Consider the following 57,671-nt stretch of genomic DNA (forward strand, 5'->3'; position numbering starts at 1 on the left):
AATTCCGATACCAGTACCCCGCATCCAGCCCCGCCGTATCCAGCACCCCACCAGTCACCGTCGAATAGAACGGCACCGACGACGAGCGCGGAGCGATCCCCTCGAGGGCCTGCCGAAGCTCACCCTCGATGGCCTCCACATGAGCACAGTGCGAGGCGTAATCCACCGGCACACGCCGCGCCCGAATCCCCTCCACCTCACACGCCGCCAGCAGCTCATCCAACGCATCCGCGTCACCGGACACCACAACCGCCGACGGGCCATTCACCGCCGCCACCGACAACCGCTCACCCCACGCCCCAAGCCGCTCCCGCACCGAGTCCACCGGCAACGACACCGACACCATCCCGCCACGACCCGACAACGCCCGCAACGCCCTGCTCCGCAACGCCACCACACGCGCCGCATCCTCCAACGACAACCCACCCGCCACACACGCCGCCGCGATCTCACCCTGCGAATGACCCACCACCGCCGCAGGCACCACACCAAACGACCGCCACAACTCCGCCAACGACACCATCACCGCCCACAACACCGGCTGCACCACATCAACCCGCCCCAACGCCGCCGCATCACCCAGCACATCGCCCAGCGACCAGTCCACAAACGGCCCCAACGCCGCCGCACACTCACCCAACCGCTCCGCAAACACCGGCGAAGACTCCAGCAACCCCGCCGCCATACCCACCCACTGCGACCCCTGCCCCGGAAACACCAACACCGCACGACCATCACCACCCGCAACCACACCCCGCACCAACCCAGAGACGTCCTGGCCCGCCGCCAGCGCCGCCACCCCACCGACCAAACCGCCCCGGTCCCCCGCCAGCACCACCGCACGATGCTCGAAGACCGTACGCGTCGTCGCCAGCGACCACCCCACATCCCCGGCCGACAGCTCCGCCCGCTCCCCCACGTACGACGCCAGCCGACCCGCCTGCGCCCGCAACGCCGCCTCGGAGCGGGCCGTCAGCACCCACGGGACCACCGTAGAGTCGCCCCCGCTCACCCCCTCGTCCGCCGCGTCATCGTCATCGCCGACCGGTGCCTGTTCCAGTACCACATGGGCGTTGGTACCGCTGACGCCGAAGGCCGAGACACCGGCCCGGCGCGGTTCGCCGCTCTCCGGCCATGCGGCCTGCTCGGCCAGCAGCTCGACCGCGCCGGCCGACCAGTCCACATGCGGTGTCGGCTCATCGACGTGCAGCGTCTTCGGCAGCGCACCGTGTTGCATGGCCAGGACCATCTTCATCACACCGGCCACACCCGCCGCCGCCTGCGTATGGCCGAGGTTGGACTTCACCGACCCCAGCAGCAGTGGCCGACCGTCCGCACGGTCCTGCCCATAGGTGGCCAGCAGCGCCTGCGCCTCGATCGGATCGCCCAGCGTGGTACCCGTGCCATGCGCCTCGACCGCGTCCACCTCGGCGGCCGACAGCCGCGCGTTGGCCAGGGCCTGGAGGATAACGCGTTGCTGGGAAATGCCATTGGGCACGGTCAGGCCGCTGCTGCTGCCGTCCTGGTTGACGGCGGAGCCGCGTACCACCGCCAGTACCGGGTGGCCGTTGCGCCGCGCGTCCGACAGCCGCTCCAGCAGCAGCATGCCCACACCCTCGCCCCAGCCCGTGCCATCCGCGGCCGCCGCGAACGCCTTGCACCGGCCGTCCGGGGCGAGACCCCGCTGACGGCTGAACTCCACGAAGAGGCCGGGCGTGGACATCACGGTCACGCCTCCGGCGAGGGCCAGCGGGCACTCCCCCTGCCGCAGGGACTGCACCGCGAGATGCAGTGCCACCAGCGACGATGAGCAGGCGGTGTCCACCGTCACCGCGGGTCCCTCGAAGCCGAAGGTGTACGAGAGCCGACCCGACATCACACTGGCCGCGCCGCTGGTGGCCAGGAATCCCTCGACGCCCTTCGGGGCCTGCCGCAGCGCGACGGTGTAGTCCTGACCGTTGGTGCCCACGAAGACACCGGCCTTGCTGCCGCGCAACGACGCCGGAGTGACACCGGCCCGCTCCATGGCCTCCCACGACGTCTCCAGCAGCAGGCGCTGCTGCGGGTCCATCGCCAGCGCCTCACGCGGCGAGATCCCGAAGAAGGCGGGATCGAAGGCGCCCGCTTCGGAGAGGAACGCGCCCTCCTTGACGTACGAGGTGCCGGAGCGATCGGGGTCCGGGTCGTACAGCTCCTCCAGATCCCAGCCACGGTCCTCCGGGAACGCGCTCACGGCGTCCTCGCCACGGGCGAGCAGCCCCCACAGCTCCTCCGGAGACCGCACACCGCCGGGGAAGCGGCAGCTCATCGCCACGATCGCGATCGGCTCCCGGGACTTCTCCTCGACATCGCGGAGACGCCGCTGCGTCTGGCGCAGATCGGCCATGACGCGCTTGAGGTATTCGACGAGCTTCTCTTCGTTTGACACTTGGCCCTGCCCCCTCGAAGAAACCGGGTGGTTCTCGTTCATGTCAGGCGTCTCCGAGTTCTCGGTCGATCACGTCGAAGAGCTCGTCCACCGATGCGCTTTCCAGGTCGTCGTCGGCGTGGTCGTCCCGTACGGCGCTCCCGCCCCCGCCGACGGGTTCGCTCAGCTTGGCCAGCACCGACTGGAGCCGGACGATGGCCTTCGTCCGGGTGATGTCGTCCTGCGGCATGGCCGTAAGGACGGTTTCGAGTCGGTCGATCTCGGCGGGCAGCGACTTCTCCGGGGCCGCCTCGTCCTCGACCAGCTCCCCCATGAGGTGGCGGGCCAGCGCGGACGCCGATCCGTAGTCGAACAGTGCGGTCGGCCGCAGCCGCAGCCCGGTGGCCGTGTTGAGCCGGTTGCGCAGTTCCACGGCGGTCAGCGAATCGAGCCCCATGTCGAAGAAGCCACGCTCGGCGTCGATGCCCTCGTGCGTGGCGTATCCGAGGACGGCGGCCGTATGCGTACGCACCAGGTCGACCAGGGCGGGTTGGCGTTCCGCCGCCGGGAGCTCCGCGAGTGTCGTGGCGAGCGTCGGCCGGTGGGTGCCGGCGGCCTGCCCGTCCAGAGTGGCGTCGGTGGCCTGCCGTGCCGTCCTGACCTCGGCGATGTCGCCGAAGAGGAGGCCGAGCCGGGTGCCGTCGACACCGGCGGTGAAGCGCGGCCAGTCGATGTCGGTGATGACCGGGCAGGTGTCCGACTGGTTGACGGCCCGCGCCATCGCGGCCACGGCCAGCTCGGGTTCCATCGCGGGCAGGCCGAACCGCTCCATGCGGCCGCTGATGGCCGCGTCCTGGGTGGCCATGCCACCGTCGGCCCACGGCCCCCAGGCCACGGAGGAGGCGGGCAGGCCCTCGGCGCGGCGGTGTTCGGCGAGCGCGTCCAGGAAGGCGTTCGCCGCCGCGTAGTTGCCCTGTCCGGCGCCACCCACCGTCGCGGAGAACGAGGAGAACAGCACGAACGCCGAAAGGTCCAGCTCGCGCGTCAGCTCGTGCAGATGCCACGCCGCCTCGGACTTCGCCCGCAGCACACCTTCGAACCGGTCCACCGACAGCCCGTCCAGCACACCGTCATCCAGCACACCCGCCGTATGTACGACAGCCGTCAGCGGGAACTCCTCCGGAATCCGGGCCAACACCCCGGCCAGCGCATCCCGGTCGCCCACATCGCATGCCGCAACCGTCACCCGAGCACCCGACTCGGCCAGCTGCGCCCGCAACTTGTCCACGCCCTCGGCCGCCGGACCGCGCCGCGAGACCAGCACCAGATGCTCCGCACCGGCCCGCGCCAGCCATCGCGCCACATGGGCGCCCAGCGCGCCCGTACCACCGGTCACCAACACCGTCCCCGACGGCTGCCACGCCTCCCCGCCCCCGGCACCCACCGCCGCCGCACGGACCACACGGCGAGCGAACACACCCGACGCCCGCACCGCCAGTTCGTCCTCACCGGTGGCACCGCCGATGACGGCGGTCAGTCGCTCCAGGGCCCGGCTGTCCGGCGCCTGCGGCAGGTCGACGAGGCCGCCCCAGCGCTCCGGGGCCTCCAGTCCGGCGACCCGGCCCAGCCCCCACACCGCCGCCTGTTCCAGGCTCAACGGACTCTCCGAACCGCCCGTCGCCATCGCGCCCCGCGTCACACACCACACGCGGCCACCCACACCCGCGTCGCCGATCCCCTGAAGCAGGGACAAGGTCAGCGCAAGGCCCGCGGGCACCGCCGCATACCGGCCGTGCCGCCCCTCGGCCGATGCCAGCAGCGACAGCACCCCCGTGACGTCGGCTGCCCTGTCCGCGCCGCCCAGGGCGTCGCGCAGCCGGGCCGCCACCACCTCACGGTCGGCTGCGGCATCCTCGATCTCGACGACCACGGGCAGCGCACCGCGCATGGCCAAGGCGGCCACGCAGTCCGCGACCCATGCGTCGTCGGCCAGCCCGGCGGGGACCGCCACCAGCCACGTTCCCGTCAGCGCCGCAGCCGCCACCTCCGATACCGGCGACCAGGCGATCCGGTAGCGCCACGCGTCGACCTGTGACCGCTCACGGTTACGACGCCGCCACGACGACAGGACCGGCAGCACCGCCGCGAGCGACTCACCCGTGACGGCCTCGCTCTCGACGGCCAGCGTGTCCGCCAGCGCCGACAGGTCCGCGCGCTCCACCGCGTCCCAGAAGTCGGCGTCGGCGGGGTCGCGTTGGGCGTCTGCCGTGCCGTGTTGGGTTTCCGGCGTCGCGCCTGTCGCAACCCAGTAGCGCGTGCGTTGGAATGCGTACGTCGGCAGCTCCACCTGCCGCGCCGGTCGTCCGGCGATGGCCGCGAGCACGGCCGTCCAGTCCACCGGCACACCCCGGACATGCGCCCCGGCGGCGAGCGTCAGTGCGGTCTCGACCTCGTCGCGATCGGAGCGCGCGGCCGGTAGGAAGACGGCGACATCTGCTGTCTCCTCCGGCAGGCACTGCTCGCCCATCGTGGACAGCACCTCGTCCGGGCCGAGCTCCAGGTAGGTGGTGACTCCCGCCTCCGCCAGACTCCGCACCCCGTCCGCGAACCGCACGGTCTCGCGGACGTGTCGTACCCAGTACTCGGCGGAGCACAGCGCATCGACGTCCGCCACCAGTCCCGTCACGTTCGACACGACGGGGATACGGGGAGACGCGTACGACAACCCCTCGGCCACCTGCCGAAACTCCGCCAGCATCGGCTCCATCAGCGGCGAATGGAAGGCATGCGAAACCCGCAGCCGCTTGGTCTTGATGCCCTCGGTCTCCAGCAGCCCGGCAATCTCCACCACGACTTCTTCCGCGCCGGAAATCACGGTCGAACGCGGACCGTTGACCGCCGCCACACTCACCTCAGCCTCACGACCGGCCAGGAGCGGCAGTACGTCGGCCTCGGCGGCCTGCACCGACACCATCACCCCACCCGAGGGCAGCGCCTGCATCAACCGCCCACGAGCCGCCACCAACACACACGCATCCGCAAGCGACAACACCCCCGCCACATACGCCGCCACCAGCTCACCAATCGAATGCCCGGCCACAAAGTCCGGCCGCACACCCCACGACTCCACCAGCCGGAACAGCGCCACCTCCACCGCGAACAACCCACACTGCGTATACGCGGTCTCATCCAACCCCGCCGCGTCCCCACGGATCACCTCCCGCAGCGAACCCTCCAGCGCGCCCTCAAAGTGCCCGCACACCTCATCGAACGCCTCCGCGAACACCGGGAACGCCTCGTACAACCCCTGGCCCATCCCGACCCGCTGACTCCCCTGACCCGAGAACAACACCGCCAACTTGCCCGGCACCGCAGACCCCTGAACCACACCCGGCGCCGGGTCACCAATCGACAGCGCCTCCAAGCCATCGACAAGACCAGCCCGATCAGCGGCCAGCACCACAGCCCGATGCTCAAACGCGCTACGCGTCGTGACCAGCGACGACGCCACATCGGCCACCGACGTCTCCGCCCCGGCCCGACTGCGCGCGTACGACAGAAGCCGCTCCGCCTGCGCTCGCAGCGCGGGTTCGGACTTCGCCGACACCACCCACGGCACCAGCGCCGCTCCTTCGAGCCCGTCGGTCACCGGCCCGGCGACGGGCCGCTCCTCGGGGGCGTGCTCCAGGATGACGTGCGCGTTGGTGCCACTGATGCCGAACGACGACACACCCGCACGCCGGGGGCGGCCGGTCTCCGGCCACTCCACCGCGCCCGTCAGCAGCTCCACCGCACCCGCCGACCAATCCACATGCGGCGACGGCTCATCGACATGCAACGTCTTCGGCAGTACCCCGTACCGCATCGACAGCACCATCTTCATCACGCCCGCCACACCGGCAGCCGCCTGCGCATGACCGATGTTCGACTTGATCGCGCCCAGCCACAGCGGCCGCTCCTCGGCCGCCCGCTCCTGGCCGTACGTCGCCAGCAACGCCTGCGCCTCGATCGGATCGCCCAGCTTCGTTCCCGTACCGTGCGCCTCCACCGCGTCCACGTCGGCGGCCGACAGCCGAGCGTTCTCCAACGCCGCCCGGATCACCCGCTGCTGCGACGGACCATTCGGCGCCGTCAAACCGTTCGACGCGCCGTCCTGGTTGATGGCACTGCCGCGCACCACCGCGAGCACCTGGTGGCCGTTCCGCCGTGCGTCTGACAGCCGTTCCAGCAGCAGCATCCCGACGCCCTCGGCCCAGCCGGTGCCGTCCGCGGCTCCCGCGAAGGGCTTGCAGCGCCCGTCCGGGGCCAGTCCGCGCTGACGGCTGAACTCGACGAACGCGAGCGGGCTGGCCATGACCGTGGCGCCGCCCGCGAGGGCCAGCGAGCACTCGCCCTGCCGCAGCGCCTGGGCGGCCCAGTGCAGCGCCACCAGGGACGACGAGCAGGCGGTGTCCACGGTCACCGCGGGTCCCTCGAAGCCGAAGGTGTAGGAGATGCGCCCCGAGGCGACACTTCCCGCGTTGCCCGTCATGAGGTAGCCCTCGGTGGCCTCGCCGGCCTGCTGCACCGCATCGGTGTAGTCGTGGTAGGTCAGCCCGCAGAACACACCGGTCTGGCTGCCGCGCACCGACGCCGGGTCGATACCGGCCCGCTCCAGCGCCTCCCACGACGTCTCCAGCAGCAACCGCTGCTGCGGATCCATCGCCAACGCCTCACGCGGCGAAATCCCGAAGAACTCCGGATCGAAATCACCCGCGTCATACAGGAAACCACCCTCACGCGCATACGCCGTGCCCCGATGATCGGGATCCGGGTGATACAGACCCTCCAGATCCCAGCCACGATCGTCGGGCAGCCCCGAGATCGCGTCCCCGCCGCTGATGAGCAGTTGCCACAGCTCTTCTGGCGTACGGACGCCACCCGGGAAGCGGCAGCCCATTCCGACGATGGCGATCGGCTCGTCGTCGGTCCTGGCCTTGCGCACCGACGGCGTGGCCTGGGTCCGGTCGAGGGCCGGGGATTCGTCCGCGACCTGTACGGAGCCCATCACCTCGCTGAGGATGTGGCGGGCGACCGCGGTCGGTGTCGGATAGTCGAAGACCAGCGTGGCCGGAAGCCGAAGACCGGTGGCGGCGTTGAGACGGTTGCGCAGTTCGACCGCGGTGAGCGAGTCGAAGCCGATGTCGCTGAACGCACGGTCGGGAGCGATCGCGTCCGGCTCCGTATGGCCGAGCACGGCTCCCGCGTGATCGGCCACCAGCTCCAGCAGGATGTCCTCCCGCTCGGACTGGGGCAGACCCGTGAGACGGCGTACCAGGACAGTGGCGCCGCCCTGATCGTCGGCGGCGGCGTCGATCACCCGCCGGGCCGGGGCGCCGATGAGGTGGCGCAGCAGAGCGGGGGTGGTTCCGGGCCGGGCGTGTGCGCGGAGCACCGCGACGTCCATGCGCGTCGGCACCAGCAGGGCGTCATCGGTCGTGTGTGCCGCGTCGAGGAGCGCGAGCCCCTCGTCGGCGGTCAGGGGGGTCATCCCGAACCGGGCCATCCGGGCCATGTCGACCTCGCCCAAGTGGCCGGTCATATCGCTGCGTTCGGCCCAGAAGCCCCAGGCCAACGACACCCCCGCGAGCCCGAGCGCCCGACGGCGCGCGGCCAGCGCATCCAGGAACATGTTCGCCGCCGCATAGTTCCCCTGACCCGCCGCACCAAAAGTCGCAGCAGCGGACGAGAACATCACGAACGCCGACAGATCCAGATCCCGCGTCAACTCATCCAGATACACCGCCGCATCGACCTTTGGCCGCAACACCGCGTCAATACGCTCCGGCGTCAACGACTCGACGAGGCCGTCGTCCAGTACGCCGGCCGCGTGCACCACACCACGCAACGGACGATCCGCCGGAATACGCGCCAGCACCCCCGCCAACGCCTCACGGTCGGCGACATCGCACGCCTCGAACACCACGCGTGCGCCGATGTCGGCGAGCTCGGCTTCCAGCTCCGCCGCACCCGCCGCCTCGCGGCCGCGACGCGACACCAGCACCACGCTGCGCACCCCGTGGCGGGCGACCAGATGGCGCGCCACCAAACCGCCCAGCACACCACTGGCGCCCGTGATCAGCACCGAGCCATCGGGCTCCCACACCACGTCTCGTCGAGGTGCCACGGGTACCAGGGCCCGGGTCAGCCTGGGGGCGTACGCACCGCCCCCACGCACGGCGATCTGAGGCTCTCCGGTGGCCACCGCCGCGCCGATCGCCTCAGCGGCCCACTCCAGGCTCTCCACATCCACCAGGACGAATCGGTCCGGATGCTCGGCCTGTGCCGAGCGCACCAGACCCCAGACCGCGGCAGCCGCCGCATCCGGCACATCCTCACCCACCACGGCCGCCACCGCACCCCGCGTCACCACCACCAGTCGCGATTCGGCGCACCGCTCCTCGGCCAGCCACACCTGGAGCGCGTCCAGGGCTCGATGCGTCGCCCGGCGGGTCGCGGACACCAGGTCGTCTTCCGCCGCGACGGAGTCGGTTGCCGAGTCGGTGAGGAACGGCAGAAGGACAAGTTCGGGCACGGCCCCGGCCGATGCGTCGGACCGGAGCAGCGCGCCCATGTCGTCGTACTCGTCGATCCGGCCACCGCTCGTTTCGAGCGCGGTGCGCAGTTCGGCGCCGTCAGGGCCGACGATCGACCAGTGGGCGCGGTCCGGCTCAACACCGGCGGAGCCTGCCGGGACACTCATCCACTCCACCCGGAACAGCGACTCATGGGGCCTCCGTCCCCCGGTGAGCTGCTCCGATGTGAAGGTGCGGGTCGCCACCGCATCGACATCGGCCACCGCGTGGCCCGATTCGTCGGCCAGCAGGATCGCCACGCCGTCCGGCCGTTCCGTGGAGAGCCGTACGCGCAGGGTCGTCGCACCGGTGGCGTACAGGGACATCCCGGTCCACCGGTACGGGAGCCGGACGCGGCCGCCGCCGTCGGCTGTCAGATCGGTCGCGGCGTGCAGGGCCGCGTCGAGCAGCACGGGATGCAGGCCGAAGCGACCGGCCTCGGAGCGCATGTCCTCCGCCAACGCCACCTCGGCGAAGATCTCCGCGCCGCGACGCCACGCTTGGCGCAGGGCGTGGAACGCCGGACCGTACTCGATACCGCTGAGCGCGGCCGCGCTCGGGTACCGGTCGGCGAGGTCGATCGGCTGGGCGTCCGCCGGCGGCCACTGGCCGAGCCCGGTGTCCACCGGCGCCGTGGGCCCCTCCGTGTTCAGCACACCGGTGGCATGGTGGGTCCACGGGAGGTCGGCGGGCCCGTCCTCGAAGCGCGAGTAGAGGTTCACGGTGCGTCGTCCGGAGTCGTCCGGGCCGCCCACCGTCAGTTGCAGCTGGACGGCGCCGCTGTCGGGAAGGGCGAGGGGCGTTTCCTGCGTCAGCTCCGCCAAGTGGCCGCAGCCGACCGCGTCACCGGCGCGCAGCGCCAACTCGACCAGGGCGGACCCGGGGAGCAGCGCGGTGCCGTGAATGGTGTGGTCGGCCAGCCATGGGTGCGTACGGAGCGAGAGTCGACCGGTGAAGAGCTGTCCGCCGAACTCGGGCAGCGCGACCGCCGCGCCGAGGAGGGGGTGGTCGGCGGAGGTCAGTCCGGCCGAGGACACATCGCCCGCCACGGCTGAGGGCTCGACCCAGTAGCGCTGGTGCTGGAAGGCGTACGTCGGCAGATCGACCCGCCGCGCACCCGTGCCCGCGAACATCCCCGCCCAGTCGACGGACGCGCCGCCGACGTATGCCTCGGCCAAGGAGGTGACGAATCGGTCGAGACCGCCTTCGTCACGGCGCAGGGATCCAACGGCGGTGACACGTGTCCCGCGGTCCTCGGCGGTCTGCTCCACGCCCATCGTGAGCACCGGATGGGCGCTGGCCTCGACGAACGTATCGAAGCCATCGGCCAGCAGGGCGCGTACGGTCTCGTCGAAGCGCACGGTCTGGCGCAGATTGCGGTACCAGTACGCGGCGTCCAGATCGGTCGTATCGAGCACTCCGCCGGTCACCGTCGAATAGAACGGCACCGACGACGGCCGAGGAGCGATCCCCGCGAGCTCCCGCAGCAACTCGCCCTCGATGGACTCCACATGAGCACAGTGCGAGGCGTAATCGACGGGGATACGACGCGCCCGGACCTCGTCCGCCTCACACACCGCCAGCAGCTCGTCCAGCGCGTCCGCGTCACCGGAGACCACAACCGCCGACGGGCCATTCACCGCCGCCACCGACAACCGCTCACCCCAACGGCCCAGCCGCTCCCGTACGACCTCCACCGGCAACGGCACCGACACCATCCCACCGAGCCCCGACAACGCCCGCAACGCCTTACTCCGCAACGCCACCACCCGCGCCGCATCCTCCAACGACAACGCACCCACCACACACGCCGCCGCGATCTCACCCTGCGAATGACCAATGACCGCCGCGGGCTCCACACCGTACGAACGCCACAACTCAGCCAACGACACCATCACCGCCCACAACACCGGCTGCACCACATCCACCCGCTCCAACGCCTCCGCAGCACCCTCACCACCCCGCAACACATCCCCGAGCGACCAGTCCACGAACGGCGCCAACGCCGCCGCACACTCACCCACCCGCTCCGCGAACACCGGCGAAGACTCCAACAGCCCTGCCGCCATCCCCACCCACTGCGACCCCTGACCAGGGAAGACAAGCGCCACACGACCATCAGCACCGGCCACACCCCGGATCAGCCCCGAGGCATCCCGGCCCTCCGCGAGTGCCGCCACGCCATCGGCCAGACCGTTCCGATCCCCGGCCAGGACCACCGCACGATGCTCGAACGCACTGCGCGTGGTCGCCAGCGACAGGCCGATGTCATCGGCCGAGAGCTCCGCCCGCTCACGCACATGCGCCAGCAGCCGGTCCGCCTGTGTCCGCAGCGCGGCCTCGGACTTGCCCGAGACCGGCCAGGGGGTGACGGGCAGCAGCCCCAGGCCGCCGACGGGCTCGTCCGCGGCGGGCCGCTCGGCCAACGGCCGCGGCGAAGGCGCCTGCTCGAGGATGATGTGCGCGTTGGTGCCGCTGACGCCGAAGGAGGACACGCCCGCCCGCCGCGGCCGACCGGTCTCGGGCCACGGCGCCGCATCGGTCAGCAGCTGGACGGTGCCGGGCGACCAGTCCACGTACGGGGAGGGCTCGTCCACGTTGGGCATCCCGGGCAGCAGACCGTGCCGCATGGCCAGCACCATCTTGATCAGGCCGGCCACACCGGCGGCCGCCTGTGTATGCCCGATGTTGGACTTGATCGAGCCGAGCCACAGGGGCTGTTCGTCGGTGTGCTCCCGGCCGTACGTGGCCAGCAACGCCTGCGCCTCGATCGGATCGCCCAGCGTCGTACCCGTACCGTGCGCCTCCACGACGTCGACCTGCCCGGCCGGGAGCCCGGCGTTGGCCAGCGCCTGGCGGATCACTCGCTGCTGGGACGGTCCGTTGGGCGCGGTGAGGCCGTTGCTGGCACCGTCCTGGTTGACGGCGGAGCCGCGTACCACCGCAAGGATCTGATGGCCGTTGCGGCGCGCGTCCGACAGCCGCTCCAGCAGCAGCATGCCCACGCCCTCGCCCCAGGCCGTCCCGTCGGCGGCCGCCGCGAACGGCTTGCACCGGCCGTCCGGCGCCAGGCCCCGCTGGCGGCTGAACTCCACGAAGCCACGCGGTGACACCATCACCGAGACGCCACCGGCGAGCGCGAGGGAGCACTCGCCCTGTCGCAGCGCCTGTGCCGCCAGGTGCAGCGCCACCAGGGACGACGAACAGGCGGTGTCCACGGTCACCGCAGGTCCCTCGAAGCCGAAGGTGTACGAGATGCGGCCGGACACGACGCTGGCCGCGTTGCCAGTGGCCACATAGCCTTCGGTGGTCTCCGGGGCCCGGTCGACCAGGGACACGTACTCCTGCCCGTTGGTGCCCATGAACACGCCGGTACGGCTGCCGCGCACCGCTTCCGGGTCGATTCCGGCCCGTTCCCACAGCTCCCACGACGTTTCCAGCAGCAGCCGCTGCTGGGGGTCCATCGCCAGTGCCTCACGCGGCGAGATGCCGAAGAAGGACGCGTCGAAGCCGCTCACCTCGGAGAGGAACGCACCCTCGCGTACGTAGCTCTTTCCGAGGGCGTCCGGATCCGTGTCGTACAGCCCCTCAAGGTCCCAGCCACGGTCCGTGGGGAAGGCCGAGACGGCGTCCTCTCCGGCGGCCAGCAGCCGCCACAGGTCGTCGGCGGAGCGTACGTCGCCGGGGAAGCGGCAGCTCATCGAGACGATCGCGATCGTCTCATCGGCCGCGGCGGACGCGGTCGTGGCCACGTCCGCGGTCGCGCCGTCCGTCTGATCGTGGCTGCCGAGCAGTTCGGTGAGCAGATATCCGGCCAGCGCGGTCGGTGTGGGGTAATCGAAGACCAGGGTGGCCGGGAGCTGAACGCCCGTGGCCTCACTGAGCTGGTTGCGCAGGCCCACCGCGGTCAGGGAGTCGAACCCGATCTCCATGAAGGCACGGCCGGGGCCGATGGCGTCCACACCGCTGTGGCCGAGTACGGCGGCCACATGGGCACGCACGAGCTCCAGCAGGGTGCGCTGCCGTTCGGCCTCGGACAGGGTCTCCAGACGGCGGACGAGTGCCGAGGACTCCTCGGTGTGCGCGGGGTCGGTGTCGCCGGGCCGGGCGGTCGCGGTCAGCTTCCGGGCTTCCGGGACTCCGCTGAGCAGCCGGGACAGCCGCCGAGCCTCGAAGGTGTCGGCGAAACGCTCCCAGTCGGCGTCGACGACGGCGAGAGCGGCGTCCGGGTGGGTGACGGCGCGCTCCAGCGCCGCCAGGGCCAGCCGCGGATCCATCGCGGTCATGCCATTGCGCCGGATGGTGCGACTGACCTCGGCGCTGCTGACGGCCATGCCGTTGTCGGCCCAGGGGCCCCAGGCCACCGAGGTGGCCGGAAGCCCCGCACCGCGCCGCCACTCCGCCAACGCGTCCAAAATCGCGTTCGCCGCCGCATAATTCGCCTGCCCAGCCGCACCCACCGTCCCCGAGAACGAGGAAAACAGCACAAACGCCGAAAGCTCCAGCTCCCGCGTCAGCTCGTGCAGATGCCAAGCCGCCTCGGACTTCGCCCGCAGCACGCCTTCGAACCGCTCGGCCGACAGCCCGTCCAGCACACCGTCATCCAGCACACCCGCCGTATGCACGACGGCCGTCAGCGGGAACTCCTCCGGCACCCCCGCCAACACCCCGGCCAGCGCACCCCGATCACCCACATCACACGCCACAACCGTCACCCGAGCGCCCGTCTCACGCAGCTCGGCGCAGAGCTCATCCGCACCCTCAGCCCCAGGACCACGACGCGACACCAACACCAGATGCTCCACACCCGAACGCGCCAACCACCGCGCCACATGAGCACCCAATGCACCCGTACCACCGGTCACCAACACAGTGCCCGACGGCACCCAACCCTCCACGCCATGCCCGCCGGCCGACGCCCGGACGATACGGCGCGCGAACACCCCCGAGCCGCGCACGGCGACCTCGCTCTCGCCCGTACGGCCGCTCACCACATCCACCAGGCGATCCGCCGCCCGCGCATCCCACACCTCGGGAAGATCCAGCAATCCGCCCCACCGCTCCGGAACCTCCAGACCGGCGACGCGGCCCAGGCCCCACACCGCGGCCTGCTCCACCGCGCGCACGCCCTCGGAACCAGCGACCGCGACCGCGCCGCGCGTCGCACACCACACCGGAGCGGCCAGGCCCACATCGCCCACCGCCTGCACCAGTGACAGCGTCAAGGCCACGCCCAGGGGCACCGACCGATGCTGGCCGTGACGGCCTTCGGCCAGCGCCAGCAGGGACAACACGCCTGCGGCAGCGGCCGCTTCGGACCCGCTCAGAGCCTCGCGGAGTCGCGCCGCCACCGACTCACGGTCGGCGTCCTCGGGCCCCAGCTCGACCATCACCGGCTGTGCACCCCGTCCGGCGAGGGCGTCCGCACACGCCGACACCCACGGGTCGGTGGCCATCCCCGCGGGGACCGCCACCAGCCACGGACCCGTCACCGTGCCCGGCCCGTCGGACACCGGCGACCACGACACGCGGTAGCGCCACCCGTCCACCGTGGCGCGCTCACGTCCACGACGACGCCACGACGACAGCACCGGCAACACCGCCGCCAGCGATTCACCGGCGCCGTTCTCGTCCGCGACCGCCAGCGTGTCCGTAAGCGCGGGCAGATCCTCACGCTCCACCGCGTCCCAGAAGCCGGCGTCCACCGCGTCCGTGAGGCCCGTCCCAGTCGTGGTGACGGAGGACGATTCCAGCCAGAAGTGCTCTCGCTGGAAGGGGTACGTGGGCAGCTCGACGGGCCGGGGGCGCGTCGGTGCGAGCAGGGCGGCCCAGTCCACGGCACGACCTCGCACATGGATCTGGGCCAGCCCCTCCATGACGGAGGTGGTCTCTTCCCAACCGCTGCGAAGAACGGGGGCGAAGACGGCGTCCGGCGCGCACTCCTGCCCCATCCCGGAGAGGACTCCGTCGGGGCCCAACTCCAGGTAGGTGACCACGCCCTGCCCGGCCAGGCACTCGACACCGTCCGCGAACCGCACGGTCTCGCGGACGTGGCGCACCCAGTACTCAGCCGAGCACAGCGCATCGGCACCCGCCACCAGACCCGTCACATTCGACACGACGGGGATGCGGGGAGGCGCGTACGACAGCCCCTCGGCCACCTGCCGGAACTCCGCCAGCATCGGCTCCATCAACGGCGAATGAAAGGCATGCGAAACCCGCAGCCGCTTGGTCTTGACGCCCTCGGCCTCCAGCAGCCCGACGACCTCCGCAATCGCCGCCTCGGCGCCGGAAATCACGGTGGAACGCGGACCGTTGACCGCCGCCACACTCACCTCAGCCTCACGACCGACCAGCAACGGCAGCACATCCGCCTCAGCCGCCCGCACGGACACCATCACCCCACCCGAGGGCAGCGCCTGCATCAACCGCCCACGAGCCGCCACCAACACACACGCATCCCCCAGCGACAACACCCCCGCCACATACGCCGCCACCACCTCACCAATCGAATGCCCGGCCACAAAATCCGGCCGCACACCCCACGACTCCACCAACCGGAACAGCCCCACCTCCACCGCAAACAACCCACACTGCGCAAACCCGGTCCCATCCAGCCCCGGCACATCCCCGAACACCACGTCCCGCAGCGGCCGCTCCAACACCCCATCGAACATCGCACACACCTGGTCAAACGCGTCCGCGAAGACCGGGAACGCCTCATACAGCTCCCGGCCCATCCCGACCCGCTGACTCCCCTGACCCGAGAACAACACCGCCAGCTTCCCCGGCACCACCGAACCCCGCACCACACCAGCCGCCGGTACACCATCCGTCAGCGCCCGCAACCCGGCGGCAAATCCCGCACTGTCGCCCGCCAGCACCACCGCCCGCTCATCGAGGGCCGACCGCGTCGTGACCAGTGACAACGCCATATCAGCCAGCGACGCCTCCGCCCCGGCCTCACCCCGGGCGTAAGGCAGCAAAAGCTCCGCCTGTGCCCGCAGCGCACCCTCGGACTTCGCCGACGCCACCCACGGCACCAGCGCCGACTCCTCAGGCGCGTCGGTCACCGGCTCGGCGACGGGCCGCTCCTCGGCGAGGTGTTCCAGGATGACGTGTGCATTGGTGCCACTGATGCCGAACGACGACACACCGGCACGCCGCGGACGATCCGTCTCCGGCCACTCCACCGCATCCGTCAGCAGTTCCACCGCACCCGCCGACCAATCCACATGCGGCGACGGCTCATCCACGTGCAGCGTCCTCGGCAGTACACCGTGCCGCATGGCGAGCACCATCTTCATCACACCCGCCACACCCGCGGCGGCCTGCGTATGACCGATGTTCGACTTCACCGACCCCAGCCACAACGGCCGGTCCTCGGCGCCGCGCTCCCGCCCGTACGTCGCGAGCAGCGCCTGTGCCTCAATCGGATCGCCCAGCTTCGTGCCCGTACCGTGGGCCTCGACCGCGTCCACCTCAGTGGCCGACAGCCGGGCACTCTCCAACGCCGCCCGGATCACCCGCTGCTGCGACGGACCATTCGGCGCCGTCAAACCGTTCGACGCACCGTCCTGGTTGACCGCGCTGCCCCGCACCACGGCCAGGACCCGGTGACCGTTCCGGCGTGCGTCGGACAGCCGCTCCAGCAGCAGCACACCGACGCCCTCGGCGAGCCCCATGCCGTCCGCGGCGCCCGCGAACGCCTTGCAGCGGCCGTCGAGCGCCAGTCCGCGCTGGCGGCTGAAGCCGATGAGGGCACCGGGGTTCGGCATGACGGCGACGCCACCGGCGAGCGCCAGTGAGCACTCCCCGTTCCGCAGCGCCTGCGCCGCCAGGTGCAGCGCCACCAGGGACGAGGAACACGCGGTGTCCACGGTCACCGCGGGACCCTCGAAGCCGAAGGCGTACGCGACGCGTCCGGACACGACGCTGGCCGCGCTCCCCGTCATCAGGTGGCCTTCGGAGCCCTCGGGCGCCTCATGCACCCGCGGCCCGTACTCCTGGTAGTTGGAGCCGATGAAGACGCCGGTGCGGCTGCCGCGCAGCGCGAGCGCGGGCACACCGGCACGCTCGAAGGCTTCCCATGAGGTCTCCAGCAGCAGCCGCTGCTGGGGGTCCATCGCCAGCGCCTCACGCGGCGAGATACCGAAGAACGCCGGGTCGAAGTGGCCCGCGCCGTAGAGGAAGCCGCCCTCACGCACATACGTCTTGCCCGGCGCGTCCGGGTCCGGGTCGTAGATGCCCTCGATGTCCCAGCCACGGTCGGTGGGCAATCCGCCGATCGCGTCACCGCCGGACATGACGAGCTGCCACAGCCCCTCAGGGGAGGACACCCCGCCCGGATAACGGCAGCTCATCGCCACGATGGCGATGGGGTCGTCGTCGGAGTCCACGGGCACGGCCCCGGCCGTCTCCACCCGTGCCGCCGTCTGCGGGAGGGCGGGGACGTCCGCCTCGTCGGCCGTCGTCCCCGTCAGCTCGGTGCGGATGTGCTCGCTCAGGGCGGCGGTGCTGGGGTAGTCGAAGGCCAGCGTGGCGGGCAGGCGCAGCCCGGTGGCCGCGTTCAGCCGGTTGCGCAGTTCGACTGCCGTCAGCGAGTCGAAGCCGAGGTCCTTGAACGCGCGCTCGGAGTCCACCGCGTCCGAGGTGGCGTGTCCGAGGACGGCCACCACCTGTGCGCGCACCAGTTCCAGGACGGTGTGCTCACGCTCGGTGGGGGTCAGTCCGGCCAGCCGCTGCCGCAGGCCCGAGGGGGCGTCGGCCGACGCGTTCGCGACCGCTCCGGCGGTGTCGGTCCCCTCCTGGATGCGTCGCATCGCGGGCAGTTCGTCCAGCAGTGGGCTGGGGCGGGCGGAGGTGAAGACCGGGATGAAGCTCTCCCAGTCGATATCGGCGATGGCCAGATGGGTCTGGTCGTGGTCGAGTGTCTGCCGCAGCGCGGCGATGCCGAGCGCCGGGTCCATGAACCGCAGTCCACGCCGCCGCAACTGGTCCAGGTCGAGGGCCTCGGGCATGTTGTCGCCGGTGGCGTCCCACACTCCCCAGGCCACCGAGGTGGCCGTCAGACCGTTCGCCCGCCGCCGCTCGGCGAGCGCGTCCAGATAGGCGTTGGCGGCGGCGTACGCGCCGTGGTCGCCCACGCCCCACAGCCCGGACACCGAGGAGAACAGCACGAACGCGTCCAGCGGGGTGTCGCCCAACAGCTCGTCCAGATGGGCCGCGCCCGCCACTTTCGCGTCCATGACCTCGGCGAACTCCGCCGTAGTCGTGGCGCCCAGCCCGGCCAGGTCAATGTATGCCGCGGCGTGGATGACGGCGGTGAGCGGCCGGTGGTCGGGTACGGAGTCGAGAACGCGCCGGAGCGCGGCGCGGTCCGCCACATCGCACGCGGCGACGGTGACCCGGGTGCCCCGATCGGCCAGTTCGGCGACCAGGTCTTCGGCGCCGGGGGCGGCGAGCCCGCGGCGGCTGGTCAGCACCAGGTGTTCGGCGCCGTTCTCCGCCAGCCACCGGGCCAGACGGGTGCCGAGGGCGCCGGTGCCACCGGTGATGAGGACCGTGCCACGGGGCTTCCAGGCGCGCCGCGCAGGGGTGGTCCCGAGGGGTGCGGGCTCGAGTCGCCGCAGCATCACGCCCGAGGCGCGGATCGCGACCTGGTCCTCGGGGCCGCCGTCCGCGAGCACTCCGGCGAGCCGGGCCCCGGCCCGGGCATCCATGGTGCGCGGCAGGTCGATCAGCCCGCCCCAGCTGTCCGGGTACTCCACCCCGGCCACCCGGCCCATGCCCCACACCGCCGCCTGGGCGGGGCTGGTGAGCGGATCGGAGCTGCCGATGGACACCGCGCCCTGGGTGGCGCACCACAGCGGCGCGCGGACGCCGAGGTCGTCGAGGGCCTGGATCAGGGCGAGGGTCAGGGTCAGGCCGGTGGTGGCCACGGGGTGGTCGGGGTACGGGTGTTCGTCCAGCGGCAGCAGTGACAGCGCGCCGGACAGCGTGTCCAGCGGGTGGTCGGCGGTGGTGGCGCGCAACCGCTCGGCCACCGTGGCACGGTGTGCGTCGTCCGCGCCCAGCTCGACGAGAACGACATCGGCGCCGTGTGCCGCGAGCGCCTCGTGGGAGGCCGTGACCAGCGGGTCGTCGGGTCGGGAGCTGGGAGCCAGCAGCAGCCACGGCCCCGGGAGCGAGACGGCCGGGGTGCCGCTCTTGGGGCGCCAGATCACGCGGTAGCGCCACTCGTCCACGGTCGATTCGGAGCGCCGCTGCCGACGCCACTGCGCGAGAGCGGGCAGGACGGTGCCCAACGAGGTGTGCTGTTCGGTGGATTCGACCTGGAGCGTGGCGGCCACTGCCTCGGCGTCCTCGCGCTCCACGGCCTGCCAGAAGTGCGTGTCCGCGCTGTCTTCGGCCGACGTGCCCTCGGTGGAGCGCGCGGTGGTGGCCGAGGTGAGCCAGTAGCGCTGGTGCTGGAAGGCGTAGGTGGGCAGGTCGACGGGGTGTGCGCCGGTGCCGGCGAACACCGTCCGCCAGTCGACGGCTATACCGCCGACGTGCGCCTCGGCCAGGGAGGTCAGGAACCGTGCCGGGCCGCCTTCGTCGCGGCGCAGCGAGCCGATGGCCGCCACGGGGGTGCCGTGGTCCTCGGCCGTCTGCTCGATGCCCATGGTCAGCACCGGGTGCGCGCTGGCCTCCACGAACGTCTGGAAACCCTCGCCGAGGAGCACCCGTACGGTCTCGTCGAAACGCACGGTCCCGCGCAGATTGCGGTACCAGTAGCCGGCGTTCAGCTCGGTGGTGTCCAGCACGCCGCCGGTCACCGTGGAGTAGAACGGCACCGAGGAGGAGCGCGGAGTGATCCCGGTGAGGGCGCGCCGGATCTCGTCCTCGAGGCTCTCGACGTGGGCGGAGTGCGAGGCGTAGTCCACGGGGACGCGGCGTGCCCGGATTTCCTCCTCCTCGCACGCCGCCAGCAGCTCGTCCAGCGCGTCGGCGTCGCCGGAGACCACGACCGCCGAGGGACCGTTCACCGCCGCCACCGACAACCGCTCGCCCCACGCCGCGAGCCGCTCCCGCACCGAGTCCACGGGCAGCGACACCGACACCATGCCACCCCGCCCGGACAGCGCCCGCAGCGCCTGGCTGCGCAGGGCTACGACGCGCGCGGCGTCCTCCAGCGACAACGCACCCGCCACACACGCCGCCGCGATCTCACCCTGCGAGTGGCCGATGACCGCCGCGGGCTCCACACCGTAGGAGCGCCACAGCTCCGCCAGCGACACCATCACCGCGAACAGGACGGGCTGGACCACATCCACCCGCTCCAGCGCCACGGGGTCGCTGAGCACATCCACCAGCGACCAGTCCACATGCGGCGCCAGAGCCGCCGCGCACTCGTCGATCCGCCGGGCGAACACCGGTGAGGAATCCAGCAGCCCGGCCGCCATGCCCACCCACTGCGACCCCTGACCGGGGAAGACGAAGGCGACCCCGGCGCTGCGCTTGGCCACGCCTTCGACCAGCCCGGATCCACCCCGTCCCGCGAGGTGATCAGCCAGCGACCGTACGGCCTCCGCACGGTCGGGGGCCAGCACGACCGCGCGGTGTTCGAAGGCGGTCCGCGTGGTGGCGAGGGACAGTCCGATGACCTCAGCCGCGATCTCGGGGTGCCGCTCAACGTGGTCCAGCAGCCGCGTGGCCTGGGCGCGCAGCGCGGCCTCGGACTTGCCGGCCAGCGGCCAGGGGACGAGCGGGAGCGCCGTCCGGGGCACCGCCGCTTCCTCCGCCACGTCCGCACCGGAAGCGGCGTCGGTAACGGCCGGTGACGGCGCCTGCTCGATGATGGCGTGGGCGTTGGTGCCGCTGATGCCGAACGAGGACACACCGGCCCGGCGCGGCTCCTCACCCTCGGGCCACGCGGTGGCCTCGGCGAGGAGTTCGACAGTGCCCGCCGTCCAGTCCACGTGTGCGGACGGCTCGTCGATGTGCAGGGTGCGGGGCAGCACGCCGTGCCGCATCGCCAGCACCATCTTGATCACACCCGCCACACCCGCAGCCGCCTGCGTATGACCGATGTTCGACTTCACCGACCCCAGCAGCAGCGGCTCACCCGCGGCCCGCTCACGGCCGTAGGTGGCCAGCAGCGCCTGTGCCTCGATCGGGTCGCCCAGCTTCGTTCCCGTCCCGTGTGCCTCAACGGCGTCGACCTGCCCGGCCGTGAGCCCGGCGTTGGCCAGCGCCTGGCGGATCACGCGTTGCTGGGACGGGCCGTTGGGGGCGGAGAGCGCGCTGCTCGCGCCGTCCTGGTTGGTCGCCGTGCCCCGGACAACCGCCAGCACCGGATGCCCGTTGCGCTGCGCGTCGGACAGCCGCTCCAGGAACAGCATGCCGACGCCCTCGGCGGGCCCGAACCCGTCGGCCGCCGCCGAGAAGGGCTTGCACCGGCCGTCGGGTGCGAGCCCGCGCTGCCGGCTGAAGCCGATGAAGGTGCCGGGCGTGGCCATGACGGTGACACCACCGGCCAGGGCGAAGGAGCACTCCCCTTGGCGCAGCGCCTGTACGGCCAGGTGCAGGGCGACCAGCGACGAGGAACACGCGGTGTCCACCGTGACCGCCGGACCCTCCAGGCCCAGAGTGTAGGCCACCCGCCCGGACACGACGCTGATGGCGCTGCCGGTCACGAGGTGGCCCTCGACACCGTCGGTGGCCTCGTGTACCCGCGGCCCGTAGTCGGGAGCCACGGCCCCGACGAAGACACCGGACCGGCTGCCCTTGAGCGAGGCCGGGTCGAGACCCGCCCGCTCGATGGCCTCCCACGAGGTCTCCAGCAGCAGCCGCTGCTGGGGGTCCATCGCCAGCGCCTCACGCGGTGAGATCCCGAAGAAATCGGCATCGAAGTCGCCGACGTCGTAGAGGAACCCACCCTCACGCGCGTAGGAGGTGCCCGGCCGGTCGGGGTCCGCGTCGTAGAGCGAGTCGAGGTCCCAGCCGCGGTCCTCGGGGAACGGCGTGATGGCGTCCTCGGCCCCGCTCAGCAGCCGCCAGAACTCCTCGGGCGAGCGCACCCCACCGGGAAAGCGGCAGCTCATTCCGACGATCGCGATCGGCTCGCGGGCCGCCGACTCCACATCCCGCAGACGCAGCCGCGTCTGGTGCAGATCAGCCGTCACCCGCCGGAGGTAGCCGCGGGACAGCTCAGGCTTCAGCCGGTCGGCCACCATCGCACGGGTGGCGTCGTCGGCTGAGGTGTCCGTGCCGAGCAGCGCGGCTTCCAGCTGGTCGAGTTCGGCGGTCACGTCCGACGCGTCGTCCGCCGCCACGGGGGCGACCTCCGCACCCAGGTGTGCGGCCAGCGCGGCGGGGGTCGGGTAGTCGAAAATGAGGGTGGCGGGCAGCCGCAGCCCGGTGGCCGCGTTCAGCCTGTTACGAAGCTCAACCGCGGTGAGCGAGTCGAAGCCCAGCTCCAGGAAGCCGCGATCGGTATCCACCGCCGATGCCGTCCCATGGCCGAGAACCGTAGCGGCGTGCTCCTGGACCAGACGCAGCAGCGTCCGCTGCCGCTCCCCCTGACCGAGCCCGGCCAGCCGCCGCACCAGCGACGCCTCCTGCGAGTCGGGGACTTCCTGGGCCGAGGCACGCCGGGACGGGACAGGCCGACGTACGAGCCCGTTCAGCAACGGGGGTACGGGCGTGGCATCGGCGGTGGCCGCGAGGCGGCCGAGGTCGAGCCGCGCGGGCACCACCACACCCTCGGCCAGCCGACCCGCCGTGTCGAACAGCCGCAGCCCCTCCGCGGAGGAGAACGGCACCAGCCCGCCCCGTGTCATACGCGAGATATCGGCCTGGTCGAGGTGTCCGGTCATCCCGCTGCGCTCGGCCCACATTCCCCAGGCCAGCGACACTCCGGGCAGACCCATCGCCCGGCGCCGCTGAGCCAGTCCGTCCAGGAACGTGTTGGCGGCGGCGTAGTTGGCCTGGCCCGCGGACCCCAACACCCCGGCGGTCGACGAGAACAGGGCGAACATCGCCACATCGAAACGGCGCGTCAGCTCATGCAGATGCCACGCCCCGTCGACCTTGGCCCGCAGCACCGCGTCCAGCCGCTCCGGGGTCAGCGAGGTCACCGTGCCGTCGTCCAGAAGGCCCGCGGCATGGACCACACCGGTCAGACCATGCCCATCGGGGAGCCCCGCCAGCAGCTCGGCCAGCGCCTCGCGGTCGGCGACATCGCAGGCGGCGACCATGACCGAAGCCCCCAAGCCAGTCAGCTCCGCCTCGAGCCCTGCCAGGCTCTTGGCGGCGCGGCCACGGCGGCTGACCAGCAGCAGCCGTCGTATGCCGTGCTCGGTCACCAGATGCCGGGCCACCAGTCCGCCCAGGACACCTCCGGCGCCGGTGATCAGTACGGTCCCCTCCGGGTCCAGCGCGGCCGGAACACTCAGCACCAGCTTGCCCACATGACGCGCCTGGCTCATGAACCGGAACACCTCAGGAGCCCTGCGCACATCCCACACCCGTGCGGGCAACGGCTCCAGCCCGCCACCCTCGAAGAGGGCCACGATCTCCGCGAGCATCTCCCCGATACGCTCAGGCCCCGCCTCGGCCAGGTCGAACGCCCGGTACAGCACGCCCGGATGCGCCGCGGCCACCTCATCGGCCGACCGCACATCCGTCTTGCCCATCTCGATGAAGCGCCCGCCCTCACCCAGCAGCTGCAGCGACGCGTCCACGAACTCACCCGCCAGGGAGTCCAGGACCACATCCACCCCACGACCACCCGAAGCGGCCCTGAACCGCTCCTCGAACTCCAACGTCCGCGACGACGCGATATGCGCCTCATCCAGCCCGAGACCACGCAGAACATCCCACTTGGCGTCACTCGCGGTCGCGAACACCTCCACACCCCAGGCCCGCGCCAACCGCACCGCAGCCATCCCCACACCACCGGCAGCGGAATGCACCAACAGCGACTCACCACGCCGTACGCCCGCCAGCTCCCGCAGCGCGTACAAGGCCGTCACGAACACCACGGGGACGGACGCGGCCTCGGTGAAGGACCAGCCGTCCGGCATCCGCACCAGGCTGCGGTGGTCCGCCACGGCCAACGGCCCGAAACCGCCCTCCCACAGCCCCATCACGCGGTCGCCTACGACGAGGGAGGTCACACCAGGGCCGGTGGCCACGACCACACCGGCCCCCTCGCCGCCCATCATGGCCTCGTCCGGATACATGTCCAGAGAGATGAGGACATCGCGGAAGTTCAGGCCCGTGGCGCGCACGGCGACCCGGACCTCGTGCTCGCCGAGTTCCCGGGTGACGTCCGTGGCCGTGGCCAGCGTCAGCCCCTCCAGCGTGCCCGCTCCCGACGCCTCCAGCCGCCACGCCTCCGTACCATCCGGTGGCGTCAGCACACCCCTCGCGGCGCCGGCGGCCAGACGTGGCACCAGCACCTCAGCACCGCGCACGGCAAGCTGCGGCTCCCCAGTCGCCACCGCCTGGTGCACCACGGCCAGCGACGCCTCGGCACCGTCCACATCCAGCAGAACGAACCGGTCCGGATGCTCGGCCTGCGCCGACCGCACCAACCCCCAGACCGGAGCCGCGGCCAGATCACTCGGATCCGCACCATCCTCGGTCGCCAGCGCGCCCCGGGTGACGAACACCAGCCGCGCCGAGGCGAACTCGTCCTCCGCCAGCCATGCCCGCGCCATGTCCAGGGTCCGGTGGGCCATGGCGTGTGTCGCCGGGACGACGTCCTCGCCGGGGCCGGAGGACACGGTCACGAACACCAGATCCGGCATGGAAGCCCCGGATCGTACGTGTGCTGCCAGAGCGGCCAGGTCGGTATGTTCCTCCACCGACCCATCGGCCGCCTCCAACTCTCTGGCCAGGCCGAAGGGGTCCGGTCCAGCCACGGCGCACCGGTCGGTGGCGGGGGCCGAGGCGGCTGTGGGCCCTGCGATCCACTCCACCCGGTACAGCGACTCGTCCTCGCCGACGGACGCGAGCTGCGCTTCCGAAACCGGCCGGGTGACCAACGCCTCCGCCGACGCCACCAGCGTTCCGGCGGCGTCGGCCACCAGCACTGACATCTCATCGGCACCCGTGCGGGCCAGCCTCACCCGCAGGGAGGTCGCGCCGGTGGCGTACAGCGACACACCGCTCCACACGAACGGCAGCCGGATCCCGGCCTTGCTCCCGTCCTTCTCCGGATGCGAGGCGGCGGACACCAGCCAGGCGTGCAGGGCCGCATCGAGCAGTGCGGGATGCAACCCGAACCGAGCCGCCTCCGCCCGCGACTCCTCCGGCAGCGCCACCTCGGCGAAGACCTCGTCACCCCTGCGCCAGACGGCACGCAGCCCCCGGAACACCGGTCCGTACGTCAACCCGGTGGCCGCCACATCCTCATAGAAGCCCGCGGTGTCGACCGCTTCCGCGCCCACCGGTGGCCATGCCTTCAGGTCCGCGGGGCTCGTCGTCTTGTCCATGGCGGTGGAGTTGAGGGCCAGCATGCCCTTCGCGTGGCACGTCCACGACGCGTTCGGCGTGCCGTCGCGGCGGGAATACACACTGAACTCGCGCTGCCCGCCCTGCCCGGGCCCGCTCACCACCAGCTGCACCTGGACCGCCCCCTCCTCGGGCAGCACCAAAGGTGCCTCCAGCGTCAGCTCCTCCAACTGATCGCAACCAACCGCGTCACCGGCCCGCGACGCCAACTCGACAAACGCCGTACCCGGCAGGATGACCCGGCCCAGCACCGCATGGTCGGCCAGCCAGGCATGGGTACGGAGCGAGAGCCGACCGGTGAGCAGGAAACCGTCCGAGCCGGGCAGCGGCACGGCGGCCCCCAGCAACGGATGCCCGGCCGCATCCAGCCCCACCGATGCCACATCGCCAGCGGCGTCGACGGCCTCGGACTCCAGCCAGAAGTGGGTGCGCTGGAAGGCATACGTCGGCAGATCGACGCGCTCCGCGCCCGTTCCCGCGAACATCCCCGCCCAGTCGACGGACGCGCCGCCCACGTAAGCCTCGGCCAGGGAGATCAGGAAGCGCTCCAGGCCGCCATCGTCACGGCGCAGCGAACCGACCGCGGTGACACGGGTCCCGTGGTCCTCGGCCGTCTGCTCCACACCCATCGTCAGGACGGGGTGGGCACTGGCCTCGATGAACACCTGGAAACCATCGGCCAGCAGGACGCGGACGGTCTCGTCAAAGCGCACCGTCTGACGCAGATTGCGGTACCAGTACCCGGCGTCCAGACCAGCCGTATCCAGCACCCCACCGGTCACCGTCGAATAGAACGGCACCGACGAAGGCCGAGGGCTGATCCCCGCGAGGGCTCGCCGAAGCTCGTCCTCGATCGCCTCAACGTGAGCGCAGTGAGAGGCGTAATCCACCGGAACGCGCCGCGCCCGGATCCCCTCGCGCTCGCATACGGCCAGCAACTCGTCCAACGCGTCAGCGTCACCGGAGACCACGACCGCCGACGGGCCGTTCACCGCCGCCACCGACAACCGCTCACCCCACGCCCCAAGCCGCTCCCGCACCGAGTCCACCGGCAGCGACACCGACACCATCCCGCCACGACCCGACAACGCCCGCAACGCCCTGCTCCGCAACGCCACCACCCGCGCCGCGTCCTCCAACGACAACGCACCCGCCACACACGCCGCCGCGATCTCACCCTGCGAATGACCCACCACCGCCGCAGGCTCCACCCCATACGAACGCCACAACTCCGCCAACGACACCATCACCGCCCACAACACCGGCTGCACCACATCCACCCGCTCCAGCGCCACCTCATCGCTGAGCACATCCACCAGCGACCACTCCACAAACGGCCCCAACGCCACCGCACACTCACTCAACCGCTCCGCAAACACCGGAGACGACTCCAACAACCCCGCCGCCATCCCCACCCACTGCGACCCCTGACCAGGGAAGACAAGCACCGCGTGATCCCGGGCCGTCGCCACCCCCCGTACCACACCGGGCGACACATTCCCCTCGGCCAACGCGCCCAGGCCGTCGACGAGACCGTTCCCGTCGCCCGCCAGCACCACCGCGCGGTGCTCGAACACACTGCGCGTCGTCGCCAACGACAGCCCGACATCGGCGGGCGAAACCTCTCCCTGCTCGCGCACATGCGTCAGCAGCCGCTCCGCCTGTGCCTCCACCGCGGTCTCCGACCGTCCGGAGATCACCCACGGCGTGATCTCCGGCAGTCCCTCGGCCGGGGTGTCGTCATCGACACCATGGCCGGGGCGCTCGTCGAGCGGGGCCGCTTCCAGCACGGCGTGGGCGTTGGTTCCGCTCATCCCGAAGGAGGAGACCGCGGCGCGGCGTGCCCGTCCCGTCTCCGGCCAGGGCATATCGTCCGTCAACAGGCGCAACCCGCCCTCGGACCAGTCCACATGCGGCGATGGCTCATCGACGTGCAGGGTGCGCGGCAGCACGCCGTGTCGCATGCCGAGCACCATCTTGATCACACCGGCCACACCCGCCGTCGCCTGCGTGTGCCCGATGTTCGACTTCACCGAGCCCAGCAGCAGCGGCCGTTCCTCGGGGCGGCCCCTGCCGTACGTGGCGAGCAGGGCCTGTGCCTCGATGGGGTCGCCCAGCGGGGTGCCGGTGCCATGTGCCTCGACCGCGTCCACCTCGGCCGCCGACAGCCCGGCGTTCTCCAACGCCGCGCGGATCACCCGCTGTTGCGAGGGGCCGTTGGGCGCGGTGAGGCCGTTGCTCGCACCGTCCTGGTTGATGGCGGTGCCCCGTACGAGGGCAAGCACACGGTGTCCGTTCCGGCGAGCGTCCGACAGGCGCTCCAACAGCAGCACACCGACGCCCTCCGCCGGGCCGAAGCCATCGGCGGCGGCGGAGAAGGGCTTGCAGCGCCCGTCCGGGGCCAGCCCCCGCTGGCGGCTGAAGCCGACGAACGTCCAGGGGGTGGACATGATGGCGGTGCCACCGGCCAGGGCCAGGGAGCACTCACCCTGCCGCAGCGACTGCGCGGCCAGGTGCAGCGCCACCAGCGACGACGAGCACGCCGTGTCGACGGCGACGGCCGGCCCTTCGAAGCCGAACGCATAGGCGAGCCGCCCGGAGGTGACGCTGAGGGCGTTACCGGTGAGCAGATAGCCCTCGACACCGCTCGACGGCCGGATCGGGCCCGCGCCGTATCCATGTGATCCGGCGCCCACGAACACACCGGTCTGGCTGCCGCGCAGGGAGGCCGGGTCGATGCCCGCGCGCTCGAAGGTCTCCCAGGATGTCTCCAGCAGCAGTCGGTGCTGCGGGTCCATCGCCACCGCCTCACGCGGCGAGATGCCGAAGAACGCCGCGTCGAATTCACCCGCGCCGTCGACGAAGCCACCGTGGCGCGTGTAGGTCTTCCCGGGGACGTCGGGGTCGGCGTCGTAGAGTCCGTCGAGCTCCCAGCCACGGTCTTCGGGGAAGCCGGATATCGCGTCACGGCCCTCGGTCAGCAGGTCCCACAGCTCCTCCGGGGACCGGACACCGCCGGGCAGACGGCACCCCATGGCGACGATGGCGATCGGATCGTCGTCCGGCTCGGCCGGGGTAACGGGCGCGGGTGCCGAGGGAGCATCGCCCTCCCGGAGGCCGAGCAGTTCCGCACGGAGGTATTCCGCGAGCGCGGCGGGGGTCGGGTAGTCGAAGACGACCGTGGCGGGCAGCCGCTCACCGGTGGCCGCGTTCAGCCGGTTCCGCAGCTCCACCGCCGTGAGGGAGTCGAAACCGTGCTCCTTGAAGGAGATCTCCGGCTCGACCGCGTCCGGTGTGCTGTGGCCTAGGACGGTGGCGGCCTGGTCCTGGACCATGCGCAGCACCATCCGCTCCCGCTCCGCGTCGCCCACCCGGCGCAGGCGCTGCCGTAGCGACGCCTCCTCCGATGTGGGCGCCGTCTGGGCCAGTGCGCGGCGGGCCACGGCGGCCCGTTCCGGTCGGCCGTCGCCGGGCTCGGCTGCCACGGCCGCGAACTGCTCCTCCGTCACCGGCCGTGCCACCAGCGCGTCCACCGTGGCCACCGGTGTTCCGGCCGGGTCGGCGACCAGCGCGGACAGGGTGTCGGCGCCCTTGCGGGTCAGCCGTACGCGGAGCATCGACGCTCCGGTCGCGTGCAACGACATACCGCTCCAGAGGAACGGCAGGCGGATGCCGTCCACGTTGCCCGAGAGGGGCGCCAAGCCCGTCTGCAAGGCGGTGTCCAGCAGCGCCGGGTGGATGCCGAACCGGGGCACCTCACCACGGGCTTCCTCCGGCAGCACCACTTCGGCGAAGAGCTCGTCACCGCGGCGCCATACCGCGTGAACACCGCGGAAGACGGGCCCGTACGCCACGCCGGCGTCGGCCAACCGCTCGTAGAAGCCGGTCATATCGACGGCCGACGAGCCAGCCGGCGGCCATATGCTGAGGTCAGCGACCGGATTCGGGTCGGTGGCGTGGCTGTGGGCTTCGCTGTGGACCTCGCTGTCGGCCTCGCCGTGTGCTTCGCTGTGGACCAGCGCTCCCGAGGCATACCGGGTCCACGGCCGGTCCGCGATGTCCTCCGGTCGCGCGTACACCCGTATGGGACGTCCGCCATCCTCCTCGGGCCCGCCGACGGTCAACTGGATCTGTACGGCGCCCTGTTCGGGAAGCACCAGAGGCGCCTCCAGCGTCAGCTCCTCCACGCGATCGCATCCGGCCGCGTCACCGGCTCGCAGCGCCAACTCGACGAACGCGGACGCGGGCAACAGGGCCCGGCCGAGCACGGTGTGTTCGGCGAGCCAGGGATGCGTACGGAGCGAGAGGCGCCCCGTCAGCAACCACCCGTCCGAGTCGGGCAGCGTGGTCGCCGCGCCGAGGAGGGGGTGATCGGCGGAGGTCAGTCCGGCCGAGGACACATCGCCCGCCACGGCTGAGGGCTCGACCCAGTAGCGCTGGTGCTGGAAGGCGTACGTCGGCAGATCGACCCGCCGCGCACCCGTGCCCGCGAACGTCCCCGCCCAGTCGACGGACGCGCCGCCCACGTATGCCTCGGCCAGGGAGGTGACGAATCGGTCGAGACCGCCTTCGTCACGGCGCAGGGATCCGACGGCGGTGATAGGTGTGCCGTGGTCCTGGGCCGTCTGCTCCACGCCCATGGTCAGGACGGGGTGGGCGCTGGCCTCGACGAACGTATCGAAGCCGCCGGCGAGCAGGGCGCGGACGGTCTCGTCGAAGCGCACTGTCTGACGGAGATTGCGGTACCAGTACCCGGCGTCCAGTTCCTGGGTGTCCAGCACACCTGCCGTGACCGTGGAGTAGAAGGGCACCGACGACGGGCGTGGGGCGATCCCCGCGAGGGTCTGCCGGAGCTCGTCCTCGATGGCCTCGACATGAGCGCAGTGGGAGGCGTAGTCCACGGGAATGCGCCGCGCCCGGATCTCATCCGCCTCGCACGCGGCCAGCAGCTCGTCCAACGCGTCCGTGTCACCGGACACCACGACCGCCGAGGGCCCGTTCACCGCCGCCACCGACAGCCGCTCATCCCAACGGCCCAGCCGCTCCCGCACGGCCTCTACGGGCAGCGGCACCGACACCATGCCACCGAGCCCCGACAACGCCCGCAACGCCCTGCTCCGCAACGCCACCACCCGCGCCGCGTCCTCCAACGACAACGCACCCGCCACACACGCCGCCGCGATCTCACCCTGCGAATGACCCACCACCGCCGCGGGCTCCACACCGTACGAACGCCACAACTCCGCCAACGACACCATCACCGCCCACAACACCGGCTGCACCACATCCACCCGCCCCAACGCCACCTCATCACGCAGCACATCCACCAACGACCACTCCACAAACGGCCCCAACGCCACCGCACACTCACCCAACCGCTCCGCGAACACCGGAGACGACTCCAACAACCCCGCCGCCATCCCCACCCACTGCGCCCCCTGACCAGGGAAGACAAAGGCGACGCGGTCCGAGGAGCCAGTAGCCGCCCCGCGCACCACACCCGTGGCCTCGCGACCCTCGGCCAGCGCGGTCAGGCCGCTGACGAGCGCGGTACGGTCACCGCCCAGCACCACCGCCCGGCGCTCGAACACCGCACGTGTGGTGACCAGCGACAGGCCGATGTCCACGGACGCCGGACCGGCCCCCTCGCCCACCGTCGACAGCAAGCGCGCGGCCTGGTCCTGGAGTCCCGCCTCGGATCGCGCCGATACCGCCCACGGCACCACGCCGCTCGGTTCGGAGGTGGCGTCCGTGGCGGCATCGGACTCCATCGGCCCCTGCTCCAGGATCACATGGGCGTTGGTGCCGCTCACGCCGAAGGAGGAGATGCCCGCCCGACGGGGCCGACCGGTCTCGGGCCATGCCATCGGGGTGGTCAGAAGCTCCACCGCGCCCGCGGACCAGTCCACGTGCGGTGATGGCTCATCGATGTGCAGGGTCCGCGGAAGCAGGCCGTGGCGCATGGCCAGCACCGACTTGATGACCCCGGCCACACCGGCCGCCGCCTGGGTGTGGCCGATGTTGGACTTGATCGAGCCGAGCCACAGCGGCCGCTCGTCGGGCCGGTCCTGTCCGTACGTGGCCAGCAGCGCCTGCGCCTCGATCGGATCGCCCAGCGTCGTACCCGTGCCATGCGCCTCGACGGTATCGACGTCGGCGGCCGACAGCCGCGCGTTCGCCAGGGCCGCGCGGATCACCCGCTGCTGCGACGGTCCGCTCGGCGCGGTGAGGCCGTTGCTCGCGCCGTCCTGGTTGACGGCGGAACCGCGTACCACCGCCAGCACCTGGTGACCGTTGCGGCGCGCGTCCGACAGCCGCTCCAGCAGCAGCAAGCCCACACCTTCGCCCCAGCCGGTGCCGTCCGCGGCCGCCGCGAACGCCTTGCACCGGCCGTCGGCCGCCAGACCGCGCTGTCGGCTGAACTCCACGAAGAGCTCGGGGGTGGACATGATGGTGACACCGCCGGCGAGCGCGAGCGAGCATTCACCCTGGCGCAGGGACTGCGCCGCCAGATGCAGGGCGACCAGCGACGACGAACAGGCGGTGTCCACCGTGACCGCCGGGCCCTCGAAGCCGAAGGTGTAGGAGATACGGCCGGAGACGACGCTGGCGGCGCTGCTGGTGACCAGGTGGCCCTCGACGTGCTCCGCTGCCGCCTGGCGCAGGCTGGTCGCGTAGTCCTGGCCGTTGCTGCCCACGAAGACCCCGGTGTGGCTGCCCCGGAGCAGCGTGGGATCGATCCGCGCCCGCTCGAACGCCTCCCACGACGTCTCCAGCAGCAGCCGCTGCTGCGGGTCCATCGCCACCGCCTCACGCGGCGAGATGCCGAAGAACTTCGGGTCGAAGTCGCCTGCTCCCCTGAGGAATCCGCCCTCGCGGACATAGCTCTTGCCGTGCTCGTCCGGGTCCGGCCCGTAGAGCGTGTCCAGGTCCCATCCGCGGTCGGCGGGGAACTCGGTCAGCACCTCGCGCCCGGCGATCAGCAGCTGCCACAGGTCTTCCGGTGTTCGCACCTCGCCGGGGAAGCGACAGCTCATGGCCACAATGGCGATGGGTTCGTCGTCGGTGGCCACGACGACGGGCAACGCGGCGTCCGCGCCGTTCCGCAGCCCCAGCACCTCGGTGCGCACCAGTTTGACCAGCGCCGTCACGGTGGGGTGGTCGAAGAGCAGGGTGCTCGGCAGGCTGAGCCCGGTGGCCGCGTTCAGCCGGTTGCGCAGGGTCACCGCCGCGAGGGAGTCGAAACCCAGTTCCTTGAAGGCCCGGTCGGCATCGATGGCCTCGGGACGGCGGTGTCCCAGGACGGCTGCCACATGGGACCGCACGAACTCCAGGAGGACACGCTCTTGTTCCGCCGTTCCCAGCCCGGCGAGCCGTCGACGAAGCGACTCATCAGTGGTCGTGACCTCGTTGGCGGTGTCGGGTGAGCCGTGGGCCATGAGGTCGTGCAGAAGGCGGCGCGAACGGGTGTCCGCCATCGTCCCGGCCAGGGTGTCCCACTCAACGTCGGCGACGATCAGAGCCGCTGCCGCCGGATGGTTGACGCTCTGCTCCAGGGCGGCGACGGCCGACTCGGGGCCCATCGCGGGGAGACCGTGGCGCCGCCACCGGTCCGCGACGGCCTCTGCCATGCCGTTGTCGGCCCACGGGCCCCAGGCCACCGAGGTGGCCGGAAGCCCCGCACCACGCCGCCACTCCGCCAACGCATCCAAAATCGCGTTCGCCGCCGCATAATTCGCCTGCCCAGCCGCACCCACCGTCCCCGAGAACGAGGAAAACAGCACAAACGCCGAAAGCTCCAGCTCCCGCGTCAACTCATGCAAATGCCAAGCCGCCTCGGACTTCGCCCGCAGCACGCCTTCGAACCGCTCGGCCGACAACCCGTCCAGCACACCGTCATCCAGCACACCCGCCGCATGCACCACCCCCGTCAGCGGCAACTCCTCCGGCACCCCCGCCAACACCCCAGCCAGCGCACCCCGGTCACCCACATCACACGCCACAACCGTCACCCGAGCACCGATCTCCCTGAGCTCGGCACACAACTCATCCGCACCCTCAGCCCCAGGACCACGACGCGACACCAACAGCAGATGCTCCACACCCGAACGCGCCAACCACCGCGCCACATGAGCACCCAACGCACCCGTACCACCGGTCACCAGCACAGTGCCCGACGGCTCCCAACCCTCGGCGCCATGTGCACCCTCGACCGCACGCGCCACACGGCGGCCGAACACACCCGATGCCCGCACCGCCGCCTCGGTCTCGCCCGCACCACCACTCACCACACCCACCAGCCGGTCCGCCACCCGCGCATCCCATGCCTCGGGCAGGTCGACAAGGCCGCCCCAGCGCTCCGGCGCCTCCAGTCCGGCGACCCGGCCCAGCCCCCACACACCCGCCTGCTCCACACTCGACGGACTCTCCGAACCGCCCACCGCCACCGCACCCCGCGTCACACACCACACACGGCCACCCACACCCGCATCCCCGACCCCCTGGAGCAGGGACAACGTCAGCGCCAGGCCCAACGGCACCGCCCCGTACTCACCATGCCGTCCCTCCGCCGACGCCAGCAGTGACACCACGCCCGCGGCGTCAGAGACTTCGGCCTCCTCCAGGGCCCGGCGCAGCCGGTCCGCCATCGCCGCGCGGTCGGCGTCGTCCTGCCCCAGCTCGACCAGGACGGGCAGGGCACCGTGCCCAGCCAACGCCGCCACACAGCCCGCGACCCACTCATCCTCGGCCAGCCCCGCCGGGACCGCCACCAGCCACGTGCCCGTCAGCGCAGCGCCCACCACATCCGAAACGGGCGACCACGACACCCGATAGCGCCGGCGATCGGCCGCCTGCGTCAGCGCCGGGACCGTGCCGGTACGGACCGGCTCCAGCCAGAAGCGCTCCCGCTGGAACGCATACGTCGGCAACTCGACACGGCGAGGGCGGGCCGGCGCCAACAGGGCTGACCAGTCGACCTGCCGCCCCCGTACATAGATCTCGGCGAGCGCCTCCTGCAGCGAAGGGATCTCGGCCCGGCCATCGCGCAGCACCGATGCGAAGACCGCGTCGGAGACACACTCCTGCCCCATCCCGGACAGCACCCCGTCCGGACCCAGCTCCAGGAAGGTGGTGACCCCCGCGTCCGCCAGACTCCGCACCCCGTCCGCGAACCGCACGGCCTCACGTACATGCCGCACCCAGTACTCGGCGGAGCACAGCGCATCGGCATCCGCCACCAGACCCGTCACATTCGACACGACGGGGATACGCGGAGGCGCGTACGACAACCCCTCGGCCACCTGCCGGAACTCCGCCAGCATCGGCTCCATCAACGGCGAATGGAACGCATGCGAAACCCGCAGCCGCTTCGTCTTGACGCCCTCAGCCTCCAGCAGCCCGACGACCTCCGCAATCGCCGCCTCAGCACCGGAAATCACGGTGGAGCGCGGACCGTTGACCGCCGCCACACTCACCTCAGCCTCACGACCGACCAGCAACCGAAGCACATCCACCTCGGCAGCCTGCACCGACACCATCACCCCACCCGACGGCAACCCCTGCATCAACCGCCCACGAGCCGCCACCAACACACACGCATCCGCAAGCGACAACACACCCGCCACATACGCCGCCACCAACTCACCAATCGAATGCCCGGCCACAAAATCCGGCCGCACACCCCACGACTCCACCAACCGGAACAGCCCCACCTCCACCGCAAACAACCCACACTGCGCAAACCCGGTCTCATCCAACCCCGACACATCCCCGAACACCACATCCCGCAGCGAACGCTCCAACACCCCATCGAACAGCGCACACACCTGGTCAAACACGTCCGCGAAGACCGGGAACGCCTCATACAACTCCCGACCCATCCCAACCCGCTGACTCCCCTGCCCCGAGAACAACACCGCCAGCTTCCCCGGCACCACCGAACCCCGCACCACACCAGCCGCCGGTACACCATCCACCAGCGCACCCAGCCCGACCGCAAGCCCCTCACGGTCACCGGCGAGCGCTACCGCCCGATGCTCGAACACCGAGCGCGTGGTCACCAGCGACGAGGCCACATCCACGGCCGACGCCTCAGCGTCCAGCTCCCCACGCACCGCCGACAGCAACCGCTCCGCCTGCGCCCGCAGCGCACCCTCGGACCTCGCCGACACCACCCACGGCACCGATGCCGGGGCCTCCCGCCCCTCGTCCACCGGCTCGGCAACGCCCACCTCCGCGGGAGCCTGCTCCACGATGACATGGGCGTTTGTTCCGCTGATGCCGAACGACGACACACCCGCACGCCACGACCGGCCCATCTCCGGCCACACCACCGCATCCGTCAGCAGCTCCACCGCACCCGCCGACCAATCCACATGCGGCGACGGCTCATCCACGTGCAGCGACTTCGGGAGCACCCCGTGCCGCATCGCCAGCACCATCTTCATCACGCCCGCGACACCCGCCGCCGCCTGCGTATGACCGATGTTGGACTTCACCGATCCCAGCCACAGCGGCCGGTCCTCGGCGCTCCGCTCCCGCCCGTAGGTCGCGAGCAGCGCCTCGGCCTCGATCGGGTCGCCCAGGGCCGTGCCCGTGCCGTGCGCTTCGACCGCGTCCACGTCGGCGGGCGTAAGTCCGGCGTTCGCCAACGCCGCCCGGATCACGCGCTGTTGGGAGGGTCCGTTCGGCGCGGTCAGGCCGTTTGACGCACCGTCCTGGTTGACCGCGCTGCCCCGCACCACCGCGAGCACCTGGTGGCCGTTCCGCCGTGCGTCCGACAGCCGTTCCAGCAGCAGCATCCCGGCGCCCTCGGCCCAGCCCGTACCATCCGCCGCCGACGCGAACGGCTTGCACCGGCCGTCCGGAGCCAGTCCCCGCTGCCTGCTGAACTCCACGAACAGCCCCGGCGTAGGCATCACCGTCACACCACCGGCGAGGGCGAGCGCGCACTCGCCCTGGCGCAGCGACTGGACCGCCAGATGCAGTGCCACCAAGGAGGACGAGCAGGCGGTGTCCACCGTCATCGCCGGGCCCTCGAAGCCCATGGTGTAGGAGATACGGCCGGAAGCGGCGCTGACGGTGTTGCCGGTCAGCAGGTAGCCCTGCAGCTCGTCCGAGGCGTCGTGCATCCGCGGGCCGTAGTCCTGGGACATCGCGCCCACGAAGACACCGGTCCGGCGCTTCTCCCGCCCGGCCGGGTCGATGCCCGCGCGTTCGAAGACCTCCCAGGAGGTCTCCAGCAGGAGCCGCTGCTGCGGGTCCATCGCCAGCGCCTCGCGCGGCGAGATCCCGAAGAAGGAGGCATCGAAGTCCCCGGCGTCGTAGAGGAATCCGCCTTCACGGGTGTACGTCGTCCCGGCCCGTCCGGGGTCAGCGTCATACAGCCCGGACAGATCCCAGCCCCGGTCCGCCGGGAAGGCCCCGATGGCGTCGCCACCGGAGGCGATCAGCTGCCACAGCTCCTCGGGCGACCGCACACCACCGGGGTAGCGGCAGCTCATGGCCACGATCGCGATGGGCTCGTCCGGAGCCATGCCGACCGGCACCGACGCGATGTCCTCGCGTCCGTCGTCACCCAGAAGCCTGTCCCGCAGATGGCGTACGAGGGCCCGGGGCGTGGGGTGGTCGAACAGCAGCGTGGTCGACAGTCGCAGTCCGGTGGTGGTGTTCAGACGGTTGCGGAAGTCGACGGCGCCGAGCGAATCGAAGCCCAGTTCCTTGAAGGTCCGGCCGAGATCGACGGCTTCCCGTCCTTCGTACCCCAGCGCGGTGGCGACCTGGTCACGTACCAGGTCCGCCACCATCTCCCCTCGCTGGGCTTCGTCCAGCGGAGCGAGACGCGCGCGCAGGAGCGACGCCGCATCGGTCGCCGATGTGTGGTCCGCGCTGTCATCGGGGTCGGTCGCGTCGGCCTCGGTGAGCGGGCTCGGCTGCGGCAGGGCCTGGACGTCCAGCCAGTACCGCTTGCGCTGGAAGGCATACGTGGGCAGCTCGACCCGACGCGCACCTGTCCCCGCGAACACCCCCGCCCAGTCGACAGATGCCCCGCCCACATACGCCTCGGCCACGGAGGTCAGGAAGCGATCCAGGCCACCCTCGTCACGGCGCAGCGAACCGACGGCCGCCACGTCGGAGCCATGCTGCTCGGCGGTCTGCTCCACCCCCACTGTGAGTACGGGATGGGCGCTGGCCTCGATGAACACCTGGAGGCCATCGGCCAGCAGGGCGCGTACGGTCTCCTCGAAACGCACGGTCTGCCGCAGATTCCGGTACCAGTACCCGGCGTCCAGATCGGCCGTATCGAGCACTCCACCGGTCACCGTCGAATAGAACGGCACCGACGACGACCGAGGAGCGATCCCCGCGAGCTCCCGCAGCAACTCGCCCTCGATGGACTCCACATGAGCACAGTGCGAGGCGTAATCCACCGGCACACGCCGCGCCCGAATCTCCTCCGCCTCGCATGCCGCCAGCAGCTCGTCCAACGCGTCCGTGTCACCGGAGACCACGACCGCCGAGGGCCCGTTCACCGCCGCCACCGACAGCCGTTCACCCCACCGGCCCAGCCGCTCCCGTACGGCCTCCACCGGCAGCGACACCGACACCATCCCACCGAGCCCCGACAGCGCCCGCAGCGCCTTGCTCCGCAACGCCACCACCCGCGCCGCATCCTCCAACGACAGCGCACCCGCCACACACGCCGCCGCGATCTCACCCTGCGAATGACCAATGACCGCCGCGGGCTCCACACCGTACGAACGCCACAACTCCGCCAACGACACCATCACCGCCCACAACACCGGCTGCACCACATCCACCCGCCCCAACGCCACCTCATCGCTGAGCACATCCACCAACGACCACTCCACAAACGGCCCCAACGCCACCGCACACTCACCCAACCGCTCCGCAAACACCGGAGACGACTCCAACAACCCCGCCGCCATCCCCACCCACTGCGACCCCTGACCCGGAAACACCAACACCGCACGACCATCACCACCGGCAACCACACCCCGCACCGAACCCGGAGCGCCGCCACCCTCAGCCACCGCACTCAAGCCCTCGGCCAGAGCCCCACGATCAGACCCCAACACCACCGCACGATGCTCGAACGCACTACGCGTCGCCGCCAGAGAGAACCCGACGTCTCCGGCCGACAGCTCCGCCCGCTCCCCCACGTACGACGCCAGCCGACCCGCCTGTGCCCGCAACGCCGCCTCGGAGCGCCCCGACACCAGCCATGGGATCCGGCCCGGAGTACCGATCCCCTCAGATCCCGCCACGTCCCGAGCCACCGCAAGCTCCGGGGCCCCGGAGAGCACCACATGGCAGTTCGTCCCGCCCACTCCGAACGAGCTCACCCCGGCGATCAACGCCTCCCGGGTCCCCGCCGCATCCGCGGTCCACGGCTCGGATGCCGTCTGCACCCGCAGCCTCAGCCGATCCAGCGGAATATCCGGGTTGGGCGTCCGGAAGTTGAGGCTGGGGAAGAGCTCGCCGTGCTTGAGCCCCAGGGCCGTCTTGATGAAGCCGACGACACCGGCCGCGCCCTCCAGATGGCCCACGTTGGTCTTGGCCGACCCCACCAGCAGTGGGGCGTCGGTGGGGCGCCGTGCCGTGCCCAGGACCGCGCCCAGCGCCACCGCCTCGATCGGGTCGCCGACCCTCGTGCCGGTGCCGTGGAGTTCCACGTACTGGACACGGGCCGGGTCGACTCCGGCCTGCCGGTAGGCACGGCGCATGAGGTCCTCCTGGGCCTCCTGGTGGGGGGTGGTGAGGTGGTCCCCGCCACCGTCGTTGTTGAGTGCGCTGCCCCGGATGACGCAGTACACGGGGTCCCCGTCGGCGAGGGCGTCCGCGAGAGGCTTGAGAACGACGGCGCCGCCGCCCTCGCCGCGTACGAAACCGTTGGCGCGGGCGTCGAAGGTGTAGGTGACGCCGTCCGGTGACAGCCCGCCGAACCGGGCGGCGCTGACGCCGCTTTCGGGGGCGAGGTTGAGGTGGACGCCGCCGGCGATGGCGATGGATGTCTCGCCACGGCGGATGCTTTCGCAGGCCAGGTGGATGGCCGCCAGCGAGGACGCCTGTCCGGCGTCGAGGGTGAGGCTGGGGCCGCGCAGGCCGAGGTGGTAGGAGACGCGGTTGGCGATGATGCCGCGGTGGAGTCCGGTGAAACTGTGCCGGTCGATGGCCTCCGGTCCGCCCCGCCGGACCAGGGTGGCGTAGTCGTCCGCGATCACACCGATGTACACGCCGGTGCGGCTGTCGCGGAGCCGGTCCGGAACGATTCCGGCGTCTTCGAGGGCCTCCCATGTCAGTTCCATGGTCAGTCGCTGCTGGGGGTCCATGGCCGCGGCCTCGCGTGGCGAGATGCCGAAGAAGGCGGCGTCGAAGTGGTCGATCCGGTCCCGGTCCAGGAATCCGCCCCGCCGAGGGGCACCAGTGGCCCCGTCCCACCGTCCCTCCGGGGCCTCCGTGATGGCGTCGGCGCCGTCGCGGAGCAGTTGCCGGAAGGTGGCGGGGTCGGGTGCTCCGGGGAGGCGGCAGGACAGTCCGACGACCGCGATCGGCGCGTCCGTCGTGGTCGGCGAGGTGCCGTCGGAACCCTTCATGAGCGTGACTCCCTGGATCCAGGAACGTAGGACGCCGGGCGCACACCAGCGCAACGCGAAGGTCTGCGCCGCGTCCGGGCAGGACAGCGGGACAGCGGGACAGCGGGACAGGAGAACGAGATGGCGAAGCGGCCGAGGAACGGACGGGACATGGGCGGGTGGGACCCTCCCGCGTGGCGGATGCCACGCGAGGCGCTCATGCCCCGTGGCCGGTGGCCGGTGGCCCGTAGTCCGTGATGCGTGGACCGTGTTCCCCGGGCTTCGTGGATGTCTTGCGGGTCCGGCGGGGCCTAGTAGATGCCTTCCGGCGCCGATCGCACGACCTGCAGTGGCTTGACGTTGGCGACGCCGTCACACGGCCACTCCGGGCCCGTGTCGTACCGCACCGCGAGGTCGCGCTCCAGCACGTTGGGCAGGAAGAGGTCGTCGTGCAGGACGGTCAGCCGGACCTGGCCCTGTTCGCCGTATCCGACCACCTTGGACCAGTCGTCCTTGTCGACTACCGCCATGGTCACCTGCGGGTAGTTCGGCAGGTACGGCATGAGGGCGCCGTCGTCCTGCGCGGGCAGGCCCACGGTGTTGCCGAAGGTGTTGGCGTAGGTGACGACGACCAGTCCGCCGCCCAGGGCCTGGCGGAAGGATCTGCGCATGGCGGGGGTGGCATGTGTCCCACTCAGCCGTACGCCCTTCAGCCGGGCCACCAGTTCGGGCCTCGCCTTGATCAGGGCCTGCAGCAGGGCCGGGGTGGTGACGAGGTAGTCGACCGGCTGGTGCTCCAGGACCGCGGCGATCTGCTCGGTGATGTGGGCCGTGTACTCCTGCGCGTCCTTCAGTCTGCCGTCGCGGAGCAGCCGCTTGACCCAGCGGGGGTCGAAGTCGATGCCGTACACCCGGCCGTCGTACAGGTCGGCCAAGTCCACGGCGCCCTGTCCGATGAGGTGCGGTCCGGTGGGAGTGGCCTGGAGCCAGGTGCGGCCCGGTTCGAATCCCTCGCGCTCGATCACCCAGCGGCGCCAGGCGGCGCGGTGCTCGAGCATCGGCTCGGTGTAGAACACCCGGCAGGGGTTGCCGGTGGTGCCTCCGGAGTCCCAGATCCGGCCGGTCAGGGGCCGGGGCACGGCTTGGGGCACGAGTTCGGCGGGGTCCAGGGTGCGCAGGTCGCCCAGCGGCATCGGGCCGAACGCGGTCAGCTCGTCGTGGCGGGTGATGTCCCGTGGGTCGATGGCGAGTTCGGCCGCGCGCTTGAGCCAGTACGGGGTGCCGGTGTCCGGGTCGAAGTGGCGGCGGACGACCCGTCGGGTCCAGGCGTCGATGTCCTGCGACAGCCACTGGTCGATCTGCTCGGTCACGTCCTTCACTGGGTCACCCCGGCTTCCGTGGAAGGGAGTTCGATGCCGAAGTCGTAGACCGCGGTCATCGCCTCGAAGACATGGTCCGGGGATTCCACGTGGACCACGGGGAACTCCGCGTTCTGGAAGGTGCCGAACGCGGCGGGGCCGAGCACCAGGCCCAGTTCGGTGCCGCCGTCCTCCAGTCCGCCGATCATGTGCGGGACGCTCACGGGTGCGGTGGGGTTGCGGCGGAAGAGATCGCGGATCTCCTCGGCGGTGGTGAGGGCCTTGCGCTCCATGCACGAGTGCACGGGCACCCGTGGGTCATGGAAGGTCATGGCCTCCAGCGTGGGTTCGAGGAAGTCGCTGATGTGCCGCTGGAGCGGCGAGTGGAAGGCCGCGCCGTGGTCGTCGGACACATGCAGCGCGCCGGGTGGGAAGCCCGCGCCGAACTCCTGGAGCGCGGAGCGGTAGCCGCCCAGCAGCACCATGCGCTCCTGGCCCGTGCCGACCTTCCCGAGGTCGGCGGAGAGATACACATCGGGGACGTCGGCGAGGAGGTCGTCGGGGGCGGTGTCGTAGGGGATCCGCAGCATGGCGACGGCCTGCGGGCCGTGGTCCGCGGCCGGCGGGGGTACTTCCCGCAATCGCATCAGCAGGGTGAAGAGATCCTGACGCCCGACGGCTCCGGCGAGAGTGGCGCCGACCAGTGCGCCGAAACTCAGTCCGCATACGGCGGCCGGTGTTATGCCGTATTCCTCGGCGAGAACATCCGCAATTCCTAATACGGCCGCGGCCTGACGAATTGCACCGATCCCTTGTCGGTGCTCCTGTCCCGGTTGCCGTTCTTCTTCGAATATCCGCTGGACGTCGATACCCGTCCACTCGGCGATCCGTTGATAGGTGTGCTGCACACTCGGAAAGAGTTCATACAGCTCCGCGCCGGCTCCCGGCTGATCGTTCATACCACCGTCGAGGACATACGCAAGCGTCACCCCGAAACCCCCGTTTCCGCCCGTTCGCACCGGGCCAAAGCGTGCCGCATCGCCGCGGCACCCCATGAAGTGCTCCCCCGAGATCCCCGTTCCGCTAGCGGGCCTCAGGAATCGCCCAGCTGTTCGCGTTCGCTCATCAAACCTCTCGCCGCCAAGGCGTGTCAAGCAAGATCGACATGCCTTGCGCCACCTTTGCCTAACCCCGGTCGGCCTCATTGCGCAACCGCATTTCAGCGTCCTCGCGGGGGCCGCCGAACTCCTCCCAGACCTGGTCAAGGGCCTTGACGAACATCTCCACCGCGGAGGTGGAATGCACGGCTCCGGGTGCCACCCGCAGGATCTCCTCGCCGGCCCGCACGCTGGGCGCGTTGATCGCCTGCACATAGACGCCGTGCCGCTCCAGCAGGGCCGTGGACATGCGCTTGCACAGGGCCTCGTTCCGCACCAGGACGGACACGATGTGGGTGAGGTCGGAGATGAAGGGGATCCGGCACTCCTTCAGCAGCCGGTGCATCAACTGTGCGTTTGCCCACAGCCGTTCCCTTTCGGCCTCCGAGGAGCGCAGATGGCGGACGGCGGCGAGGGCCGCGGCGGCCACGGCGGGCGGCATCGCGGTGGTGAAGATGAAGGAGCGGGAGAACATCCGCACCGCCTCGATCACCTCCGCCGGGCCCACGATGTACCCGCCGTTGGTGCCAAAACCCTTGGCCAGCGTGCCCATGATGACGGTGAACCGGTCGGCAAGACCCTCGCGCGCCGCGATGCCCGCGCCCTGCGGGCCGTACATGCCGACCGCGTGCACCTCGTCGAGGAAGGTCATGGCACCATGGCGCTTGGCGATGTCGGCGATCTCCGCGAGTGGCGCGATGTCGCCGTTCATCGAGTAGACCGACTCGGTGACGATCAGCTTCGGCGCGTCGGGGTCGGCGGCCGCGAGCAGCTCCTCCAGGTGCGCGGTGTCGTTGTGCCGGAAGATCCGCTTCTGGGCGCCGCTGTGGCGCAGGCCGTCGATGATGGAGGCGTGGTTGAGCGCGTCGGAGAAGACGACGCACCCCTCCATACGGCCCGCGATGACGGACAGCGCGCCGTCGTTGGCGGTGTAGCCGGAGGTGAACAGCAGCGCGTCGTCCTTGCCGTGGAGGGCGCTGAGCTCCTTCTCCAGCAGTACGTGGTAGTGGTTGGTGCCGCCGATGTTCCGCGAGCCGCCGGCGCCCGCCCCGTACTCGTCGACGGCTTCCTTCATGGCCTCCAGGACGGCGGGGTGCTGGCCCATGCCGAGATAGTCGTTGCTGCACCAGACGCTGATCCGGGAGGCGTCCTCGACGCCGCTGACGCTGGCGGCGGGGAACTGGCCGGCGAGCCGTCCGATCTCGAGGAACTCTCGCTTTCCACCGTCGGAACCTTCGGTGAGGCGCGAAAAAAGGTCCAGATATTGGGTCGTCACGTCCACTCACTTCGCTTTTAGGCTACTTGGGGATCGCGCAGAAAGCGGGATGAGCCGTAACGACCCCCCGTCGGCGCCAATCTACATGCGGTCGGCCGTCAATCGGTACACCGAAAGGCAACCTCCGCACACCCGACCCGGTTTCACGGCAGGAAACTGACGAGTGGCCGGAAGAAGGTTGCCATGCCGGGGGCAGGGTGTCATCCTGCAGCGGGAAACGGCACCTTGAACTCATCGGCACACGGCGAACTGGAGTTTCGATGTCTCCGACCGACAATTACGTCCGACGGGTCCTCGAGGCTCTATCAGCCGATTCGGAGCGGGTTGCCCTGCTCCGCGACGATGAGCGGTTCACCGCCGGTGAGTTCACCCGCGCCGTGGTCGCGGCGGCGGAATTGCTGCGCCGCCAGATAGCGGAGGAAGAAATTCCGGTCGTGGCCGTGCTGACGGTCGCCAACACCCCGGCCACCATCATTCTGCGCTATGCCGCGAACCTCATCGGTGCCACGGTGGTCCATCTGCACTCCACCAACGCGGTGGACCCCACCGATCAGCTGGCCACCCGCGAGCGGCACGAGATCCTGAAGAAGACGGGCGCCACGTTCCTCGCCGTGGACGAGGAGAACCTGGGTCCGGCCCGGGAGCTGTGCGAGCGTCTGCCGGAGCCGCCCCGGCTCGCCGCGCTCGGCTCTCTCGGCCCCGATGTGCTGGACCTGACCACGGGCGACGCGGACGCCTTCGATCTGACGGTCGTGGAGACCGACCCCGAGCGCCCGGCCGTGGTCCTGTTCACCAGTGGCACCAGCGGCACCCCGAAGGGTGTGACACTCCCCTTCCGCGTCCGAACTCTCTATCTGCGGGCGGGACTTGAGGCGCCCGGCCCGATCACCTATCTGTCCACGCTGCCGGTGAGCCACTCCAACGGCTCGGGTGCCGACCTCGCCCTCGCCTCCGGTGGCACGGTGGTGCTGCACGAGGGCTTCGACGCGGGCGCGGTGCTCGACGCGGTGGAGCGCCACCGGGTGTCCGCGCTCACCGTCACCCCTCCGCAGCTGTACATGCTGGTGGACCACCCGGCCATCAAGGACACCGATCTGTCGAGCATCCAGATCATCTCCTACGGCGGCTGCCCCGCCGCCCCGGCCCGGCTGGCCGAGGCGGTCGAGGTGTTCGGCCCGGTGCTGCTCCAGTTCTACGGCACCACCGAGACCAGCGGGATCAGCATGCTCGCCCCGCCGGACCACTTCGACCCCGAACTGCGGTTCACCGCCGGCCGGCTGACCGCCGAGGTGCGCATCCGCGACCTGGAGGACCGGCGCGATCTGCCGGTGGGCGAGATCGGCGAGATCCGCGTACGGTCGCCGTTCAACATGCTCGGCTACTGGCGCGAGCCGGAGCTGACCGCGGAGACCGTACGCGACGGCTGGGTGTACACCGGCGACCTCGGCTCCCTCGACGAGCGCGGCTATGTGCGGTTGCACGGCCGGGTGGGCGAGGTGATGAAGACCAACGGGATCAAGGTCCATCCCACCGCCGTCGAGAACGCGCTGCTGACCCACCCCGAGGTGGCCCAGGCCGCGGTGTACGGAGTGACCGACGGGGACCGGGTGGAGCACATCCACGCCGCCGTGGTGCTCCGGCCCGGTGGCGCCGCCGACTTCACCTCGCTGCTCGACCATGTGTCCGGTGAGCTCTCGCCCAAGCATGTGCCGGCCGCCATCACCTTCCACGACGACCTTCCGCTGACCGGTGCGGGCAAGCCGGACAAGCAGCGGCTGGCCGCCCAGCGGGCCGGGGCATGACGCTCACCGCGGCGGCGGTGCTCGCCGAGTCCGCACTGCGGCGCCCGGACCACCCCGCGCTCGTCTTCGGCTCGCGGCGCATCACCTACCGCGAGCTGTGGGACGCCACCCGGCGGTACGCCGCCGTACTGCGCGACCAGGGCATCGGCCCCGGTGACCGGGTGGCGCTGCTGCTGCCGAACACCCCGCACTTCCCGATGGTGTACTACGGGGTGCTGGCGCTCGGCGCCGTGGCCGTCCCGGTGCACGGTCTGCTGCGCGCCGATGAGATCGTCCATGTGCTCCGCGACTCGGAGTCGAAGGTGCTGGTGTGCGGGGCGCCGATGCTCACCGAGGGTGCCAAGGGCGCGGAGGTGGCCGGGGTTCCGGTGGTCACCGTGCTGGAGGAGCACGACGGCGGCCGTCCGCGGCTGGACGCCCTCGCCGAAGGCGCCGAGCCCATCGAACGCTGCGCCCCGCGCGAGCCGGGCGACCTCGCCGTGGTCCTGTACACCTCGGGCACCACCGGCCATCCCAAGGGCGCGATGATCACCCACTTCAACCTGGTGATGAACGTGAGCACCACGATGCGCTCGCCGTTCGACCTCGGCCCCGACGATGTGCTGCTCGGCTGTCTGCCCCTGTTCCACACCTTCGGGCAGACCTGCGGGATGGGCACCACCTTCCTGGCGGGCGGCACGATGGTGCTGATGAGCCGGTTCGACGGCGCCCGGGCACTGGACCTGATGGTCACCGAGGGGTGCACCGTCTTCATGGGCGTGCCCACCATGTATCTGGCCCTGCTCGACGCCGCCGCCGAGGATCCCCGCCGCCCCGCCCTCGACCGCGCCTTCTCCGGGGGCTCGGCGCTTCCGGTGAAGGTGCTCGAGGACTTCCAGGAGGTCTTCGGCTGCCCGATCTACGAGGGGTACGGGCTGACCGAGGCATCACCGGTGGTCGCCTACAACCAGAAGGCGTGGCCGCGCAGACCGGGGACGGTGGGGCGACCGATCTGGGGCGTCGAGGCGGAGATCGCCGCGGCCGATGTGGAGGACCGGGTCGAGCTGCTGCCGACGGGCGCGGTCGGTGAGATCGTCATCCGTGGCCACAATGTGATGGCCGGCTACCTCAACCGCCCGGAGGCCACGGCCGAGGTGCTGGTCGACGGGTGGTTCCGCTCGGGCGACCTCGGCACCAAAGACGCGGAGGGCTATCTCACCCTCGTGGACCGCAAGAAGGACCTGGTGGTGCGCGGCGGCTACAACGTCTACCCGCGCGAGGTGGAGGACGTGCTGACGCGCCACCCGGCCATCGCCCAGGTGGCCGTCATCGGACTGCCCGACGAGGTGTACGGCGAGGAGGTGTGCGCCGTGGTTCGGCCACGTCCCGGGACCGCTCCGGACGCGGCACTCGGCTCCGGGATCGTGGCGTGGGCCAGGGAGCGGCTCGCGGGGCACAAGTACCCGCGCCGGGTGGAGTTCGTCGACGCCTTCCCCCTGGGCCCCAGCGGCAAGGTGCTCAAGCGCGAACTCGTCAGCCGATTCACCACCGGTCGGTTGCCAACCGACCGGTAACCAACCAACCGGTAGCCAACCGACCGGTAGCCAACCGACCGGTAAAGAATTGTCGCCTCAGGGGAGTTCCTGGCGGATACCTTTACCCGCGCCCGCGCCCTCCACCACTATGGGCACTCGTCTCACTGTCGGTGACGCGAGGAGTGGTGAGGGTGACCGACCCGCACGGAATCGAACCCGATGCCACCACCGGGCAGCGGTCGTACGCCCAACTGTCCGACACGGAGCTCACCGAACGGATCCGCTCCGGGGCGCCCACCGCCCTCCCCGCCACCCAGGAACTGAGGGAGCGCCACCTTCCGGCGGTGCTGTCCTACGCCCGGCTCTGCGGCAGGACCCGGGCCGACGCCGACCAACTCGCCGACCTGTCCTTCGGCCTCGCCGGGCAGGAGACCTGTCGCGGTATCGATCCCTGGGGACCGTGGCGCCACCATCTGCTGCTGCTCGTCCAGCGGGTGGCCGCCACCTGGGCGGAGGGCAGCCGGGCGGACCGGCTGGATCCCGCGTTCACCGAGTGGCTCGGCCACTCCGGTACCGCCACGGGCGGTGCGGCCGGACTCCCGAGGCCGCGGGAGCGTTCGCCCATGCTCGGCGGCTTCCTCACCCTCTCGGCGCGCACTCGTGATGTCCTGTGGTACAGCGTGGTGGAGGAGGAGCCCGACACGGTGGTGGCCACCTTCGCGGGGGTGGCGCCGCACACCGTCCCCACGCTCCGGGAGACGGCCCAGGGCGCGCTGCGCGAGGCGTGGCTGCGGACCCATCTGGAGCGTGGCGGCGAGCACACGTGTCAGGGGTTCCGGGGCCTCATCGAGGCGGCCGTACGGCCGGAGAACCCCCGGCGCTGCGATGACCTGGACCGCCATCTGTCCGGCTGCCTTTCGTGTGCCGGGGTGTACGGCGACCTGCTACGGATGGACCACGACCCCCGGCCCGTGATCGCCGATGGCCTCCTGGGGTGGGGCGGAACGTCCTACGTCACGGCGGAACCGGTCGGCAGTGTGCCCTCGGTGGGGTCGGCGGCGCCGCCACCCCTCGAACCGCCGCGGCCGGAGCCTCCCTTGGCCCCCGCTCCCCCGCCGCCGTATCCGCCGGTGGGGCCCACCGGTGTCGCCGGAGTCCCCGGAGTCGCGGCGAACGCGCCGATGGACGGCGGGTCCGCGAGGCGATGGCGCCGACGGGCCTGGGCGGGCTCCCGACCGCACGCGACGGCCGTGCTGGTCGCGGTGGCGGCCGTGGCGGCGGTGGCCCTCACCGTCGCCCTCCTGGTGTCCGACGGGGACGACATGGCCCCGGCCGGACGCGCGAACACCCCCGCACCCACGGCCACTCCAGCGGCTCCGTCGTCGAGCCCGACGACGGATTCGCCGCCTCCGACGAAGGGGCCACAGCGCCCGCCGAACCCCGGTGGCATGACCCGACCGCCCACGACCGCCCCCGCCACCACTCCCCCGAGCACCGCCCCCGCACCCGCCGACCCGATTCCGGACGACAGCTTCACGGCGGTGATCAACGCCGCCTCCGGGCTCTGTCTGGACATCCGCGACGAGCAGTTGGAGAAGCGCACGGACGCCATCCTGGCCCAGTGCAGCGGGAGCGACACCCAGCGGTGGCGGCTGGACTCGGAGGGGCTGCTGCACACCGAGGCCGACCCCGACTTCTGTCTGGACTCGCGCGGGGACACCGACCGGGGTGTCGGCATCTGGCCATGCTCGTCCGCCGACGGCGACAACGGCGAGAACCTGCGGTTCACGGTCGACGGCGGCGGGGTGATCCGCCCTCATATCGCACCCGACTTCGCGGTCACCCCGGACGGCGACGCCCCCGACAGCGAGGTCGAGCTGCGCTCGGCCGAGGACCGGAACGACCAACGGTGGAACGCCGGCCTCGGGGACGCCTCGGCCGATGTGTCGGTGTCGGACCCCGCTCCGGCACGCTGACGGTCGGCGGCACCTCAGGCCGCGGTGCTCCCCTCCCCCGTCGGGCGGCGGAAGAGGGCCGTCCAGAGGAACGGCTCCCCGAAGAGCGGGGAGCCGGATGGCTCGTCGTGCATACGGCGCAGCTCGATCTCGGTCAGCTCGGAGAAGATCCAGCGCAGGGAATCCGGTGTGTAGGCGAGGCCACCGTGGAGCGCGGACTGGTGGTAGAAGGCCGCGTCGGGCAGTTCGGAGCCCATCGCTCCCGCCGCGAAGCAAGTGAGGGCGAGATGGCCACCGGGGGCCAGGACGCTCTCGAGAAGGGCGAGGTAGCTGATCCGGCGGTGCGGTGGCAGATGGTGGAAACAGCCGGCCGCCCACGTCCCCGCGGAAGGCCGCCAGGGGGCCGGTTTCGGCGGCCCCGAGGCGCCTTTCTCAGCATCGTGTCGGCCGGTTCACCGCGTCGGCTCGCTCTTCGTGTTTTCCGCCCGTCAGCGGCTCATCCGGCGTCCAGGCCGAAGAAGGTGATGGCCCGTGCTGCCATCCCGGCGACCGGGAGGGAGTGTCCGGTGCCCTCAACGCTGATCGCCTCAACAGGGGCCTGGTTGCCCGTGGTGCCGTAGCGGGTGCGGGTCCAGGAGGACTGCGGATGGTCCGTGAAGACGGGGGTCTGGCTCACCCCGAGCACATTGGTCCACTGCTTGATCTCCTCGCCGAAGTTCGGATAGCGCAGGGTGCCGTCCGCCGTGCCGTGCCACAGCTGCATCCTCGGCCGGGCGCCCTGGTATCCGGGGTAGGCCCCGCGTGCGAGATCGCCCCACGCCTGCGGGGTCTTGGTGATGGTGCCGTTCGCGCAGGCGGTGTTCCAGCCGGATCCGTCGGTGGTGGCGAAACAGCCGAACGGCACGCCCGCGAAGGCCGCGCCCGCCTTGAACACGTCCGGGTAGTCGCCCAGCAGGACGTTGGTCATCATGGCGCCCGACGAGGCGCCGGTGACGTACACCCGGTTGGGGTCGGCGTTGTGGCGCTGCTGGGCGTAGCGGACCATCGAGACGATGCCGACCGGGTCGCTGCCCCCGTCGTGCCGCAGTGCCTGCGGGGAGGAGACGTCGAAGCAGGCGCCGCTTCTGGTGGCGGAGGGGTAGATGACGATGAAGCCGTACCGGTCGGCCAGCGAGGCGAACTCGGTACCGGAGTAGAACGCGGGCCCCGAGCCCGTGCAGTAGTGCACCGCCACGAGAACGGCGGGCCGTGCCGCGACGTTGTTCGGCACGTACTCGTACATGCGGAGGTTGCTCGGGTTGTTGCCGAAGCCCGTGACCTCGGTGAGCGAGGCGGCCGCCGCGGGTGACGGTGCCAGTAGGAACAGTGCGGCGAGCAGCGGCAGTACGCCGCCGAGTAACGCCGCGGCCATCGACCTCGGTGTCCTTGGGCGTCGCCTGGGCTTGCGCGCGGTTTCCGCGGAGGCGGGGGTGCGGTTCATATGACGGTCCTTCCTGGGCTGTGACGGTGAAGGGCGGCTCATGCCGCCCATGCGGCCGACCCGTTGCCGTGCGCCCCGGACCCGGTGGTGGCGAACGAGGGGTTGCCGATGCTGCCCGGCACCGACCGCAGCCCCCGCCACCAGACGTCGGCCATCTTGTCGTAGCCACCGGCGTTGGGGTGCACTCCGTCGGCCAGGTCCGCGGGCGTCAACGCGCTGTACATGTCAACCAGATGGACGCGCTTGCCCGCGTTGACCTTGCTCTGCACGATGCCGGGGATCGCCGCGTTGTACGCCCGTACGGTCGAGTCCATGAAGCCCAGCGGGGTGATGGTGGCGACGAAGAGCTCCGCGTTCGGTGCCTGGGCGGTGATGTGGTCGATCAGGGTGGAGAGCCTGGCCGGTGCCCCGGCGGGGTCGCTGCCATAGATGTCGTTGGTCCCGATGTGCAGCAGGATCGTGTGCGGGTTCTGGGTGCGCAGCCAGCTCACGACGTTGTCGTCGAGCTGCTGGATCGTCCAGCCGGAGTGACCCTCGTGGTCGTGATCGCCGAGGCCGGACGGGCCGTTGAAGAGCGAGCCGACGAAGTCCACTTTGTAGCGGCCCGCCGTGAGCTTCTGCCACAGGCCGACGCGGTAGCCGCCCGGGACGTTGAACCCGTCGGTGATCGAGTCGCCCAGCGGCATGACCTTCACCCCGCCGTTGGACTCGGCATGGGCCGGGCCGGCGCCGAGCGGGACGAGTACGGCGAGGAACGCGAGTAAGGGGATCAGGACGGCGAGCGGACGTCTGGTGCGTGCCATGCGCTTTCCTTTCGGCAGTCCATGAGGTTCGTTCCATGGGCGCCCGCGGAACGGGTACGGACGCCCTGGCCGTGGAACACATCACGGGAGCCATGGGAGCGCTCCCATACCGGTGTAGAGCAGCGCACCACCACCGTCAAGCCCTCTCGTCCTCAGTCAGGGATGAACGGCGATCCGTCGGCGGAAGCACACCCGGTGCTGCCCGGGGCCGTCGTAATCGCCGTGCGCGGGAAGGCCGTTGACCTCACGGTCGCCCTCCTCGAGCATGAACCCCATGGCCCGGTGGAAGGCCACGGACCCGGTGTTCAGGGGCGAGGTGATGGCGTGCACCTCACGGCGGCCCGCCTCGGCGGCACGCTGGAAGAACGCCGTGTAGAGCCTGCGGCCCACGCCCTGCCCGCGCAGCTCGGGCGCCACCCCGACGAAGTGGATGTACGCCTCGTGGTCGTTGTCGGCGGCGTGGAAGCCCACGAGGAACGCCTTGATGCCGTCGCCGTCCTCCAGCACCAGGCTGGTGCCGGCGAAGAACTGCAGAAACAGCCTGGGCAGCAGCATGGAAAGCTCACGCGCCTGGGCGGGGCTGCGTGAGTCGCCCCACCACTCCCGCACACACTCGACGATCGTCCCGTGGTCGGAGACTTGGGCCCGGCGCAGTGTCATCTCACTCATGTCGCACCACGCTACGCACGTACGGCACCGGGGGTGTCATCACCGCGCCGGGGCGGGGGCGCGATGATGACAGGCCGGTGTGGTGGCGGTTGCTCAGAGGGCCGTCATGACGTGCTTGACGCGGGTGTAGTCCTCGAAGCCGTACGCGGAGAGGTCCTTGCCGTAGCCGGACTTCTTGTAGCCGCCGTGCGGCATCTCGGCGGCGAGGATCATATGGGTGTTGATCCAGACGCAGCCGAAGTCCAGGGCCTTGGACATCCGCATCGCGCGGGCGTGGTCCTTGGTCCACACCGACGAGGCGAGGGCGTACTCCACGCCGTTGGCGTACGCCACGGCCTCGGTCTCGTCGCGGAAGGACTGCACGGTGATGACCGGGCCGAAGACCTCGTTCTGGATGATCTCGTCGTCCTGCTCGAGCCCGGAGACCACGGTGGGCGCGTAGAAGAAGCCCTTGTCACCGACCCGGTGGCCACCCGTCTCAACGGTGGCGTGCGCGGGCAGCCGGTCGATGAAGCCGGTGACCTGGGCCAGCTGGCCGGCGTTGTTCAACGGGCCGTACAGTACGTCCTCGTCGTCGATGCCACCGCCGGTCCTGATCGCGGCGGCGGCCTTGGCGAGCGCGTTCACGAACGCGTCGTGGACGGACTCGTGGACGAGGACGCGCGTGGCCGCGGTGCAGTCCTGTCCGGCGTTGAAGAATCCGGCGAGGGAGATGCCCTCGACGGCCGCCGCGACATCGGCGTCCTCGAAGACCACCGCCGGGGCCTTGCCGCCCAGTTCGAGGTGGACCCGCTTGATGTCCTTCGCCGCCGACGCGGCGACCTGCATGCCCGCACGCACCGATCCGGTGATGGCCGCCATGGCCGGGGTGGGGTGCTCGACCATCAGCCGGCCGGTCTCGCGGTCGCCGCACACCACGTTGAAGATGCCGGCCGGAAGGCCCATCTCCTCGAGGATGTCGCCGATGATGCCCGCGAGCAGCACGGTGGAGGCGGGGGTGGTGTCCGACGGCTTGAGGACGACGGTGTTGCCCGCGGCGAGGGCCGGGGCGAACTTCCAGACGCCCATCATCAGCGGGTAGTTCCACGGCGCGACCTGGGCGCACACCCCGATCGGCTCACGCCGGATGATCGAGGTCAGGCCCTCCATGTACTCGCCCGCCGACCGGCCCTCCAACAGGCGCGCGGCTCCGGCGAAGAACCGGATCTGGTCGACGATCGGGGCGATCTCCTCGGTGAGGGTGAGGGCACGCGGCTTTCCGGTGTTGCGGCACTCCGCGTCCGCGATCTCCGCCGCCCGCGTCTCGACCGCGTCCGCGATCTTCAGCAGCAGCTTCTGCCGGGTGGACGGGGTGGCGTCGCGCCAGGCGGGGAAGGCCGCCGCGGCGGCGGCCATCGCGGCGTCGACGTCGGCGGCGCCGGACCGGGGCGAGGTGGCGTACACCTCGCCGGTGACGGGGTCGGTGACCTCCAGACGGCGGCCGTCGGCCGCGTCGGTGTACTCGCCGTCGATGTGGTTGCGCAGTACGAGAAGCTCGCTCATCGTTCCGTTTCCGTGATCGTGGCCGTGGCCGCCGTCGTGGCCGTGGCTGTGGCCGCCGTCGTGGCCGTGGCCGCCGTCGTGGCCGCCGTCGTGCCGGGCGCTGCCGAGAGGTGTTCGTGAACGGCCAGCCAGTGGCCGCGGGTCTGCCGGCGGAAGACGATGGTCTCGCGCTCGTGGGTGGTCTCCGCACCGGCCGTGGTGCTCACCGTGGTCTCCACCAGGTGGGTGAACACCGCGGTGTCGCCCAGGAGTTGGACCAGCCGGTCGGTGGAGGCGCAGGAGACGACGCGGAAGTCGTCCTCCGCGACCCAGCGGTCCCACAGGGCCCGGTAGTCCGCGGTGGAGGTGAGGCGTTCTGAGGTGGTGTGGAAGACGAATGTGGCGTCGGGCGCGAACGCCGCGAAGTAGTCGTCGAGGCGGCCTTCGCCGAACGCCGCCACCAGGGCGTCGGCGGCCCGCAGAACCTCGTCGTGCATGGGTTGTGCTCCTTGCGTGGGTGGTTCAGCCGACGCGGGCCACGGCCCGTACCGGGGCGCCGTCGGCGGCGGGGAGCCGCAGCGGCAGCAGGGAGACCTCGATGGGCTCTCCCGCCGTCTGCGCGTCGAGCAGGGGGTCGAGACCGGTGAGGTTCTCGGCGATGACGGCGTGGGCGCCGCACAGGATCCGATGGGCGGGGAGGTCGTCGGCGGGGGTGGCATCGACGCTCAGCGCGTCGATGCCGACGGTGCGGATCCCGGCGCCCACCAGGAGTTCGGCGGCCTCCGGGGTGAGATAGGGATGGGCGAGGTACTCGTCGTGACCCCAGTGCCGCGACCAGCCGGTGGCCACCAGCACGATGGCCCCGGCCCGCAGTCTCCCCTCGAACAGGGACGGCCCGAGCGGTGTCCGGGGCTCCGCGCCACGGGCGTCCACCACCACCGCCCGGCCCCAGAAGCGCTCCAGGGGCAGCCGGTCGAGGGTGGGCAGCGCGTCGTCGATGTGGAACGGGGCGTCGACATGGGTGCCGGACTGCGACCCCATGTCCAGGTGCAGCACGTTCACCCCGTCGGCGGCGACGCTCAGCGCGGGGGCGATGGCCACCCGCGGATCGCCGGGGTAGACCGGCATGCCCGTGGCTACGGGTACGGAGAGGTCGATGAGGCGCACGGCGTCCTCACGCTCCTTCCGCCACCGCGGGCACGGGCGCGCCGGTCTCCGCGGTGATCGGCGGTACGGGCGCGTCCGAGGCGCGGACCAGCCGCGGCCCCTCGGGCCCGTACACCTCGCGCGGCTCGGGAAAGAGCCACAGCAGCGCCAGATAGAGGAGCGAGGCGGTGGCGAGGCCCACCGGCAGCGAGATGTCCGCGCCGTCGGCCAGATCGCCGCACGGCCCGACGAACTGGCCGGGGACGTTGACGAAGAGCAGGGCGAGCACCGCCGCGGTCAGCCAGGCGCCCATGCCACGCCAGTTCCAGCCGTGGTGGAACCAGTAGCGGCCACCGCGCTGGCGCCGGTTGAACACCTGGAGCGAATCGGGGTCGTACCAGCCGCGCCGGGTCACATAGCCGAGCACCATGATGATCATCCAGGGCGCGGTACAGGTGATGATCAGCGTGGCGAAGGTGGAGATGGACTGGGACAGATTGGCGGCGAAGCGGCCGAGGAAGATGAATCCGATCGAGAGCACCCCGACGAACAGCGTGGCCTGCACCCGGCTGAACCGGGTGAACACACTGGAGAAGTCCAGGCCGGTGCCGTAGAGCGAGGTGGTGCCGGTGGACAAGCCGCCGATCAGGGCGAGCAGGCACACCGGCAGGAAGTACCAGCCGGGCGAGATGGCCAGCAGTCCGCCGACGTAGTTCGGCGCGCTCGCGTCCATGTACGGGGCGGCCTTCTTGGCGATGATCGAGGCGGTGGCCAGGCCGAAGAAGAACGGCAGGATGGTGGCGATCTGCGAGGCGAACGCCGCCGTGACGACCTTGCGGCGCGGGGTGTCGGCGGGGATGTAGCGCGCCCAGTCGCCGAGGAAGGCGCCGAAGGACACCGGGTTGGACAGCACGATGAGCGCCGAGCCGATGAACGCGGGCCAGAACCCGGCCGTGGACGCCGAGGGGAACACTCCCTGGTAGCCGGGGTCGAAGTCCCCCACGAAGGCGAAGAAGCCGAGGACGAACAGCGTCGAGGCCGCCACCACCGCGATCTTGTTGACGAAGAGCATGAACCGGAAGCCGTACACGCACACCGTCAGCACCAGCGCCCCGAAGACGCCGTAGGCGAGGGCGAACACCCCGTCGTTCTGCTCCACACCCATCAGCCGGTGGGCGCCGCCGACCAGCGCGTCACCGGAGGACCACACCGAGATGGAGAAGAACGCGATGGCGGTGAGCAGCGACAGGAAGGAGCCGACGATCCGCCCGTGCACCCCCAGGTGTGCCGAGGACGAGACCGCGTTGTTGGTGCCGTTGCACGGGCCGAACACCGCGAGCGGGGCGAGGATCAGGGAGCCGCCCACCACGCCGAGCAGGGTCGCCGCCAGGCCCTGCCAGAAGGAGAGCCCGAAGAGGATCGGAAAGGCGCCGAGCACACAGGTGGCGAAGGTGTTGGCGCCGCCGAACGCGACGCGGAACAGGTCGAGGGGGGTCGCGCTGCGGTCCGCGTCGGGGATGCGCTCGACCCCGTAGCTCTCGACCTCGGTCAGTGCCGGGGAGTCACTCATCCGTCTTCTCCCGCTTTCCTTGGAGTGCGAGCAGGCTGATCAGGTCGTAGGCGACGTGGGAGGCCGCGACCGAGGTGATCTCGGCGTGGTCGTAGGCGGGCGCCACCTCCACCACATCCGCGCCGATCAGACGGCATCCGGCCAGTCCGCGCAGGATCTCCAGGAGCTCGCGGGAGGTCAGGCCGCCCGCCTCGGGGGTGCCGGTGCCGGGGGCGTGGGCCGGGTCGAGGCAGTCGATGTCGATGGAGATGTACAGCGGCCGGTCGCCGATGCGCTGGCGCAGCTGGTCGGCCACCTCATCGGCGCCGCGCCGGTAGACATCGGCGGAGGTGACGATGCCGAAGCCCAGCTTCTCGTCCTCGGTGAGGTCCTGCTTGCCGTACAGCGGGCCGCGGGTGCCGACGTGCGAGAGGGCGGAGGTGTCGACGATGCCCTCCTCCACGGCCCGGCGGAACGGGGTGCCGTGGGTGTGCTCGGCGCCGAAGTAGGTGTCCCAGGTGTCCAGGTGGGCATCGAAGTGGAGCACCGCTACGGGGCCGTGCCTCGTAGCGGCGGCGCGCAGCAGCGGAAGCGCGATGGTGTGGTCGCCGCCGATGGTGACCAGGCGGGTGCCTTCGGCCTGGAGGCTGCCCGCGGCGTCCTGGATGGTCTCGATGGCCTCGCCGATGTCGAAGGGGTTGACGGCGATGTCACCGGCGTCGGCCACCTGCTGAGTGGCGAACGGGGACACGTCCAGGCCCGGGTGGTAGGGGCGCAGCAACCGGCTGGCCTCGCGGACCGCGGCGGGCCCGAAACGGGCGCCGGGGCGGTAGGAGACACCGCCGTCGAACGGCACGCCCACCACCGCCACGTCGGCCCCCGCGACCTCGTCGAGGCGGGGCAGCCTGGCGAAGGTGGCCGGGCCGGCGAAGCGCGGGACCCGGGAGGAGTCGACGGGCCCTCGGGGTTCGGTCATGGTGTTGCGGTCCCTTCTTGACGTGCGCCGGTGGGGTCCGGTCGAGCGAGTGTGCACAGCGGGGGAACCGCGCGACAATCGTTGCTGAGACAAAGAGTTAGGCTCGATTTGTGGTGAACAACAAAGAGCAGGGTGTGACGGTCGACGATCTGCTGTCGTATCCGGCCCTGCAACTGCGGTTGATCGCGGGTGGCGCGGGGCTGCACCGCTCGGTGTCCTGGGCGCATGTGAGCGAGCTGGACGACCCCACGCCCTGGCTGCTCGGCTCCGAAATGATCATGACGACGGGGATAGCGATGCCCCGCTCGGCGGCCGGGCAGCGCGCCTATCTGGAGCGGCTG

16 protein-coding genes and 2 pseudogenes (1 of these 18 running past the window's edge) are annotated in these 57,671 nt (G+C 71.0%); 4 read left to right on the forward strand and 14 right to left on the reverse strand.

The window, feature by feature from the left end; genetic code table 11:
* The 5 genes from JK364_RS34705 to hemA form a co-directional block, all read right to left on the reverse strand.
* On the reverse strand, positions 1-2,428 hold a 2,428-nt coding region (locus JK364_RS34705), incomplete at its 3' end, for a type I polyketide synthase (protein WP_307841463.1).
* Between the two features lie 43 nt (positions 2,429-2,471).
* Positions 2,472-40,145, reverse strand: a complete 37,674-nt coding sequence (locus tag JK364_RS34710) for a type I polyketide synthase (protein ID WP_201855339.1) — start codon at positions 40,143-40,145, stop codon at positions 2,472-2,474.
* A 290-nt stretch (positions 40,146-40,435) separates the two neighbouring features.
* A complete protein-coding gene (locus JK364_RS34715; RefSeq protein ID WP_201855340.1) occupies positions 40,436-41,503 on the reverse strand; it encodes an acyl-CoA synthetase family protein in 1,068 nt (355 codons plus the stop codon).
* On the reverse strand, positions 41,500-42,441 hold the full coding sequence (locus tag JK364_RS34720) for an ACP S-malonyltransferase (RefSeq protein WP_201855341.1): 942 nt from the start codon (positions 42,439-42,441) through the stop codon (positions 41,500-41,502). Before JK364_RS34720 ends, JK364_RS34715 begins: the two co-directional genes overlap by 4 nt.
* A gap of 226 nt (positions 42,442-42,667) precedes the next feature.
* Positions 42,668-43,915, reverse strand: a complete 1,248-nt coding sequence (gene hemA, locus JK364_RS34725; RefSeq protein ID WP_307841465.1) for a 5-aminolevulinate synthase — start codon at positions 43,913-43,915, stop codon at positions 42,668-42,670.
* Between the two features lie 260 nt (positions 43,916-44,175).
* Between hemA and JK364_RS34730 the strand changes: the two genes are divergently transcribed.
* From JK364_RS34730 to JK364_RS57680, 3 genes are all read left to right on the forward strand, one after another.
* Complete coding sequence (locus tag JK364_RS34730) at positions 44,176-45,717, forward strand: class I adenylate-forming enzyme family protein (protein ID WP_201855343.1); 1,542 nt, start codon at positions 44,176-44,178, stop codon at positions 45,715-45,717.
* Complete coding sequence (locus JK364_RS34735) at positions 45,714-47,270, forward strand: long-chain-fatty-acid--CoA ligase (RefSeq protein WP_201855344.1); 1,557 nt, start codon at positions 45,714-45,716, stop codon at positions 47,268-47,270. Before JK364_RS34730 ends, JK364_RS34735 begins: the two co-directional genes overlap by 4 nt.
* A 152-nt stretch (positions 47,271-47,422) precedes the next feature.
* Positions 47,423-49,207 carry an RICIN domain-containing protein gene (locus JK364_RS57680; protein ID WP_201855345.1) on the forward strand — a complete coding sequence of 595 codons (1,785 nt, stop codon included), beginning with the start codon at positions 47,423-47,425 and terminating at the stop codon, positions 49,205-49,207.
* A 14-nt stretch (positions 49,208-49,221) separates the two neighbouring features.
* On the opposite strand, the pseudogene JK364_RS34745 reads toward JK364_RS57680, so the two are convergent.
* The 9 genes and pseudogenes from JK364_RS34745 to speB all read right to left on the reverse strand — a co-directional run.
* Positions 49,222-49,557: pseudogene (locus JK364_RS34745) on the reverse strand (class I SAM-dependent methyltransferase); the annotation flags it as partial.
* A 128-nt stretch (positions 49,558-49,685) separates the two neighbouring features.
* A pseudogene (locus JK364_RS34750) lies at positions 49,686-50,597 on the reverse strand (extracellular catalytic domain type 1 short-chain-length polyhydroxyalkanoate depolymerase); the annotation flags it as partial.
* Between the two features lie 107 nt (positions 50,598-50,704).
* Positions 50,705-51,469, reverse strand: coding sequence for an SGNH/GDSL hydrolase family protein (locus JK364_RS34755; RefSeq protein ID WP_201855347.1), 765 nt, complete (start codon positions 51,467-51,469; stop codon positions 50,705-50,707).
* 156 nt (positions 51,470-51,625) lie between these two features.
* Positions 51,626-52,138: a GNAT family N-acetyltransferase gene (locus tag JK364_RS34760; RefSeq protein ID WP_201855348.1), complete on the reverse strand. Its 513-nt coding sequence runs from the start codon at positions 52,136-52,138 to the stop codon at positions 51,626-51,628.
* A gap of 93 nt (positions 52,139-52,231) precedes the next feature.
* Positions 52,232-53,680: a gamma-aminobutyraldehyde dehydrogenase gene (locus JK364_RS34765; RefSeq protein WP_201855349.1), complete on the reverse strand. Its 1,449-nt coding sequence runs from the start codon at positions 53,678-53,680 to the stop codon at positions 52,232-52,234.
* Positions 53,677-54,156 carry a nuclear transport factor 2 family protein gene (locus JK364_RS34770; RefSeq protein WP_230992965.1) on the reverse strand — a complete coding sequence of 160 codons (480 nt, stop codon included), beginning with the start codon at positions 54,154-54,156 and terminating at the stop codon, positions 53,677-53,679. Before JK364_RS34770 ends, JK364_RS34765 begins: the two co-directional genes overlap by 4 nt.
* A gap of 25 nt (positions 54,157-54,181) precedes the next feature.
* Positions 54,182-54,826, reverse strand: a complete 645-nt coding sequence (locus tag JK364_RS34775) for a cyclase family protein (RefSeq protein WP_201855350.1) — start codon at positions 54,824-54,826, stop codon at positions 54,182-54,184.
* 7 nt (positions 54,827-54,833) lie between these two features.
* The gene (locus tag JK364_RS34780) at positions 54,834-56,375 is read right to left on the reverse strand and encodes a purine-cytosine permease family protein (protein ID WP_201855351.1); all 1,542 of its coding nucleotides are present in this window, start codon (positions 56,373-56,375) and stop codon (positions 54,834-54,836) included.
* Positions 56,368-57,330 (reverse strand): agmatinase, encoded by a 963-nt coding sequence (speB, locus tag JK364_RS34785; protein WP_198280111.1) that lies wholly within the window; start codon positions 57,328-57,330, stop codon positions 56,368-56,370. Before speB ends, JK364_RS34780 begins: the two co-directional genes overlap by 8 nt.
* A 110-nt stretch (positions 57,331-57,440) precedes the next feature.
* Between speB and JK364_RS34790 the strand changes: the two genes are divergently transcribed.
* A protein-coding gene (locus JK364_RS34790; protein ID WP_307841466.1) for a PucR family transcriptional regulator crosses the window boundary here: on the forward strand, positions 57,441-57,671 show its 5' portion. It continues 1,230 nt past the right edge of the window; 231 of the gene's 1,461 nt are visible here — the first part of the coding sequence; it begins with the start codon at positions 57,441-57,443; the stop codon falls past the right edge of the window.

It is taken from the genome of Streptomyces endocoffeicus, assembly GCF_016741935.1.
GTDB classification, from domain to species: Bacteria; Actinomycetota; Actinomycetes; order Streptomycetales; family Streptomycetaceae; genus Streptomyces; species Streptomyces endocoffeicus.

What these genes read in the sequence shown, in the direction of transcription:
- JK364_RS34760 (WP_201855348.1), bottom strand. Translation starts at nt 52,138, where the DNA reads ATGAGTGAGATGACACTGCGCCGGGCCCAAGTCTCCGACCACGGGACG.
- JK364_RS34720 (WP_201855341.1), bottom strand. Translation starts at nt 42,441, where the DNA reads ATGAACGATCAGCCGGGAGCCGGCGCGGAGCTGTATGAACTCTTTCCG.
- JK364_RS34770 (WP_230992965.1), bottom strand. Translation starts at nt 54,156, where the DNA reads ATGCACGACGAGGTTCTGCGGGCCGCCGACGCCCTGGTGGCGGCGTTC.
- JK364_RS34765 (WP_201855349.1), bottom strand. Translation starts at nt 53,680, where the DNA reads ATGAGCGAGCTTCTCGTACTGCGCAACCACATCGACGGCGAGTACACC.
- JK364_RS34710 (WP_201855339.1), bottom strand. Translation starts at nt 40,145, where the DNA reads ATGAAGGGTTCCGACGGCACCTCGCCGACCACGACGGACGCGCCGATC.
- JK364_RS34730 (WP_201855343.1), top strand. Translation starts at nt 44,176, where the DNA reads ATGTCTCCGACCGACAATTACGTCCGACGGGTCCTCGAGGCTCTATCA.
- JK364_RS34735 (WP_201855344.1), top strand. Translation starts at nt 45,714, where the DNA reads ATGACGCTCACCGCGGCGGCGGTGCTCGCCGAGTCCGCACTGCGGCGC.
- speB (WP_198280111.1), bottom strand. Translation starts at nt 57,330, where the DNA reads ATGACCGAACCCCGAGGGCCCGTCGACTCCTCCCGGGTCCCGCGCTTC.
- JK364_RS34755 (WP_201855347.1), bottom strand. Translation starts at nt 51,469, where the DNA reads ATGGCACGCACCAGACGTCCGCTCGCCGTCCTGATCCCCTTACTCGCG.
- JK364_RS34780 (WP_201855351.1), bottom strand. Translation starts at nt 56,375, where the DNA reads ATGAGTGACTCCCCGGCACTGACCGAGGTCGAGAGCTACGGGGTCGAG.